The organism is Microcoleus sp. D3_18_C4 (assembly GCF_036702355.1).
Classification (GTDB): domain Bacteria; phylum Cyanobacteriota; class Cyanobacteriia; order Cyanobacteriales; family Microcoleaceae; genus Microcoleus.
The window spans coordinates 1-57,671 of the sequence record NZ_JAUBTF010000039.1; the positions used below are offsets into that span (position 1 = coordinate 1).

Annotated in this window: 41 protein-coding genes, 2 pseudogenes and 1 CRISPR repeat array (1 of these 44 running past the window's edge); of the genes and pseudogenes, 23 read left to right on the plus strand and 20 right to left on the minus strand. The window is 46.3% G+C overall.

Annotation, left to right across the window (positions count from 1 at the left end):
* Nucleotides 1-64: 64 nt before the first annotated feature.
* Together QUA90_RS19060 and QUA90_RS19065 are read left to right on the plus strand one after the other, a co-directional pair.
* Nucleotides 65-1,390 (plus strand): NB-ARC domain-containing protein, encoded by a 1,326-nt coding sequence (locus tag QUA90_RS19060; protein ID WP_333447117.1) that lies wholly within the window; start codon nucleotides 65-67, stop codon nucleotides 1,388-1,390.
* A gap of 61 nt (nucleotides 1,391-1,451) precedes the next feature.
* Nucleotides 1,452-2,042, plus strand: a complete 591-nt coding sequence (locus QUA90_RS19065; RefSeq protein WP_333447119.1) for a Uma2 family endonuclease — start codon at nucleotides 1,452-1,454, stop codon at nucleotides 2,040-2,042.
* A gap of 264 nt (nucleotides 2,043-2,306) precedes the next feature.
* Here QUA90_RS19065 and QUA90_RS19070 read toward each other — a convergent pair whose 3' ends face one another.
* From QUA90_RS19070 to QUA90_RS19085, 4 genes are all read right to left on the minus strand, one after another.
* Nucleotides 2,307-3,329: an ATP-binding cassette domain-containing protein gene (locus QUA90_RS19070; protein WP_333447121.1), complete on the minus strand. Its 1,023-nt coding sequence runs from the start codon at nucleotides 3,327-3,329 to the stop codon at nucleotides 2,307-2,309.
* 583 nt (nucleotides 3,330-3,912) lie between these two features.
* Nucleotides 3,913-4,101: a hypothetical protein gene (locus tag QUA90_RS19075; RefSeq protein ID WP_015175516.1), complete on the minus strand. Its 189-nt coding sequence runs from the start codon at nucleotides 4,099-4,101 to the stop codon at nucleotides 3,913-3,915.
* A gap of 349 nt (nucleotides 4,102-4,450) precedes the next feature.
* The gene (locus QUA90_RS19080) at nucleotides 4,451-5,374 is read right to left on the minus strand and encodes a histone deacetylase (protein WP_333447124.1); all 924 of its coding nucleotides are present in this window, start codon (nucleotides 5,372-5,374) and stop codon (nucleotides 4,451-4,453) included.
* Between the two features lie 153 nt (nucleotides 5,375-5,527).
* Nucleotides 5,528-5,677: a hypothetical protein gene (locus QUA90_RS19085; protein ID WP_333209537.1), complete on the minus strand. Its 150-nt coding sequence runs from the start codon at nucleotides 5,675-5,677 to the stop codon at nucleotides 5,528-5,530.
* Between the two features lie 93 nt (nucleotides 5,678-5,770).
* Here QUA90_RS19085 and gyrA point away from each other — a divergent pair, with 93 nt between their 5' ends.
* The 3 genes from gyrA to QUA90_RS19100 all read left to right on the plus strand — a co-directional run bounded on the left by gyrA (nucleotide 5,771) and on the right by QUA90_RS19100 (nucleotide 10,771).
* Nucleotides 5,771-8,482, plus strand: coding sequence for a DNA gyrase subunit A (gyrA, locus tag QUA90_RS19090; RefSeq protein WP_333447126.1), 2,712 nt, complete (start codon nucleotides 5,771-5,773; stop codon nucleotides 8,480-8,482).
* Between the two features lie 118 nt (nucleotides 8,483-8,600).
* Nucleotides 8,601-9,254, plus strand: coding sequence for a Uma2 family endonuclease (locus tag QUA90_RS19095; RefSeq protein WP_333387680.1), 654 nt, complete (start codon nucleotides 8,601-8,603; stop codon nucleotides 9,252-9,254).
* Between the two features lie 224 nt (nucleotides 9,255-9,478).
* Nucleotides 9,479-10,771 (plus strand): ribonuclease D, encoded by a 1,293-nt coding sequence (locus tag QUA90_RS19100; RefSeq protein ID WP_333447128.1) that lies wholly within the window; start codon nucleotides 9,479-9,481, stop codon nucleotides 10,769-10,771.
* A gap of 351 nt (nucleotides 10,772-11,122) precedes the next feature.
* Here the strand turns inward: QUA90_RS19100 and QUA90_RS19105 are convergent, their stop codons facing one another.
* The 4 genes from QUA90_RS19105 to QUA90_RS19120 form a co-directional block, all read right to left on the minus strand.
* A complete protein-coding gene (locus QUA90_RS19105; RefSeq protein WP_333447130.1) occupies nucleotides 11,123-12,130 on the minus strand; it encodes an aldo/keto reductase in 1,008 nt (335 codons plus the stop codon).
* An 84-nt stretch (nucleotides 12,131-12,214) separates the two neighbouring features.
* Nucleotides 12,215-12,829 carry a TMEM175 family protein gene (locus QUA90_RS19110; protein WP_333447132.1) on the minus strand — a complete coding sequence of 205 codons (615 nt, stop codon included), beginning with the start codon at nucleotides 12,827-12,829 and terminating at the stop codon, nucleotides 12,215-12,217.
* An 80-nt stretch (nucleotides 12,830-12,909) separates the two neighbouring features.
* Nucleotides 12,910-13,971, minus strand: coding sequence for an NAD(P)-dependent alcohol dehydrogenase (locus QUA90_RS19115; RefSeq protein WP_333447134.1), 1,062 nt, complete (start codon nucleotides 13,969-13,971; stop codon nucleotides 12,910-12,912).
* A gap of 12 nt (nucleotides 13,972-13,983) precedes the next feature.
* Nucleotides 13,984-14,394 carry a (R)-mandelonitrile lyase gene (locus QUA90_RS19120; RefSeq protein ID WP_333447137.1) on the minus strand — a complete coding sequence of 137 codons (411 nt, stop codon included), beginning with the start codon at nucleotides 14,392-14,394 and terminating at the stop codon, nucleotides 13,984-13,986.
* Nucleotides 14,395-14,697: 303 nt separating this feature from the next.
* On the opposite strand from QUA90_RS19120, the gene QUA90_RS19125 reads away from it, so the two are divergent.
* Nucleotides 14,698-15,738 (plus strand): AraC family transcriptional regulator, encoded by a 1,041-nt coding sequence (locus QUA90_RS19125; RefSeq protein ID WP_333447139.1) that lies wholly within the window; start codon nucleotides 14,698-14,700, stop codon nucleotides 15,736-15,738.
* Nucleotides 15,739-15,872: 134 nt separating this feature from the next.
* Here the strand turns inward: QUA90_RS19125 and QUA90_RS19130 are convergent, their stop codons facing one another.
* The 3 genes from QUA90_RS19130 to QUA90_RS19140 form a co-directional block, all read right to left on the minus strand.
* Nucleotides 15,873-16,538: a hypothetical protein gene (locus QUA90_RS19130; protein WP_333447140.1), complete on the minus strand. Its 666-nt coding sequence runs from the start codon at nucleotides 16,536-16,538 to the stop codon at nucleotides 15,873-15,875.
* Between the two features lie 2 nt (nucleotides 16,539-16,540).
* Nucleotides 16,541-17,533 carry an ImmA/IrrE family metallo-endopeptidase gene (locus tag QUA90_RS19135; RefSeq protein ID WP_333447142.1) on the minus strand — a complete coding sequence of 331 codons (993 nt, stop codon included), beginning with the start codon at nucleotides 17,531-17,533 and terminating at the stop codon, nucleotides 16,541-16,543.
* A 545-nt stretch (nucleotides 17,534-18,078) separates the two neighbouring features.
* On the minus strand, nucleotides 18,079-20,610 hold the full coding sequence (locus QUA90_RS19140) for a vWA domain-containing protein (RefSeq protein ID WP_333447144.1): 2,532 nt from the start codon (nucleotides 20,608-20,610) through the stop codon (nucleotides 18,079-18,081).
* 213 nt (nucleotides 20,611-20,823) lie between these two features.
* Here QUA90_RS19140 and QUA90_RS19145 point away from each other — a divergent pair, with 213 nt between their 5' ends.
* The 3 genes from QUA90_RS19145 to QUA90_RS19155 all read left to right on the plus strand — a co-directional run bounded on the left by QUA90_RS19145 (nucleotide 20,824) and on the right by QUA90_RS19155 (nucleotide 29,441).
* Nucleotides 20,824-21,810, plus strand: coding sequence for an AEC family transporter (locus QUA90_RS19145; RefSeq protein ID WP_333387665.1), 987 nt, complete (start codon nucleotides 20,824-20,826; stop codon nucleotides 21,808-21,810).
* 164 nt (nucleotides 21,811-21,974) lie between these two features.
* The gene (locus tag QUA90_RS19150; RefSeq protein ID WP_333447146.1) at nucleotides 21,975-27,392 is read left to right on the plus strand and encodes an AAA family ATPase; all 5,418 of its coding nucleotides are present in this window, start codon (nucleotides 21,975-21,977) and stop codon (nucleotides 27,390-27,392) included.
* 375 nt (nucleotides 27,393-27,767) lie between these two features.
* Nucleotides 27,768-29,441, plus strand: a complete 1,674-nt coding sequence (locus QUA90_RS19155; RefSeq protein ID WP_333387659.1) for a calcium-binding protein — start codon at nucleotides 27,768-27,770, stop codon at nucleotides 29,439-29,441.
* A 67-nt stretch (nucleotides 29,442-29,508) separates the two neighbouring features.
* On the opposite strand, the gene QUA90_RS19160 is transcribed toward QUA90_RS19155, so the two are convergent.
* Entirely contained in the window at nucleotides 29,509-29,871 is a 363-nt protein-coding gene (locus QUA90_RS19160; protein WP_333311867.1) for a hypothetical protein, read from the minus strand.
* 401 nt (nucleotides 29,872-30,272) lie between these two features.
* On the opposite strand from QUA90_RS19160, the gene QUA90_RS19165 reads away from it, so the two are divergent.
* Nucleotides 30,273-31,115 carry a photosystem II manganese-stabilizing polypeptide gene (locus tag QUA90_RS19165; protein WP_333053687.1) on the plus strand — a complete coding sequence of 281 codons (843 nt, stop codon included), beginning with the start codon at nucleotides 30,273-30,275 and terminating at the stop codon, nucleotides 31,113-31,115.
* A 462-nt stretch (nucleotides 31,116-31,577) separates the two neighbouring features.
* Complete coding sequence (locus QUA90_RS19170) at nucleotides 31,578-32,351, plus strand: RNA polymerase sigma factor SigF (protein ID WP_333331168.1); 774 nt, start codon at nucleotides 31,578-31,580, stop codon at nucleotides 32,349-32,351.
* Nucleotides 32,352-32,485: 134 nt separating this feature from the next.
* Here the strand turns inward: QUA90_RS19170 and QUA90_RS19175 are convergent, their stop codons facing one another.
* Nucleotides 32,486-33,652 (minus strand): pyridoxal phosphate-dependent aminotransferase, encoded by a 1,167-nt coding sequence (locus QUA90_RS19175; RefSeq protein WP_333447148.1) that lies wholly within the window; start codon nucleotides 33,650-33,652, stop codon nucleotides 32,486-32,488.
* 237 nt (nucleotides 33,653-33,889) lie between these two features.
* Here QUA90_RS19175 and QUA90_RS19180 point away from each other — a divergent pair, with 237 nt between their 5' ends.
* The 8 genes and pseudogenes from QUA90_RS19180 (at nucleotide 33,890) to nrdJ (QUA90_RS19210) (ending at nucleotide 43,770) form a co-directional block, all read left to right on the plus strand.
* Nucleotides 33,890-34,402 (plus strand): adenine phosphoribosyltransferase, encoded by a 513-nt coding sequence (locus QUA90_RS19180; RefSeq protein WP_333331175.1) that lies wholly within the window; start codon nucleotides 33,890-33,892, stop codon nucleotides 34,400-34,402.
* 218 nt (nucleotides 34,403-34,620) lie between these two features.
* Nucleotides 34,621-35,661: an ABC transporter permease gene (locus QUA90_RS19185; RefSeq protein WP_333331178.1), complete on the plus strand. Its 1,041-nt coding sequence runs from the start codon at nucleotides 34,621-34,623 to the stop codon at nucleotides 35,659-35,661.
* Nucleotides 35,662-35,920: 259 nt separating this feature from the next.
* A pseudogene (locus QUA90_RS30465) lies at nucleotides 35,921-36,871 on the plus strand (leucine-rich repeat domain-containing protein); the annotation flags it as partial.
* A 510-nt stretch (nucleotides 36,872-37,381) separates the two neighbouring features.
* Nucleotides 37,382-37,948: pseudogene (locus tag QUA90_RS30470) on the plus strand (DUF6745 domain-containing protein); the annotation flags it as partial.
* Between the two features lie 433 nt (nucleotides 37,949-38,381).
* Nucleotides 38,382-40,544, plus strand: coding sequence for a DUF4394 domain-containing protein (locus QUA90_RS19195; protein WP_333447152.1), 2,163 nt, complete (start codon nucleotides 38,382-38,384; stop codon nucleotides 40,542-40,544).
* A gap of 167 nt (nucleotides 40,545-40,711) precedes the next feature.
* Nucleotides 40,712-40,999 (plus strand): hypothetical protein, encoded by a 288-nt coding sequence (locus QUA90_RS19200; RefSeq protein WP_006630975.1) that lies wholly within the window; start codon nucleotides 40,712-40,714, stop codon nucleotides 40,997-40,999.
* Nucleotides 41,000-41,207: 208 nt separating this feature from the next.
* Nucleotides 41,208-42,452, plus strand: a complete 1,245-nt coding sequence (gene nrdJ, locus QUA90_RS19205; RefSeq protein ID WP_333331186.1) for a ribonucleoside-triphosphate reductase, adenosylcobalamin-dependent — start codon at nucleotides 41,208-41,210, stop codon at nucleotides 42,450-42,452.
* A 244-nt stretch (nucleotides 42,453-42,696) separates the two neighbouring features.
* Complete coding sequence (gene nrdJ, locus QUA90_RS19210; RefSeq protein WP_333447154.1) at nucleotides 42,697-43,770, plus strand: ribonucleoside-triphosphate reductase, adenosylcobalamin-dependent; 1,074 nt, start codon at nucleotides 42,697-42,699, stop codon at nucleotides 43,768-43,770.
* A gap of 79 nt (nucleotides 43,771-43,849) precedes the next feature.
* Here nrdJ (QUA90_RS19210) and QUA90_RS19215 read toward each other — a convergent pair whose 3' ends face one another.
* Nucleotides 43,850-45,136 carry a Glu/Leu/Phe/Val dehydrogenase gene (locus tag QUA90_RS19215; protein ID WP_333331191.1) on the minus strand — a complete coding sequence of 429 codons (1,287 nt, stop codon included), beginning with the start codon at nucleotides 45,134-45,136 and terminating at the stop codon, nucleotides 43,850-43,852.
* Nucleotides 45,137-45,445: 309 nt separating this feature from the next.
* On the opposite strand from QUA90_RS19215, the gene QUA90_RS19220 reads away from it, so the two are divergent.
* Nucleotides 45,446-46,057: a DUF4126 domain-containing protein gene (locus tag QUA90_RS19220; RefSeq protein ID WP_333345503.1), complete on the plus strand. Its 612-nt coding sequence runs from the start codon at nucleotides 45,446-45,448 to the stop codon at nucleotides 46,055-46,057.
* A 201-nt stretch (nucleotides 46,058-46,258) separates the two neighbouring features.
* On the opposite strand, the gene hemH is transcribed toward QUA90_RS19220, so the two are convergent.
* Nucleotides 46,259-47,422, minus strand: a complete 1,164-nt coding sequence (gene hemH, locus QUA90_RS19225; RefSeq protein ID WP_333227257.1) for a ferrochelatase — start codon at nucleotides 47,420-47,422, stop codon at nucleotides 46,259-46,261.
* Between the two features lie 197 nt (nucleotides 47,423-47,619).
* Here hemH and QUA90_RS30475 point away from each other — a divergent pair, with 197 nt between their 5' ends.
* Nucleotides 47,620-47,916, plus strand: coding sequence for a hypothetical protein (locus tag QUA90_RS30475; protein WP_445300121.1), 297 nt, complete (start codon nucleotides 47,620-47,622; stop codon nucleotides 47,914-47,916).
* On the plus strand, nucleotides 47,855-48,238 hold the full coding sequence (locus QUA90_RS30480) for a class I SAM-dependent methyltransferase (protein WP_445300122.1): 384 nt from the start codon (nucleotides 47,855-47,857) through the stop codon (nucleotides 48,236-48,238). Before QUA90_RS30475 ends, QUA90_RS30480 begins: the two co-directional genes overlap by 62 nt.
* A 60-nt stretch (nucleotides 48,239-48,298) precedes the next feature.
* On the opposite strand, the gene QUA90_RS19235 is transcribed toward QUA90_RS30480, so the two are convergent.
* From QUA90_RS19235 to QUA90_RS30485, 5 genes are all read right to left on the minus strand, one after another.
* Complete coding sequence (locus QUA90_RS19235; protein ID WP_333447157.1) at nucleotides 48,299-49,444, minus strand: hypothetical protein; 1,146 nt, start codon at nucleotides 49,442-49,444, stop codon at nucleotides 48,299-48,301.
* A gap of 344 nt (nucleotides 49,445-49,788) precedes the next feature.
* Entirely contained in the window at nucleotides 49,789-50,505 is a 717-nt protein-coding gene (locus tag QUA90_RS19240) for a GDYXXLXY domain-containing protein (protein ID WP_333447159.1), read from the minus strand.
* Between the two features lie 109 nt (nucleotides 50,506-50,614).
* Nucleotides 50,615-52,015, minus strand: a complete 1,401-nt coding sequence (locus QUA90_RS19245; protein WP_333447161.1) for a DUF2157 domain-containing protein — start codon at nucleotides 52,013-52,015, stop codon at nucleotides 50,615-50,617.
* 123 nt (nucleotides 52,016-52,138) lie between these two features.
* Nucleotides 52,139-54,777: a CRISPR direct-repeat array (repeat unit 37 nt; unit sequence GTTTCAATCCCTAATAGGGTTTTAGTTTGATTGCGGC).
* 252 nt (nucleotides 54,778-55,029) lie between these two features.
* Nucleotides 55,030-55,740, minus strand: coding sequence for a DUF547 domain-containing protein (locus QUA90_RS19250; RefSeq protein ID WP_333447163.1), 711 nt, complete (start codon nucleotides 55,738-55,740; stop codon nucleotides 55,030-55,032).
* 47 nt (nucleotides 55,741-55,787) lie between these two features.
* Nucleotides 55,788-56,027, minus strand: coding sequence for a pentapeptide repeat-containing protein (locus tag QUA90_RS30485; RefSeq protein WP_445300124.1), 240 nt, complete (start codon nucleotides 56,025-56,027; stop codon nucleotides 55,788-55,790).
* A 264-nt stretch (nucleotides 56,028-56,291) separates the two neighbouring features.
* Here QUA90_RS30485 and QUA90_RS19255 point away from each other — a divergent pair, with 264 nt between their 5' ends.
* Nucleotides 56,292-57,671, plus strand: the 5' portion of a protein-coding gene (locus QUA90_RS19255) for a bifunctional orotidine-5'-phosphate decarboxylase/orotate phosphoribosyltransferase (RefSeq protein ID WP_333447165.1). 99 nt of this gene lie beyond the right edge of the window; 1,380 of the gene's 1,479 nt are visible here — the first part of the coding sequence; the start codon lies at nucleotides 56,292-56,294; its stop codon lies off the right edge, out of view.

Consider the following 57,671-nt stretch of genomic DNA (forward strand, 5'->3'; position numbering starts at 1 on the left):
TTTGCCCAACAATAGCTCAAAACCTCTGCCCTAGTATTTCTGAGTATTTATACTCATCGCAAAAGTGACACGCTCCCGGGGAACTTGGCAAGGTAAAAGATACTCCGAAATTTCCAAAGAGGTTCATTGTACTGAACGCCATGTCAGAAATGTTGCCTCAAAGTTATGGCAAATTCTTTCAAAAATCTTAGAGGAAGATGTTAATAAATCCAATTTTAGCTCCACAATGGAAAGATATGAAATCTCTAAAATTTCAAATTCTGGTTATTTTAACCTTGTCCACAAAGGGAATATAAACGTCTGCACAGAAACCTCGCACCCTCCAAAAACTCCACAACACTCACCGCCTGCACAAACCTCAAATGAAGACGACACCCAACAAAAACCGCGACTTGATTTAAGAGACGCACCGGAGATCAAAACCTTCTACAACTACCCCAACTCACCCCTCACCGCCCTCGAAAACTCGATCGCCCGCCAAAACTGCCGCCTCCTCACTATCACAGGCATGGCAGGCACCGGCAAAAGTGCGATCGCCCGTAACCTCATCCCCCAAATTCAAACTCAATTCGATCGCATTATCTGGCGCAGTCTCCGCACCTCCCCACCCCTAGAAACAACTCTCAAAACCCTGATTCAATTTCTCTCAAATCAACCAGAAAGTAACCTTCCCACCAACACCGATGCTCAATTGTCAATCCTCATAGAAACATTGCGCGAAAATCGCTGTCTCATCATCCTCGATGACGTGCAGCAAATTCTCAGCAGCGGGAAACTTGCAGGAAATTATAAACCCGGATATGAAAATTACGGAACCCTATTTAAACTCATCGGTGAAATTCCCCATAATAGCTGCTTAATCCTCAATAGTTGGGAACCTCCCTCAGACATCATCACATTCACAGACGATAATTCAGCAGTATGTTTATTACAGTTAGTCGGTTTAGGTGAAGCAGCAACCGAACTGCTTAGAGAAAAAGGTTTATTGGATGAAGAAACCTGGTCAGAATTAATTAACCTTTATCAAGGTAATCCCCTCTGGTTAAAATTAGTCGCTCAAACCATTAACAACTTATTTGGCGGTAGAGTATCTCAATATTTAAGCTATCAACCAGTATTTTTAAGCGATGAATTGACACCGATATTGCAGCAGCATTATCAGCGGCTGTCCGAAATAGAAAAACAGGCGATTTCGCAACTTAGTAATGAAATGGAACCTGTTTCGTTTACCCAATTCAGGGCAAAATATCAAGGCTCGCCGCGCGAATTATGTCAAGCAATTCAATCTTTAGCAAGACGGGGAATGATCGAAAAATTGAGCTGTGAATCTGAAACAGTTTTCACGATTCCACCTGTGTTAAAACAGTATGTTAAAATGGTGGCAGAATAGTCTTAAATATCTAGCTAAATGAGATAAAACCACGCTCGCAACTCCTACCCAACCTAAAATAATGCTCACTTTCGATCGATTCATCAAGCAACTTCCAGATGAAGACGGACGCTATGAACTTGTGAATGGAGAAATTGTTTTCAAAATCTTACCAACAATAAGACAGCACGAAAATGTAGCTGATTTTATTGAAAATACGTTTCACGACGAGGTGAAACGCATCAACCTGAATTACAGAATCTCTGGCAGAATTGTAGTCAGGACTTTAACGCCTCATGGTAAAGAACAAGGCCGCCATCCTGATGTTACCGTAGTAGACAAAACCCTCTGGGAATCCCAACCTTTCGCCCCCTCAGCCCTAACTGAACCCCCACAATTAGTTGTAGAAGTTGTGTCAACAAATTGGGAAGATGATTATATCGACAAGCTGGATGAATATCAGCGGCTGGGAATTTCTGAATATTGGATTGTCGATTATTTAGCTTTGGGTAGCAGAAACTATTTGGGCAACCCGAAAGAACCGACTGTTTTTGTTTACCTGCTTGATGAAAATGGCGTTTATCAAATGACTGCTTACCGAGGAACTGAGCGAATTATATCTCGAACTTTCCCAGAATTAGCGCTGACAGCAGAGCAAGTGTTAGATGTATGAGATCAAATCTGCCGAAAAGATAAGGATAAAGTATTGCTCATTGGTTTTCGCTTCAACCGAAAGGCCGCCAGGGAATTAATTCCCTGGCTAATAGCTAAAGTCCTCTTGCATAGGACTAATGAGTAATGATTTCTTCAGTCCTCTTGAGAGGACTTAAGCTTTGAGGCAGGGGTTTCAACCCCTGACGGGCTCAGGGAAAGAGCGTCTCGAACAGGCAAGATGCCTGTTCCACAATAATTATTGGAGAGGTTTATTAAACTAAACTTACGATCGCATCGCCTGTTTTTGCTCCGCCTTCAAATCGCGGTTGCTAGCAGCAGCCAACTCAGCATCCAACAGCGTCTTACCAGTCGCAGCCAAATACACATCATCCAAACTCGGCCGAGATTGAGCAATCCCAAAAGTAGGCAATCCCGCATTTTTCAAAGCTTGCTGAATAGTCACCAGCGCATCGCTTTGCGGTGTTACTACTAAATTCAGAGAATTTCCTTGAGCCGCGTTGACAATTACTTCCTGCACAAAAGGCAGAGATTGCATCAGATTTTTAGCTTTTTCAGCTTCTTCGATCGGCGAAAACTCCCGAATCCGCAGAGTCACCCGATCGCCCCCAACCCGATTTTTCAACTCCTCCGGCGTACCCTCAGCAATCACCGTACCCTTGTCAATAATCGCCACGCGATCGGCCAAAGCGTCAACTTCTTCGAGATAATGGCTGGTAATCAAAACCGTAGTACCTTCCTCCCGCAAGCGCCGCAGGAAATCCCACACCACCACCCGACTTTCAATATCCAGCCCGACAGTCGGTTCGTCTAACACCAAAACATCAGGCTGATGCAGCAATCCAGCAGCCAAATCCAAGCGTTTGCGGATACCGCCGGAATAAGTACCCGTCTTTTTATTTTCCCACTCCTCCAAACCGAGGAGTTTCACCATTTCGTCAATCCGCCCTTTAATCCTAGGGCGCGGCAAATGGTAAAGCGCTGCTTGCAGTTGCAGGAGTTCCCGCCCCGTCAGCACCTTATCAAGAGCCACTTCTTGGGCGACGTAGCCGAGTCTTTGTCTAGCAATTCTCGGCTGACTGACAGCAGAAATGCCAGACACTTCAATGCGTCCGCTATCGGGCGCACTCAAAGTACAAAGTACCCGCAGGGTTGTGGTTTTGCCTGCACCGTTGGGGCCTAGCAAACCAAATATTTCCCCCGGTTCTACCTTGAAGGAAACATCTTTAACGGCTTCTACAGTGCCGTAGCGTTTCTGAAGATTTTCAATTAAAACGGCGGGAGCCATATATTTTGGGGATGAACTGGTTGTTAATATTTTGACACTTCCGGACTCAAATTGCCGGAATGGTCGATCGACCAATGCGACTGGCTGTGCTGGTAACGATCGCACACTCCTCCTCAACGGGAAACTGCCTATAGTTTTGATTCTTAATATCAGTTTAAAAAAAATTAACTTTATAGCCGTTTTCAACCCTGATATTCATCAGTTTTCCCACTCTCCAATCTCCCCTCTCAAATCCCAAAAATTATGAGTCTTGAGTTAATTATAACTTTTCAGTTAACAACTCAAAACTCACAAGTTTTCAACAAGTAGAGATGCACCCGAAACCTGTTATTTTTTAATTATCTCTACCTATAGGCAGATGTGTAGCGAGATTTTGATAATTAACACACTGGTCAAACACATCACACTTTCGAGCCAACTATTAAACACAAAAAACTTCCCTACTTGGCAAGTTCTACTTGTAACGAGTTCCCAAAAAATGTAACTGTAGGACCGTGATCTCAACCCCGATAGTTATGAGTAATTACCAATTCTTTAATCGAAAATGGTATTAACTCCCCTAAAGGGAGTGCCTGCCACGTCTTTAATCGACAATTTTTACCCAACCGCGGCGCACGTTATACAGCAGTCGGTTGATGATGGCATACTCATCTTCATTCAGTGTTCTTTCTAAGAGTGCAGATCTGAGCTGTCTCCGGTCGTGGCGAGTCACGACGCTGGAGAACATGACCTGACCAAATAACTCTTCGAGTGTCATTTGGGATACTGACATGATAAACCTCCTAGTTGATTGAGACAGATAAAATTTTAACAGGCTTGTTGTATTTGTATTATGCACTCTGAGAGCGACTTCAAAGGCGATCGAACACATTGACACGGTGTGATTTTTTGGTTAAAAATCTGTGACCAAGACTTTGATGACAAGTGACTTGGATCTCTTAAATTGGTGATGCTTGTCACTAAAGTCAGGAGACAGTTGACAGTTGACAGTTGACAGTTGATCGAGGGAAGAAGCCCGATCGCACGATCGCCAAATAATCGCTTCGCCCATCGCCCTCAACAACTCTCCATCCCGTCCTCACCGCTTCTCAACCTTATTTTTCCCTATGCCAATTTTCCAGCTAATTGAGGCATCGGTCAATAGTCGCCACAACCGACTCGGCCAACTCTTTCAGCGCGTAACCCCCCTCCAAACCAAAAGCTATGCGGCGGGTGAGTTGCAGGCAGTATCCGGTGAAAGTACCGAAATCTGACGGCATCAGAGTCATGCTCGCCAGCGGATCAGACGCAGTAGCGTCATAACCAGCGCTGACAATCAACAAATCCGGTTCAAATTTTGACAAAAAAGGCACGACAAGAGATTCAAAGGCGCTCAGGTATTCAGCTATGCCGCTGCCGGGATACAGGGGAATGTTCAGCACGTTGTCGTAGGCACCGCGCTCCTCGGCATCTCCAGTTCCCGGATAGCACGGAGATTGATGCAGGGAACAGTAGGCAATTTGGCGGCAGCTTTCCACCAAAGATTGAGTGCCGTTGCCGTGGTGCACGTCCCAGTCGAGGACAGCGACGCGGTTGATTCCCGGCTGTTCCAAGGCGTAGTGAGCGGCGATCGCAGCATTGGAAAACAAGCAAAAACCCATCGCGCGGGCGTTTTCGGCGTGGTGTCCCGGCGGCCTGGCCAGCACAAAAGCCGGTTCCCCCGCAGCCACCACTCGCTCGACCCCATCGAGCCAAGCACTCGCCGCTAGAAGCGCTACATCGTAACTTTCAGCAGAAATCGGCGTATCACCGTCGAGGTAGCCACCTCCCCGATGAGCCAAATGTTCGACTTCTTTGATGTATCTTTGCGAGTGAACTTTTTTGATAGCCGAGAACAGTTGTTGTTCGCGCTGCGCCACTGGGGTGGGCAGTTGCCACTCAATTTGAGCCGCCCAAGGAGCAGCTTTCAGAGCGTTGACGATCGCCGTTAAACGTTCTGGTCGCTCTGGGTGAAGCATTCCAGTCTTGTGCAGCAAGAAATCTTCGGAGTAGATGACGGGTAGCATCGGCTGATTTTAGATTTTAGATTTTAGATTTTAGATTTTTAGTTTGCTTTAAGAAGGCCTTCGGTTTTGTGAAATTACAATTGCGATCGGGAAACCCTTTTCTTTTTTTAGATAACCCTCAAAAAAACTCACCAAAGCATGAAAGCCTTCCCCCTAAAAAACCATTTCTAGCTTTTGCCAATTGATGACTAAATCACCAACTGCCAACTTACGAATTTCCCTTGTTTCGCCCATTAATTTTTCTGGCAACTTTCCCATAAATTCAAAGGCAAATTGTGATATAATTTCAGGAGTAATTTGCAATATTTGGCAGCTCTACTGAATCCAAACCGATTTTATCGCATTTTTGAGATTTATAGCGGTCAAATTTAAATTTTTAACGGAGTTTTTCAACCTATGAGTATCTCTGAGTCGCGGATAATCCCGACGGATCTGGGTAATGAGATGTCCCGATCGTACTTGGAATACGCCATGAGCGTAATTGTCGGTCGGGCGCTACCAGATGCCAGGGACGGTCTCAAGCCCGTTCACCGACGCATTCTCTACGCCATGAACGAATTGGGCTTGACTCCCGATCGACCTTTCCGCAAATGCGCCCGCGTCGTGGGGGAGGTGCTGGGCAAGTATCACCCGCACGGAGATACAGCGGTTTATGACGCCCTGGTGCGGATGGCTCAGGATTTTTCCATGCGGGAACGCCTGATCAACGGCCACGGCAACTTCGGCTCCGTTGACAACGACCCGCCCGCTGCCATGCGGTACACCGAATGTCGCCTCACAGCTTTGACTAGCGACTCCATGCTGCGCGACATCGACTCGGAAACAGTTGATTTCGGCGACAACTTCGACGGTTCCCAGCAAGAACCCCTCGTACTCCCGGCACGCATCCCCCAAATTTTGCTCAACGGTTCATCGGGGATTGCTGTAGGGATGGCCACCAACATTCCGCCGCACAATTTAGGCGAAATAATTGACGGTTTAGTAGCACTAATTCACAATCCAGCAATTACTGACCTGGAATTGATGCAGTACATCCCCGGCCCGGACTTTCCCACCGGAGGGCAAATTCTGGGTAGAGGCGGCATTCGCGATGCTTACACCACCGGGCGCGGTTCGATTACAATGCGAGGAGTCGCCGGCATTGAAACCATCGAACATCCTGGCCGCCCCGACAAAGAAGCAATTATTATCACCGAATTGCCTTACCAAACAAACAAGGCAGCGCTAATTGAGAAAATTGCCGAACTTGTCAACGACAAAAGATTAGATGGAATTTCCGACATTCGCGACGAAAGCGATAGAGACGGAATGCGGATCGTCATCGAGCTCAAGCGCGACGCCTATCCCCGCGTCGTCCTCAACAACCTTTACAAACAAACACCCCTCCAAGCCAACTTTGGAGCCAATATGTTAGCGCTAGTAAATGGGGAACCCCAACTACTTACGCTCTCCCAATTCCTCAATGTCTTCCTAGATTTCCGCATTGAGACAATTACTCGCCGGACTCAATATGAACTCCGCAAAGCAGAAGAACGCGACCACCTTCTGCAAGGCTTATTAATTGCCCTAGACAACTTAGATGCAATTATTCACCTAATTCGCGCCGCTGCCGACTCCGCCGCAGCGAAACAAGAATTGATGGATAATTACGGTCTTTCAGAACAGCAATCCGACGCAATTCTGCAAATGCAGCTCCGGCGTTTGACAGCATTAGAAGCGCAAAAAATTCAGCAAGAACACGAAGAACTGCGAGCAAAAATCGCCGATTTGGAAGATATCTTAGCGCGTCGGGAACGCATCTTAGAAATCGCCGAATTTGAAGCAGTTGAAATCCAAACCAAAATCGCCACTCCTAGACGCAGCGTTATCGAACACGCCGAAGGAGAAATCGATGAAAGAGATTTAATTGCCAACGAACAAGCAATTATTCTGATCACTGAGCAAGGCTACATCAAGCGGATGCCTGTCAGCACTTTTGAGGCCCAAAGTCGCGCTACTCGCGGCAAAGCAGGCGCGAAAATGAAAGAAGACGACGGAGTAGAACATTTCCTTTCCTGCTGCGATCACGATAGCGTTTTGTTCTTCAGCGACAGGGGCGTAGTTTACTCTGTCAAAGCTTATCAAATCCCCGTCTGTTCGCGGACGGCCCGCGGCACTCCTGTGGTGCAACTGCTGCCGATTCCTATAGAAGAAAAAATCACTTCTATGGTGTCAGTCACAGAATTCACCAGCGAAGAATACTTGGTAATGTTGACTCGCGGTGGCTACATCAAGAAAACCGCACTTTCCGCTTTTGGCAACATCCGCACTAATGGATTAATCGCTATTTCTCTAGAAGAAGGCGACCAACTGCGCTGGGTGCGGAGAGCAAAAGTTGGCGACAGCATCATCATCGGTACGCGCCAAGGGATGGCAATTCATTTCCGCACTAATCACGAACAGTTGCGCCCAGTCGGCCGCGCGACGCGGGGTGTAAAATCGATGAAATTGCGATCGGGCGATGAGTTGATCAGCATGGACATTTTGCCCAGTTCAATAGTGGCCGAAATTGCTGAATTGGAAACTGAAGACTCTGAATTTGAGGGAGCTAATATTGCTCAATTAGAAACCGGCGACTCGGAATTTGAAGGGGCAGAAATTGCTGAATTGGAAACTGAAGATGCGGAATTGGAAGATGAAGAATTAGAATTGCAAGCCGAGGAAATTGAAGGCGAAGAGGTCGAAGAAATTTCGACAGTTAGCAGCGAAGTTCCTTCAGTGTTGGTAATTACCACCAACGGCTATGGCAAGCGGGTTCCTGTTTCTCAATTCCGCCTACAAAGACGGGCCGGCAAGGGATTGACGGCTACTAAATTCAAGTCGAAAAAGGGTAAGGATCAGGTAGCTGCCCTGCGAATTGTCAACGAAGATGACGAATTGATGATCATTACCAACCGAGGTATTATTATCCGTCAGGCTGTGAGTGCAATTTCTACTCAATCGCGCACAGCAACGGGTGTGCGGGTGCAGCGGTTAGATGAGGATGATTCGATCGTAGCTGTGGCTTTAGTGCCGCCTGCTGGTGAAGAATCGGCCGAAGAATCGGAATCTGAGGAAGTGGCAGAATAGTCATAGGTTAATAGTTTGTAAGGTGCGCGCTGCGTACCTTACTGCTGAATGGTAAAAATGCGCTCGCCCCTACTCAGAAGTTTTCCCTCAAAAGTCAAAGATTTTTTCCGGTGAGGTAATGATGAGTCAACTCCAAACCAAACTACTAACCGATACCTGGGTTACAGCGACTTGGGATGAATATATAGAAATTATTAAACAGCCGGAGTACGATCGAGCAAAATGCTACTACTACAACGGACAGTTGAGGATTGAAATGGCAGCAGTCGGGGCTGATCATGCTGATGACAACGGAATTATCGTCATCTTAATCAATTTATTTGGCATTGCTAAAGGTATAAAAATGAGACTGCTGGTCAACTGTAGCTACGCCAAAACAGGTGTCAGAGGCGCTCAACCCGATGCTTCTTACTACATCGGAGACCGGGTGCAAACGGCACCTCGCGGCAGTTCGGTAGTGAATTTAGATAGCACATTTTCCCCAGATTTAGCAATTGAAATTGCCGACAGTTCTCTCGTTGACGATTTGGGGACAAAAAGAATGATTTATGAAGAATTAGGAGTGTCTGAGTATTGGGTAGTAGACGTACAAAAAGCGCAAGTTATTGCTTTCAAAATAATTGCTAACCGGGGAAGCGAACGGCTGACGGAATCTCAAGTTTTGCCGGGGCTAAAAGTTGCTTTATTAGAGGAAGGTTTGCGCCGCAGTCGCCAGACGGACAATACAGAAGTAGGCAACTGGTTTTTAGAGGAAGTTCGCGGGAATTGTTAATAGTGCGATCGACTGCATTCTTTTTTTTAAACGGGAGGCTAAAAACCCGGTTTCTACGAGTTTTGCCAACAGCAATGAGAAATATAGGAAGAAACCGGGTTTCTGAGGTTTGCGTGTCTCCAGGACACGGCAATGCCATGCCCGACGCTTGAATCGTTGACAATCGAGCCAATAATTGCTATAGCATAATAGAATCAAAAAGTTAATAGCAAAAGTCTGTAAAAATGCCTTATTTAACAGCAGAAAACGACATCAAAGCACTCATCGCTAAATTTGCCCAAGCTAAAATCCTGTGGGTGGATACAGAAATCGCTGACTATAAATCCAACCCCAGATTATCTCTGATTCAGGTGTTAGCTGACTCCACAGATTCGACGGGAGATGCCACTTTTCTGCTAGATGTCTTGGATCAACCTGAATTGACCAAAGATTTCATCAACCAAATCATGGTCAATCCAGATATTGAAAAAGTCTTGCACAACGCCAGCTATGACATCCGATTTCTGGGCAATGACGACGCTCAAAATGTCACTTGCACATTGAAAATGGTAACAAAGATTCCGACTTACATTCTGCCCTTACCTAATCGACAGCTCAAAACTTTAATAGAAACACTTTGCGGCATTGCTTATGTAGATAAAACAGAACAAAGCGGCGATTGGGCCAAGCGTCCCCTGACCCAGAAGCAGCTAGAATATGCCAAGATGGACGCGGTTTATTTAGCTGGAGTGCATCGCCGCCTGGTAGAAATCCTTGCCCAATGTTACCCCGAACCCGCAACGGAAAACTTGACAGCATTGGGCGAAAAATATCAGGCAATAGAATCTCGGTGGAAGCCACTAGACTCAGAAATTGCTGAAGTCAAAGAACGATTTAAAGCGGGGATGATGGCGCAACAGCTCAAAGATAGTTCTTATTTTGAGCTTTCCAGTTCGATAACGATGAAAGTTGATTTTATGACACTGGCGAGACTAACGCAAACTGAGGGAATTGAGTTAAATTTTCCGGTAACGCTGACGAAAGAAATTCAAAAACAGTTAGGCAAACTAATCGCTGATCCATCTTTGGAAGTTGAGGAGATTGCTAGTTGGCGGTTGAATTCCCACCTACAGCAGCGGCGAAAATCTACTAAAAAAATTGCGCCGGAACCGGAGAGTGAGGATTTAACAGCATTGGGGGAAAGGTACAAAGAAATTTTGCCTGAATGGAAGTTGCTGGATTCAGAAGTTGAGCATCTGAAAGAGCGCATTAAAAAAGCAATGTTGGTGCAAAATCAGGAAAATACTCCCCATTTTAAGTTATCCAGTTCCTCGATTTTGAAGGTGGATTTTGCTAAATTGGCAAAACTTGCCCTATCTGTGGGAGTTGAGTTAGAGTTTATGGTGACGCTGACTCAATACATCCAAAAGCGGTTAGGGGAAGCGATTAACAAAATTGATGTGCAAATTGAGTATATTACCAGTTGGCGGATGACGGCTAAGACTATGGAAGATGAAGATGAGGAAATCCCGTTTTAACTACGAAAATATCACATTTTCTCTCATTTTTCTGTGTTATCTGGGGGCTGGGAGGGTGACAAAGAAGTATACGAACAAGACCGAATAAGGGTTGCAGCCTGTATATCCTGTTGATAAAAACGACGTTTATTACGAGTTAAATTCATTAACTCTTGTACAGATTCAGAATATTTTTCCAAATAATTCACCGACTGCTCCCCATCTTGCCTCAACGCCTCCATGTACTCCGTGAGCAGTCAGTAACTCTGTTATGGTTCGGGGCTGATCTCTGCCATCCGATCGCAACCAGTCATAATGAGCTGGGTCTGGTTTAAGGGGCGGTCATGCCAGACCCAAAGACTAAAACTAGACTCAGCGGCCCGTCATTTGCTCTAGCTTTTCGGGATATCGATCGCCTTGCACCGCTATCTTGGAGGCGGCGTCATCGATGTCGCGCAGATCCTCGGGCGTGAGTTCGACTGAGACTGCCCCGATGTTTTCGTCCAAGCGATGCAGCTTTGTTGTGCCTGGAATCGGAACAATCCAAGGCTTTTGAGCTAACAGCCAAGCGATCGCAATTTGAGCTGGTGTCGCCTGCTTCTGTTCTGCGATGCTGCCGAGCAGATCGATCAGGGCTTGATTCACGTTGAGAGCCTCTGGCGTGAAGCGAGGCAGGGTGCTGCGGAAGTCGGAGCTGTCAAAGGTGGCGTTTTCGTCGATTTTGCCCGTGAGGAAGCCTTTGCCCAGCGGGCTGTACGGGACAAGTCCGATGCCAAGTTCCTCAAGGGTCGGTATCACTTCCGCTTCAGGCTTTCTCCACCACAGCGAGTATTCGCTCTGAAGAGCCGTGACTGGCACAACGGCATGGGCGCGGCGAATCGTTTGCACTCCCGCTTCAGAGAGCCCGAAATGCTTCACCTTACCTGACTCAATCAGTTCCTTCACTGCTCCCGCCACGTCTTCAATTGGCACGTTCGGGTCAACCCGGTGCTGATAGAGGAGGTCGATCGCCTCCACCTTTAGCCGTTTGAGCGATCCCTCCACGGCTTCCTTGATATGCTCCGGTCGGCTATTGAGTCCGGGTGAACCTTTCATGCCGCGAGGATCGGAATTCGGACTGATGTCGAAGCCAAATTTGGTGGCAATGACCACCCGGTTGCGGAAAGGCGCAAGGGCTTCACCCACCAGTTCTTCGTTTAAGTACGGGCCGTAGACTTCGGCGGTGTCAAAGAATGTTATTCCGCGATCGACCGCAGCCCCCAGAAGAGCAGTCATCTCCTGTTTGTCTTTGGCCGGACCATAGGAAAAGCTCATTCCCATGCAGCCGAGCCCGATCGCTGAGACTTCCAGATTGCTATTTCCAAGTTTGCGCGTTTGCATTGTTTTTCTCCGTTGATGTGGAACTGATATTGTTTGCCGTCGATCGATCCCGCCGTTGTCAGCCGTTTTCGCTGCGATCGCTGCTCACAGTGGGGTCATGCGAGACGGGGCGCTCTCATGACCCCAGCGAGGCCAGAGATAGAAGACGTTGAGGAGGAGGTAGATCAGCAGCGCCAGCCAGGGCACGACCAGCGCGATCGCGGTGGCGATCGCGTAAACGATCGGTCCGACAAGGAATAGACGTCTGATCTTCCGTACTTTTTTCGCTGTGAGGTGGGTATCGATTAGCCGATACTCGTGAGCCGGGTACCGCCACATGAGGTTGACGAAGATACCGAAGACGGTCAAGATGCCACCGTAGAACGCAGCGGCAACTGGTTCGTCCGTTCCGCGGTGAAACGCTTCGGCAAGCACGGCGGTTGGAAAAGGCAGGAATGCAATGAGCATCAGGTGGAGGACGTTGAGCAGCAACAGCATTCCGTCCACGCGGACGATGTGTTTGAACATGGCGTGGTGGTTGATCCAGATTGCGCCGATCACCACAAAGCTCACCATGTAGGCAAGGTAGGACGGCCAGAGTTGAAGGAGTGCTGCCCCAAGTGCCGTATCGGGTGGCGGCACTTTGATTTCGAGCACTAGCAGGGTGATGGCGATCGCGAATACGCCGTCGCTAAATGCCTCCAAGCGGGTGGTATCCACACTCACCTCCTTTGCGGGTAGTCGTTGCTGTTATCAAGTTTGTGCTTTTGCATGATTACCCCTTCTAGGGGCGGTCTCAGTTATTCAGATTTCAGAGATGCCATATCAATTACAAAGCGATATTTCACATCGGACTTGAGCAGTCGCTCGTAGGCTTCGTTGACCTTCTGGATGGGGATGACTTCGACATCGGCGGTGATGTTATGCTCGCCGCAGAAGTCGAGCATCTCCTGGGTTTCAGCAATGCCGCCGATGTTTGAGCCGGAAAGACTGCGGCGACCCATGATGAGACTAAATGCCGAGACATCCAGAGGTTTCTCAGGTGCGCCGACAAGGGTGATGTTGCCGTCGCGGGTGAGCAGGTTGAGATAGGCGTTGATATCGTGCTTGGCGGATACGGTGTCGAGGATGAAATCGAAGCTGCCAGCGTGCTTCTGCATTTCGTCGGTGTTGCGGGAGACGACCACTTCGTCAGCACCGAGGCGGAGCGCGTCTTCCCTTTTATTGGGCGAGGTAGTGAAAACGACGACATGGGCTCCGAACGCACGGGCGAACTTCACACCCATGTGACCCAGCCCGCCGAGACCGACTACGCCCACCTTCATGCCCTTGGTAACACCCCAGTGGCGCAGTGGCGAATAGGTTGTAATCCCGGCACAGAGAAGCGGCGCAACTCCAGCAAGGTCAAGGTTGGACGGGACGCGCAGAGCAAAGCGTTCATCGACGACGATGCTGTCGGAATAGCCACCATAGGTGACTGGAGCAGTCTTGTGCTTGTCTGGGGAGTTGAAGGTGAGGGTTTGGTTCGGGCAGAAGTTTTCAAGCCCGGCTTTGCAATTCGGGCAAGTCCCATCGGAGTCCACCAGACAGCCAACCCCAGCGAGGTCGCCGGGTTTGTACTTGGTAACTGCCGAGCCAACTTTAGTGACACGCCCGACAATCTCATGTCCAGGAACAATTGGATAGGTCGTGGACATGAAGTCGCTCCACTCGTTGCGTACAGAATGGACATCGGAGTGGCAGATGCCGCAGAAGAGGATCTCAATTTGCACGTCGTGTTCGGTTGGATCGCGCCGCGCGATCGTGTCAGAAGCGAGCGGTGATGTTGCACTGGCTGCGGAATAAGCTTTTGTGTTGTACATGAATGAATGCTCCTATTGATTTACGTTTGATGCCTGGTATTGTTCGTCGCTGACTTTTTCCATCCAGTCCACGGGCTTGCCGTCAAGCGCCTCCTGAATAGCAATGTGCGTCATCGCCGTGGTTGGGGTGGCACCGTGCCAATGCTTCTCACCGGGCGAGAACCAAATCACGTCCCCCGGTCGAATTTGCTCGATCGAGCCACCCCATCGCTGTACGAGACCGCAGCCAGCCGTCACGATCAAGGTCTGTCCCAACGGGTGAGTGTGCCTGGGTGTCCGAGCACCAGGCTCAAACGTGACACTGGCGCCAGACGTGCGTGCTGGATCGTTTGCCTGGAACAGGGGGTCAATGCGGACAGTGCCGGTAAAATACTCAGCCGATCCTTTGGCGGAAGGCTGTGAGCCACTTCGTTTAATGTCCATTTCTTAATTCCTCCACTTGATGCCATTTCGGTGGCTGTCCCAATCGTAGAAATTGAGCACTTATCGCTTCTCTATCAATAGGGATGGATTTTTTAAGAAGCAAGGTTAGCTGTAATGGCATTTTGGTTGTCACTCAGCAGGTTTCTTGCCCAATCAAAACTGAGTTTTCTCTTGAATAAAAGTCCAGGATGCTTACAAGAAGCCGGAACCATTTTTCATTGCTTTAGCCTCATTCTAAGAATCCTCAAGGCCGAGCAATAGAACGATCGTCTAAGATTGTTGTACAATCCTGCAAACTTAGAAATGAACGCTGCCAAACCGAGTGAAAAGCCCGATAGGTCGTTAATGAACAACCAGCAGGCAAAGCGCTTTGCAGATAGAGCGCAAGCCCACAGAGAGGAACTGACTGAGCGGATTGCCCAGGCGATCCGTCATGATGGGACGATTGAGCCGCTCAAAGGATTGCACTTCAACCGCTCCTCCTCACCTTCGGAATGCGTTCACAGTGTCTCTATCCCTGCCTTTTGTGTCATTGCTCAGGGCAGCAAAGAAGTCCTTCTGGGCTGCGATCGCTATCAGTACGACCCTTTGCATTATTTGCTGGCGACGATCGAACTGCCGATCGCCAGCCAAATTCTGGAAGCGTCTGAGGCGCTACCGTACCTGAGCCTTCGCCTCGATCTTGACCCCACAGTAGTCGGTTCAGTCATGATTGAGGCGGGCGATCCCTCACCGCAAAGGGGTGCCAATGTCAAAGCGATCGACGTAAGTCCGTTGGATGCAAATCTTTTGGACGCTGTGGTGCGGCTCGTCAGGCTTCTAGATTCCCCTGCTGAAGCTAATGTTCTGGCACCGCTGATTAAGCGGGAAATTATTTACCGACTGCTGATGGGAGAGCAAGGTAGCCGGCTGCGTCATATTGCAGTTTTGGGCGGCTCTACCCACCAAATTGCTCGAGCGGTTGATCGACTCCGTAAAGACTTTAACCAGCCGCTTCGGATTGAAAGCATCGCACGAGAGCTTGGAATGAGTGTATCGAGCTTCCACCATCACTTCAAGTCTGTCACTGCCATGAGTCCTTTGCAGTTCCAGAAGCAACTGCGGCTCCAGGAAGCTCGCCGTCTGATGCTGGGGCAAAACCTTGACGCTACCAGTGCTGCCTACCGTGTGGGTTATGACGATTCGTCGCACTTCAACCGAGAGTACAAGCGGCTCTTTGGTATACCGCCGATGCGCGATGTGGAGCGACTGCGAGAAGCTGCTAGGGAGATTGCGAGTTCAAAATGCTCTCCTCAAGATGCCCTAATCAGGCCAGAAATCGCTAAAACATTCAAAAGCGGTTAGCGGAAGCGATTAACAAAGTTGATGTGCAAATTAAGTATATTACCAGTTGGCGGATGACGGCTAAGACGGTGGAAGATGAAGATGAGGAAATTCCGTTTTAAGCCACGACTAAGGCAAGCGTGTCACACTTAAATCTACTTGTAAGGATTTAGTAAATTACCTGCCTCCTGCCGACACTCCTCAATATAATTTTTTAAAGTAGCTAGGGAGTTGTCACGTGTTGATTTAAGCCCTGAACCAAAAACACTCTTAATTGCTATATCACATTCTAGAACAGGAACAATGAAATCTCGAATAGTCTCAAAGCCATCGGCTTCAATATTTTTGAGAACAAGTTGCTCTAAGCACCATAATCTATGATTGAGAGATTCTTGAATGATAGGTAAGTTAACTTTTGCTAAGGCTTTGATGAATCTTTTATCTCCTGTAAAAATCTGAGCAGATTTATCTTTTTGGATAATTTGTATAGCATGACTTGTGAGAATTGCCTCACCTTTATCGATATTTTCAATATTGGATAATTGAATAAAAATTTCTTGGTCAATATCAGATTCAGATATTTTTGGTAAAGTCCTAGTAAGGGAAAGAACTTGTTTATAATCAATCACAGGATCTTCGGGCTTTCGACTTTTCCCTCCTTCAAATTTTTTCCAATCGCGTTCAAATTTATATTGTGCCGTCTCTAGGATATTAACTTGCTCAGAACTAGCCTCAAATAATTGAAGAGTCTTATCGAATAGCTGGAAGGTAGCAAGCTTTTTGATGATGTCATTATCGATGCAATAGATACAAGCAGACAAAGCTATTCTCCTATAATCTGGTCTAAGTAATCAGCATTATCGTCACTTAATTCCTCCCAATTTAGATGCTTCTCTAAAAATTTGTTAATAGTCTTCTGCCCTTCTTTAGCAGGATTGATTAAATTTACACATCCCATAGACAATGCAAAATAATCTTTATTATACCACCCATAATTTAAAGCTAATGCAGATGGATCAATAGTTGAGTCACTTTGAATAAGTTGAATAATTTTATTCTTTAGGTCTTTTGCATTTTTAAATTTTTTCTTGCCGAGGGAGTTGTCAAAACTGTTGACTAGCAGTTTAACTGCAAACTGATTGCTATCTCTTTCTTCTCGATCATCACAGTCTGGCTTAATATCATCATCAATCAAAATACCTTCTTGAATATGACCAAGGGCGAGATGACCCAGTTCATGGGCAAGATCGAATGCTAGACATACGGGTTGTGTCTTACCACTACTCAAGACAATCACGGGATGCTCGGCTTGCCATTGGATCATACCTCTAATTTTGCGGGTATTGTTAGGGTAATCCTTAAAATAGACAACAGCAATACCATGTTGCCAGCAGTAATCGAGCAAGCTGTACAAAGTGACTTGAGGATGTTTGGCCACTATCTCTGAACGAACTTGATGAGGGTCGGAGGGGATGGGCTGAAATTCGAGCTTTATAGTATCAGCGACCACTTCCGCAACCCGTGAGGCAAGTTGATGGGCAACATCAGGTACGTCTGCTTTATTCTGTTGATGGTACTTGAACTTGGTATGGAGTAAGGGCTTAAACTGAGGCTTCTGATTCTCGGCTAAAAGACTCTTGAGGTCTAGGTGCAGACGTTGGGCAATATGACCAGCACCCTCTAGGACGGCGACGGGTTTATTGTCTAGTTCTTCATTCCACCAACTGGGCAAACCTTTTTCTTTAACGAAACGTTTTGAGAAACCGAGCTGCGAGAGTTTTTTATAGAGAACAGACATTGATAATGTTTGTGTCATTGGTTTGCCCTCCGTATGAGAATTGGCATAATATAATTGTAACCTAATTGCAGAGAATTTGGCTACTAAATTTTTTATAAAGCGTTGTTCTCTATCCTACCCGAGGATAAACTTTCGCAACAGCAACACCAAAGGAAAGTTAGGATCGCAAATTAAATAACTTACAATTTTAATTGTTATTGTGGGATGGGCGTCCCGCCCGTCCAAAAAGGGCGGGCTTTTAGGCCCACCCCACTTTCCTTGTGTAAGTTATTTAATTCTCATTCCTTACAAACTCGAAAGATTCCCATCAGAGAAGATTTGCGATCGCTCCTTTCGTCTTGGCAACCTAACACTTGTCCCATCTACCTATTTCCTAGCCGCCACCGCTGCGCCTTTGCGGTTTATTTCAATCCGCCATATTTGAGCAAGGTGGGCAAATAATGCCCACCCTATAGCGGTTCTCAAGCGTCGTGAGGTATGGGGGCGGGTCCTATGCCCTATGCCCTATGCCCTATGCCCTATGCCCTATGAGCACCTTATGTTACTGAGAAAGACTATAATTCCTACTTTCCTACCGTGAAATACTCATTCTTAGCATACACGCTAATAATGCAGTCTCCCACTTCAAAAAACATCCCCTCTTGCTCATCTTTAGAAAATTGCAAGTTGCAGTATTTAGAATTAATTTCCTCAGCAGTCGCCGCTTTTGCCTCCATTTCATCCGGGATAAGTCCAGTAGAACCGATATAGAAAACCAGCGGTGAAACTTTTTCCCTGTACACTTTTTCAGCATAAGCTTCCAATCGCTCATTCGCATTAGCTAAAGCAGCGACAAACTCCTCTCGCTTGACATCTTCTCCCTGCCATTTCGCTTGCAAAAGGCGCAGCAAACTATCTGCACCAACTTTTGATAAAATAGCGGTGACAGTGCCATTATTTTCCAACCCCAAAAACTCATCGGAAATCAGTTTCATCAAGTCGTCAACTTTGGTGATTTTTGTTCGGGATGACAGCGTTTTGTGTGCGAAGACAACAGGCTCGTCTAAGGTGATGTCAAAGGTCGGTTTTGCTAGCTTTTCGCCCGTGTTTTTGTGGTAAACTTCATAAAGGCGATCGAGAAATTTGTTGGCAGAGTGCAATTTGCCGAAGTTGAGGATGTTTTTGCTGCCGATGTCGATTTTGTAGCTGACTCGCGAATCTACTGAACCGTTGGCGATCGCACTTTTTAAATCTGTGTATTCCGTCGTCGTGGGAAAGTTGAGGTAAAGGTTTTTTGACAGATAATGCTGTTTCAATTCTTCCAATTGTTCCGCTGTGTAAGCCTCGGATTCTTCCTTCAAATGAGCCGAGAGAATGCTAGAGAGAATTTTGATTTCGGCGAGTTCCTCAAACACTCCGTCAAGGCTGCGGTAACGCCCGTCAAAAGGCACTAGCGGCAAATTATCTAACTTTATATCGTACTCTGAACGGAAGTCAAATTCTTGCACGGGCGAACCGTCTTTTTCAAGGACACCGCATTTTTTGAGCAAATCAAACACGGGTTTGCTGCTGATTTTGGTTCGCTGCGATTTGATATTAACTTCGCCGTCGCTGACAATGGTATAATTGTTGAAAGTATTGAGGTCTGTAACTAGAATTCCCGCCACTTCTGCGATTAAAGTTCCATCCTCAACTTTTACCAGCTTAGCTTTTCGGGTAATCAGCATATTGATGGTAGCGGTATTTTGATTGATGGCAAAGGAACCCATTTGCACGTATTCGCCACCGTCTAAGAATTCAGTTTTCAGCCAAGGCTTGACAAGGTTGCCGTTTTCGTCTCGCTTTCCCTCAATTCGCTTCAAACCTTTGCGCTGATAATTTTCTTGCAAGTGTTTCAAGTTGATGATGATGCTGTTGCTGTTTTCCTCCAATATCTCGATCAACTCCAGCAGGGAAATTTTATCGCTGACTTTTACCCGATCGCCAATTTCATGATTTTTCAACACATCAGGCGCAAAAACAGCCTGTTCCAAATCTTCCGTAAACTCGGCTATTTGGGCATTTGTCAAAGCTTTCGCGTGTTTTTCCGTCAAAGTAGCATCGAAGGTACTCGCCAGCGCATACTTAGCCGTATTTAAATTGCCGTCAGCGAGGTTAGCTTTCGCAAAAGCAAACACCGACTCATCAGTTTGAGCAACGGGAACATCTAGTTTGTCATACTCATCTTTGGCGATTTTCTGATATTTGTAAAACAGTCCCCGATCGTCTGCTTTCAGCCCGCAAATTTTCAGCGTACTCGATGAACCGTTGATTTTCTTGCCACTTTTGGAAACAAAAACTTGATAATCGTATTCCTTAATTAACGGTTCTTCCAGCGGAGGTGCAACGGAACTGCCTAACAGTTTTGTGCTGTCGTAAAGAGCATCATAAACCATTTTGACTTCGCCAGCGCGGATGCAATTTCCCGATAATGTGTTGGCGATTTTGGAAAGCAGTTTGAAGTCAGCAGAGGCATAGGATATCGTGTTGGCAAACACATCCATGTCTTTGAGTTCTTCGCAAATTTCCCCTAGTTTTGCAGCTTCCGAATTGGCACTGGGGTCATTTGCATAGCCGTCTGTGTGCAAATTGATCGCTGTCATTTCTCCCGCTTTAACCAGAGATTTAGCGAGTTGCATCGACTGCGATATGCAGGTACAGCCCGCCGTGTGGATTTTTTGAATTTCTTTGATGTATTGAGAGTCAAACTTCAGCACTTCTTGAATGGGAATTCGCTGGAAGTGACAAATTACGTCCCGATTGCTAGCATAGGAAATCAGGCTGACAATTAGCTGGTAATTGTTGTATTCGTCTAAGGTCAAAAGCTTGATTAGGGTTTCTTTCAGCGGTTCTAAGTCATAATACATTGAGCCGGAACGGTCGATGATGATGATGCTGTGAGCGACGGATTTTTGTGGGATATCGCCGGGCTTTCTTTCTAAATTAAGGCGATCGACTAGATAGAATGCCTTTGCGTTTCCGGCAAAATTGTAGAGGGTAAACTTGGTGCGAGTATTGGAGGCTGCTTGGCTGCTGGAACTTTTGACTTGAGACGATTGTTTTGCTTGCCGTGCCATAGTTTCCACCTATGTTGACTTATTCCTCAACTTCATCATGACACGCGCTTCTGTGGATGTCAAGGCCTGTCGAGAAAATTATCTGCGAAGCTGAATAAGCATTAATATTTAGCGCTGCAGTGCCAGGGGAAACTGCGGCGGTAGGGTAAAGGTGGGCTTTTTTGGCAAACGTAGTATATGTGCGTAAGTCGTTTAGTAAATATTTAGTAAATCATGCTTTATTTAGAAAATCCACTGCTCAAACTTTATATAAATCTGATCGGATGGGTGGCGTTGGGATTTTTCCTCGGCCGCCAGCTACCAAGAAGCTATTCTACATATTTAGCCAAGTTTCTTTTCTTCTTTGGCACGCCATTGAGCATTGTTGCTTTCATCCGCCGCGCCAATTTGTCGGGCGCTATTTGGATGGCGCCGCTGATAGCTTGGGCGGCAATTCTAGCAGGTGGAGGACTCGCTTGGATTTTGATCAATTTCGGTGTGGGCGAGGAACGTTTCAAGACTCTTAATCCGATCGCCCAAAATAGCCGGGAACACACCAGCGCTTGGAGTTTGCCCACTCAAGGCAGCTTCTTATTGGCAACGATGGTGGGTAATACGGGTTTTTTAGGCATTCCCGTCACCTTGTCCTTATTGGGTTCGGAACACTTTGCCTGGGCGTTGTTTTACGACTTGCTAGGCACTACCATGGCAATCAATATACTGGGAGTTGCTATTGCTTCTCACTGCGGTAAAAGCGATCGCCCTCATAGTTGGTTAACACCCCTGCAGGCAATTTTTATGAATCCGGCACTGTGGGCTTTTGGTTTAGGATTTGTCTCGCGCAGCTTGCCACTGTCGGCACCAATCGCAGAATTGTTAACAACAGGTGCTTGGACGGTAATTACTTTATCTTTAATTACGATCGGGATGCAGTTGAGCAAGTTGAATTCCTTGCACAACCTCAAACAAGTTTTGGCTTGTCTGGCGATTAAAATGTTGTTAATTCCCTTGGTAATTGGCATGGGATTAACATTTTTGGGGATCGCGGGCGCGCCGCGACTTGTGCTAGTGCTGCAAATGGCGATGCCTCCTGCTTTTGGTACTACGTTGTTGGCAGAAGCTTTCAATCTGGATCGCGAATTAGCCGTAACTGCGATCGGCCTCGGCTGCGTTAGTTTATTATTCACTATTCCCCTATGGATGAGGCTATTTAATTTTTAATAAAAATAGGATTTGGTAAGTTTAAAAAGTGTATTATTTCAGTGATCCCCATCACAATTTTTGAGCGCTCTATGTCATATTAATTTAACAATCACTGGACAGGGAAAGTGTATTGGCTTCTGCTAATGTGGAAATAGCCGGCGGAGGACGGGAAGAATAAAAGTATGGCAAGTATAAATTTTACATTGACAGGTTATCAAATTCTCGATCGCATTTACTCAGGAAATCGCACCCTAGTTTATCGAGCTTTCCGCACTGGCGACCAAAAACAGGTCGCCATCAAAGTCTTGCGGAGTCAGTATCCCAGCTTCAGCGAACTGGTGCAATTTCGTAATCAGTACACCATCGCCAAAAACCTCAACTTGCCCGGAATCATCGAAACCTACAGCTTGGAAACCTACCACAACAGCTATGCGTTGGTAATGGAAGACTTTGGGGGAATTTCTCTGAAGGAATGGACGGAAAAAAGGGAAACTCGGCCGACTCTGATCGAGTTTTTGCAAGTGGCGATCGACCTGAGCAATATATTAGATATACTCTACCGCCACCGGATAATTCACAAAGACATTAAACCCGCCAATATTTTAATTCATCCCCAAACAAAACAAGTCAAACTCATTGACTTTAATATTGCATCTTTGCTACCAAGGGAAACTCAAACCCTGATGAATCCTAACCTGCTGGAAGGGACACTCGGCTATTTTTCTCCCGAACAAACGGGAAGGATGAATCGCCGCATAGACTACCGCACTGACTTTTACTCTTTGGGCGTGACTTTTTACGAATTGCTGGCGGGACGATTGCCGTTTCAATCCAACGATGTGATGGAATTAGTACACTGTCATATTGCGAAGCAACCACCATCACTGCATGAAATCAATCCTGAAATCCCGCCTGTACTCTCGGAGATTGTCAGCAAATTAATGGGGAAAAATGCCGAAGACCGCTATCAGAGTGCGTTAGGGCTGAAATTCGATTTAGAATGTTGTTTGGAGCAACTTGAAGAAAACGGTAGGATAAAGAGTTTTGCGATCGCGCAGAGGGATGTTGGCGATCGATTCATTATACCAGAAAAACTCTATGGTCGCGAAACTGAAGTAGAAACCCTACTCCAAGCCTTTGATCGCGTCAGTAGTGGCACAACTGAAATGATGCTAGTAGCAGGTTTTTCGGGGATTGGGAAAACTGCAATTGTGCATGAAGTTCACAAACCAATTGTCCGCCAGCGCGGCTATTTCATCAAAGGCAAATTCGACCAATTTAACCGCAATATTCCTTTCTCAGCTTTTGTCCAAGCATTTCGAGATTTAATCGGACAATTGCTGAGCGAAAGTGACGAAATGTTGAAAACTTGGCAAAGTCAAATATTCCAAGCACTGGGCGATAACGGCCAAGTCATTATTGAAGTAATTCCCGAACTAGAAAGAATTATTGGGAAACAACCACCCGCACTGGAATTATTAGGAACTGCGGCACAAAATCGGTTTAATTTGCTGTTTCAAAACTTTATTAAGGTGTTCACAAAGCCAGAACATCCCCTGGTGATGTTTTTGGATGATTTGCAGTGGGCAGATTCCGCCTCGCTGCGGTTAATGCAACTGCTTGTTACCGAGTCGGAAACCGGCTATTTATTAGTAATTGGTGCCTACCGAGATAATGAAGTATTGGCAGCACATCCGTTGATGCAGACACTGGATGCAGTGGTCAAAGGTGGGGCAACGGTGAATACTATTACCCTGGAACCGTTGAGTTCAACAAGTCTAAATCATTTGGTTGCTGATACGCTCAATTGCGATCCATCTTGGGCAATACCGTTGGCGGAATTGGTGGCACAAAAAACCCAGGGAAATCCCTTTTTTGCAACGCAGTTTCTCAAAGCACTGCATCAGGATGGGCTGATTGAGTTTGATCGGCTTGCTGGTTACTGGCAGTGCGATATTGTTCGAGTTCGGGAGGCAGCGCTGACGGATGATGTGGTCGAGTTTATGGCGTTGCAGTTGCAAAAATTGCCGCCCGCGACTCAGAATGTGTTGAAGTTGGCTGCTTGTGTTGGGAATCACTTTGATTTGGGGACTTTGGCAGTTGTTTCCAAGCAACTGGAAACCGAAACGGCGGCGGATTTGTGGAAGGCTTTGCAAGAGGGGTTAATCCTGCCTGAAAGTGAAATATACAAGTTTTATATGGGGCGAGAAAGACGGGAGGAGACCGAAAATTCGGAGGTGGTAAATTACAAGTTTTTGCACGATCGCGTTCAGCAAGCCGCCTATTCTTTAATTCCCGAACAAGAGCGAGCGCGAGTTCACTATCAGATTGGACAATTGCTGATCCAGCAAATTTCACCTGCAGCTATAGAAGAGCAAATTTTTTCAGTTGTCAATCAGTTGAATTATGGTATTGCGCTGATTGAAGACCAAACACAACGTGATGATTTGGCACAACTAAACCTCACGGCTTGCCGCAAAGCCAGAGCTGCTACTGCTTATCAAGCTGCTCGCGAGTATGCTGCGATCGGGCTAAATTTGCTTGGAGAGAGCGCTTGGCAACGACAGTACGAGATGACCTTGAACTTGCACGACATAGCTGCAGAAGTGGCTTCACTCTGTGGCGAATTTGACCAGATGAATCAGTGGATTGACACTGTGATTCATCATACCCGAACTCCCCTAGAGCGAGTGAGCGTTTACATCGTCAAAATTCAGGCATTATCGTCTCAGAACAAGTTTTTAGAAGGAATTGCTATCGGTTTGTTGAGTCTCAAAGAATTAGGAGTAGAATTGCCCGATAGCCCTACATCAGAAGATATTCAGCAAGCAGTGCAGGAAATTAATAGCTCGATCGGCGATCGACCGATTGAAGAGTTATTCGATCTGCCAGCGATGGTCAACCCCCAAAAGCTGGCCGCGATGCAAGTGGCGGCAACTATGGCGTCAGCTTGTTATCTGGGTGGTTCGTCTTTGTTTGCGCTGGTGACTGCCTTACAGGTAAATTTATCTATCCAATATGGCAACAGTCGTAGTTCAGCTTATAGCTATAGTTGTTATGGGATGATTCTCAACAACTTTCTACAAGATGTGACGGTAGCCGATCAATTTTGCCGATTAGCTTATCGTCTTGGCAGTGGCGCGGATGCCAAAAATATTCGCTCTGCAACTTTTGCTGCGATCGGAGTCTTGGTGTACCATCGCAAATCGCATTTGCGGGAGACCCTCCCCATTCTTCAGGCAGGCTATCAAGCCGGATTAGAAACAGGCAATCTAGAGTTTGTCGGGCATAATGGGCATGGATTTTGTCTAAATTCCTACTGGTGCGGTCAACCTTTGGCAGAACTTGAGCCCCAAATTCGGGCATACCGTCAGCAATTACTCGACCTCAACCAACTAACGGCGGCAAGTTATTGTTGGATTTATTGGGAAACAACGCTGTTTTTATTGGGTAATCCAAACAACTTGGAGATTTCCTGTGAACAGGAACGCTATGAGGAGAAGCTGGTTTCTCAGTCGCTTGCCTCTAGCGATTTGTACCGACTCTGCATCTTCTATCTCTACAGGGCGACGTTGAGATTCCTGCTGGGAGACATTGCTCGGGCCTCCGTAGATGTCGATCGAGCAAGACAGTATATAGCGGGAAGTGCAGGAACTCCTTCCGAAGCTGGTTTATATTTCTATGACTCACTCATAGCCCTTGCCACTCCTGAGTCCGAGACAAAGTTAGAAACGCAGTCGCAACGAGTTCAGGAAAATCAAAGGAAGTTGCAGCATTGGGCAGAACACGCCCCCATGAATTATTTGCATAAGTGGCAGTTGGTAGAAGCAGAGAAATACCGAGTTGCCAGACAGAGGGCAGAAGCTATGGAAATGTACGATCGCGCCATTTCTGGAGCGCAAGAAAACGAATACATCCAAGAAGAAGCTCTCGCTAACGAACTAGCAGCTAAATTCTACCTCGACTGGGGCAAAGAAAAAGTGGCGCAAGCTTATATGCAAGAAGCCTACTACTGTTATGCTCGCTGGGGTGCGAAAGCCAAAATCGATGACTTAGAAAAACGGTATCCCCAACTTCTTGCTCCCATATTGCAGGCAAGAGAAAATCGTTGTTTAATCTGCGAAACCCGCCTCCACCCAATCAATAAATCGTCAATTTTACCTCAAAGATTCCAAACAATTCTATCTAGCAGCAACAATATTTACGAAACCCTCGATTTCGCGGCTATTCTCAAAGCTTCCCAAACTCTATCGAGTGCAATTAAATTAGAAAAATTGCTGGCTGGATTGATGTCTGTCGTGATGGAAAATGCCGGGGCAAAAAAAGCTGTTCTGCTATTGATGAAGGATGGGAATCTCGCCATCGAAGCTGTAGCCTCCTTCAATCAAGATGTCATCTCAATATCTGTACCGCTGTCAGCCAGCGACGACTTTCCCTCTGCTGTGGTCAACTATGTTAAGCGGACTTGGAAAACTGTCGTTTTGGATTATGCAGCAGTACAAAAGGATTTTATTGCCGATCCGTATTTGATACAGAAAAAGCCCAAAAGTGTGCTGTGCGCGCCCATTTTAAATCAGGGTAAATTAATCGGGTTGCTATATCTAGAAAATAACTTGACAATTGGTGCATTTACAGAAGATCGCACAGAAGTTATTCAACTTTTGTGCGCCCAAGCGGCTATCTCTATAGAAAATGCTCGATTGTACCAACAATCTCAAGCTTATGCAAAAGAATTAGAGCGATCGCTCCTTGATTTGCAGCAAGCACAGTTACAGATCGTGCAAAGCGAAAAAATGTCCACGTTGGGCAATCTAGTCACAGGAATAGCCCACGAAATTAATAATCCTGTCGGCTTTATTAGCGGCAATATTGAGGAAGCAACAACCACGATTAAAGATTTGATTAATCACTTAAAATTATATCAAGAAAAACTGCCCAATCCTGGCAAAGAAATTGAAGAAGATGCTGAGGAGATTGATTTAGAGTATGCCTTAGAAGATTTGCCAAAGATGCTGTTGTCGATGAAAGTGGGGTGCGATCGCATTCGCGGCATTAGCACCAGCCTCCGCACCTTCTCCAGAGCCGATAAAGACTACAAAGTTCCGTTTAATATCCATGAGGGCATTGACAGCACCATCTTAATTTTGAAACACCGGCTCAAAGCCAACGAACACCATCCTGCGATCGAAGTCGTCACAGACTACGGCAATCTCCCCCCTATCGAATGCTTTCCTGGTCAACTGAACCAAGTCTTTATGAACCTGCTTGCTAACGCGATCGATGCCCTAGAAGAATCAAACCAAGGACGCAGTTTGGAGGCAATTAAAGCAAATCCACACTGTATCACTGTTCGTACCAGTCTGTCGGGTGATCGACATATCAAAATTCAGATTGCCGATAACGGTGCGGGTATGACTGAAGCAGTAAAACAGCGGATTTTTGACCATTTATTTACCACGAAGGCAGTAGGAAAAGGTACTGGGTTAGGATTGGCGATCGCCCGCCAGATTGTAGTCGAAACCCACGGCGGAACAATTAATGTCAATTCTATTTTGGCGGGAGGGAGTGAATTTGAGATAGTGTTACCTGTTACTGAATAAAAGTTGACTGTTGACTAATGACTAATGACTAATGACTAATGACTAATGACTAATGACTGTTGACTAATGACTGTTGACTAATGAAAAAGGTTATTCATTTTTCATTAGTCAACATTTTGTTTGTCTAGTTTGACTTCCTTGAGTGCGATCGACTAATTTCTATTTGAAAAAATCCAAAGTAACTAAATTAGATTGCCGATCGGGCATTATACCAGCCCCGATCGCAACTGCGGACACGAGCAAAACTTCCAGCGCCCCTTCCCCAGATTGCCAAAATCTCAATTATGCTAACCTAGGCAAGCAGCAATCCCTTGTCACGAAGGCGATTAACATAATTTCAAACAATTTATTTTATTGAGGACCGGTGTATCCCCTATGGCAAACCTGATCGGCACAGACAGCAACGACTTTATTCTAGGAACTCCGCTGAGCGATCGAATTCGCGCCTTAGATGGCGATGATTCGCTCCTGGGTGCGGGAGGAGATGACACCCTAGAGGGCGACGGCGGCAACGACCAGCTTCTTGGAGGTGACGGAGCAGATTCGCTGATTGGCGGTGAAGGAAATGACGAACTTATTGGCAACCAAGGCCGCGATTTTGCTTCCGGCGGAAACGGCGACGACTCGATTCGTGGCGGTTTAGGCAACGACATCCTCGAAGGCAACGACGGGATAGACAGCGTGTTGGGAGATGCAGGGGACGACTTAGTTTTTGGCAACGGAGGCTTTGATGTAATTGCCGGCGGTACTGGCAACGACACCCTCACAGGGAATGACGGCGACGATTCCGTGTTCGGGAATGCTGATGACGACTTTCTCTACGGGAATGCGGGGAACGATTCTCTCAACGGCGGCAGTGGTAGAGATCAAATGTTGGGCGCTGAGGGCAACGATTATTTGACCGGCGGCGACGGCGACGACACTTTGTACGGCAATGCCGACAACGATTCGCTCTTCGGAGATGCTGGTAATGACCAGATATTCGGTGGCAAGGCTGACGATACAGTTTTTGGCGGCACCGGTTCCGATACCCTTCGCGGCGATGAAGCCGACGACTCGGTACTGGGAGATGAAGGTAATGACTTTCTGTTTGGTGGCAAAGGTAATGATGGTATCGACGGTGGTTTTGGTGATGACTCCTTGGCTGGAGGTATCGGCGACGATACAATTTTGGGCGGTTTCGGCAATGACAATTTATTTGGAGCAGAGGGTAATGATTCTTTAATCGGAGGCGAGGGTTCGGATACTCTGACTGGCGGCAGCGGCAGCGATGTCTTTGGATTGGGAGCCGGGCCTGGCAGTTTGGTTTTAATTACTGATTACAATGACGCAGAGGATTTCTTTGGACTGCCGAGCAATTTATCTTTCGGTCAACTGGTAGTTAGCCAAGGCAACGGTTCAAATCTCAGGGATACAGTAATTACGCTCGACGGCAAGCTTTTAGCAATTTTGACAGACACTCCGGCGGCGCTGGTCGATGTCAACGATTTTATCGCTGTGACTGGGCCGATTACTCCCAGGCCAGGCACCATTACAACTACAACTACCACTACAGTTACCACCACAATTGCAGATCCTCCAACTCCAACTACAGATTTAGTTTCACCTTCAACTACAGATTCAACTGTACCTCCAACTCCAGCTCCGTCTCCAAGTCCAGCTCCGGCTCCAACTTCCACGGAAGAAGCGACGCCGACTCTCACGGAAGCACCGACTCCGACTCCGACGCCGACTCCGACTCCGACGCCGACTCCGACTCCCACAGCAGCACCGACGCCGACTCCCACAGCAGCACCGACTCCGACTCCCACAGCAGCACCAACTCCGACTCCCACAGCAGCACCAACTCCGACTCCCACGCCGACTGCTGCGAGGATTCCGATTCCGCCGACTGTTAGCGTGCCTGATTCGCCTCTGCTATCAATTAGTTCGATCCCCCCGGCGCCCGGACTATTGCCAATGCCGGGCCAGCAGACGCCGATATTCCCGCCGGCGGGGCAGAACCTGATACCTGCTCCTACACCTGTTCCTCCACCTTACGGGTTCTAGGTGCGATCGCGCCGCTCAGTGATGAGTTATGAGTTAATGTAAAACTCACTAAACTCATCACTCAAAACTATTTAACGTCTTGGGGAGTTTCGGCCGAGTCTTCTGGCGACTCGGCTGGAGAATCTTCTAGGGGAGATAATTGTTGGCTGTACCCCAAGAGCGATCGAAGTTTCATGCGGTGGATGTAAGGCCAGCCGCCATTGGCTTCAATATTCCTGAGCAGTTTGTAAAGTGCTTGGCGGTTGTCGGGAAAAGACGCTTGAAACAAACCGTCCCGAATTTCCCGGTGCGAAGCTTCCAGCCTCCGCAGCAGGGCCAAAAGCAGCAGACTGTCTCCCTGACAACTTTCGCCTAAAGTCCGAATCGCCTCTGTCAGCGATTGCATTTGAGACTGCAACTTTTCTGACTCTAAATCTTTGCCGTTGTCCATACTGCTGCTTCCTTTGAAATCTACAAGGCCTTTGTCCCCAGCCTTTTGGTCAATCGACTAATCGAGCTAGTCGCGATCGCCATTCGGGGTCATAAGCAAAGTAACTTAAGTAGGTTGACTTAAGCAATATTAATTTGCAGTCCAAGTCAGGAAAAGAGCACAACCCGTCGTACCATGTGTATTGGGCTGCGATCCGAACATGATTGAGAAATCATAAGTTCATGCTTATTTTCACGGCGCACTAGCTTGATTTTTTGAGTCAATGCCGGTCTCGGTGAAGCGAGGGATCAGGATCTAAATGCTACCCTAAGCGCTGGCCTAGCCTGCCGGCGGGCAATTATATTTTGCTCGAACTAGGGCTTTTTCTTAATATAATCCGATGTTGGATATTGAGGTTTGCAATGAAATATCGTGCTTTAATTGTTGCACTTTTAGCTTTTTGCATGAGTGCGCTGGTTGCTTGTTCTTCTGCTTCTGACACGACGGTGGCAACTACCGAGTTGCTCACCTACGACCAGATTAGAGGTACTGGCTTGGCTAATAACTGCCCTAGCTTGGCAGAAACTTCTCGGGGATCGATCCCCATCGAAGCGGGCGCCACCTATAAACTGACTGGTTTGTGTTTGCAGCCCACAACTTATTTTGTGAAGGAAGAACCAGCAAACAAACGCCAAGAAGCGGAATTTGTGCCTGGTAAATTGCTGACACGGTTCACGTCGAGCATTGACCAAGTTCAAGGTACGCTCAAGGTCGGTACTGACGGCACTCTGACTTTCACAGAAGAAGACGGCTTGGATTTTCAAGCTATTACGATTCAGTTACCGGGCGGAGAGCAAGTACCTTTCTTGTTTACCATTAAACAGCTAGTGGCCAGTTCCGAACCGGGAGTAGTTGCTATCAATACTTCCACCGATTTGCGAGGGGAGTTTAACGTTCCTTCTTACCGCAGCGCAGGCTTTTTAGACCCTAAAGCTCGCGGGGTATCGACTGGCTATGACAATGCTGTAGCGCTTCCGGCTTCTGATAATTCCAAACGCGTGCGGGCTAATGTTAAGGTGGCTGACACTCGCACTAAGGCCGGCAAAATTTCTCTCCAAGTTGCTAAAGTCAACAGCGCCACTGGCGAAGTTGGCGGGATTTTTGAGAGCACGCAGCCTTCTGATACTGATTTGGGAGCTAGACCGGCTCTGGACGTGAAAATTCGGGGTTTGTTTTACGCTCGCATTGAGCCTTCTGTGTCATAAAATTGGCTTTCTGGATCGATCGAACTTGAGCAGTTTCTAGCCATAAAGCTCCTGCTCGCCCTTCATTAGCCAACAGTCTTGAGCAACATAACTTAGGACTGTTGACTAATGACTAAATTTATGATTGAATAGTGGTCATTCGCAAGTTATGAAGTTAGGATTTTTTATTAATTAAAGTATTGTATTCAAACCGCTTTCAGCTTATAATATTTTTTTCAAAAAACCTGGTTAAATTGGGGATGCGGTCGAAGGCGTTCTACCTGGTAAAAGTCTGCCTTATGCCGAAAAAATGCGGAGAATCCCGCTAAATCCGTTCACGTACCGAAAACTCAACTGGTGTGTCCGCTATCACACCTATTAAGTGCTAGGATTACACTACCTAAAAGTGAATTTTTTTAGACTAGATTGGAAACTACATCTAAAGCAACTTCAGTCCTCTGCTCTACCCACCCTTATGCCACCATGTCTACCACACTGCCGAACGAGCTAAAAAGCGAAAATTTGCAATTGTTGCGCGAGTACCAACTTTCTGGATCGAATGAAATCCGCAATCAGTTAGTTAAACTGAATATTGGACTGGTCAGAAAAGAAGTTTACCACTGGATCAACCAGTGCGGTGAAAGCTACGACGATTTACTGCAAGTCGGATGTATTGGGTTGATCAGGGCGATCGAGCGGTTTGATATCGCGAAGGGGCACGCTTTTAGTTCCTTTGCCATTCCCTACATTCGGGGCGAAATTCAACACTACTTGCGGGACAAAAGCCCTTCTGTGCGATTTCCCCGCCACTGGCAATCCCTGGAACGCAAATCAGTAGCAGCGATCAAGGAGTTGCAGGTGCAGTTCAACCGCAAACCTACGGATGCTGAAGTAGCAGCAGTCCTTGAGGTTTCGGTAGAAGAATGGCAAGAAATTAAGCTGGCTCATCTGAACCGATCGCCTCTGAGTTTGGACGCGCCGATGCAAGATGAAGATGAGGGGGCGACTTGTCTGGGAGAATTGGTTCCCGATAGCAAGTATCGGAGTTTTCAGTTGGCGCAAGAGGATCAAATTCGCGTACAGCAAGCTTTGGCTATGTTGGAACAACGGACTCGCGAGATATTGGAGTTTGTGTTTCTCTACGATTTGACGCAGAAGGAAACGGCTGAACGCTTGGGTATCAGTGCGGTGACTGTTTCTCGGCGAGTTAAGAAGGGGCTGGATTTGCTCAAAGAGATTATGACAAAACAGCTTTAGTTATTAGTCAGTTGTTGGTTGTCAGTTGTCAGTTGTCAGTTGTCAGTTGTGAACAGTGAACAGTTAACAGTCAACCGTTAACCGTTAACAGTCAACAGTTAACAGTTAACAGTCAACAGTCAACAGACTAATTTTTAGATGCTACGGACAAATTTATCGAGCCTTTCTACGGCTTTTTTAATTGTGCCTAAATCAGTGGCGTAAGACAAGCGAATATGGTCGTCTGCACCAAACGCAATCCCCGGAATAACTGCTACTTGCTGCTGTTCTAAGAAAGCGTCGCAAAATTCCAAAGAATTCATTCCCGTCTTGCTGATGTTGACAAACATATAGAAAGCACCGTCTGGTTTAATACAGCTAATTCCAGGGACAGCATCGAGTAATTCAAATATTACCTGACGCCTTTCGGCAAAAGCTAGACGCATTGTTTCGACAGACTCTTGACTGCTTTCCAAAGCTGCGATCGCGCCGTACTGTGCAAAAGTACACACATTTGAGGTACTGTGACCTTGAATGGTGCTGGTGGCTTTGATTAATTCGATCTGCCCGGCCAAATAACCGATTCGCCAGCCTGTCATCGAGTAAGCTTTAGCAAAACCGCTGCTAATCAGGGTGCGATCGAAGATTTCTTTGCCCAGGGAACCGATGCTGACGTGTTGGGCGTCGTCATATATAATTTTTTCGTAAATTTCGTCAGCAACGACTAAAATATCTCGATCTACTATCACCTCGGCCAAGGCTTTGATTTCCGCCGGAGTATACACCATTCCCGTCGGGTTAGAAGGCGAATTCAGTACAAATAACTTGGTTTTGGGAGTAATCGCTCGACTCAGTTGTTCCGGTGTAATTTTATATCCTGTAGAAGCATCAGTCCGTACAATTACTGGCTTGCCACTAGCGAGTTTCACCATTTCAGGGTAGCTTAGCCAGTAGGGAGCAGGAATAATTACTTCCTCTCCAGGCTCGATCAGAGCCATCATCAGATTGTAGAGGGAATGCTTGCCGCCGTTGGTGACAATAATATTTTCCGGTTGATAGTTGAGATTGTTGTCATCGCGGAGTTTGCGGGCGATCGCAGCTTTTAACTGCGGTTCCCCAGTCACAGGGCCATACTTAGTCTTCCCCGCGTCTAAAGCTTGTTTAGCCGCTGCTTTAATGTGTTCGGGCGTATCAAAGTCGGGTTCTCCCGTACTCAAACTACAGACATCAATCCCTTCGGCCTTCATGGCTTTAGCCTTAGCGGCGATCGCCAAGGTTATAGAAGGAGAAACCTCACCCACTCGTGCTGCCAATTTAATCATTGGATTTTAGATATTAGATTTTTGACTTTAGATCATAGGGTGACAAATGTTGATATTCAACCCTGTTGTTAGGGAATTATGACATTTGTTTACATAGTACGTAAAGGATTAAGCAATTAAAGAATAAAAATTAAAGAAGCTGTTAGTTTTAATTTTTATTTTTAAATTTTTAAATTTTGACGTTATTATTGTAGCATTTTTGATGCCTCGTTACCCTCAACCCCGATCTGCAAGCTTATGGATCTCAAATCTCTGATTCGCGACATTCCTGATTTCCCAAAGCCGGGAATTATGTTTCGAGACATTACAACTTTGCTGCGCGACCCGCAAGGGCTGAGCTACACCATTGACAGCTTAGCCGAAAAATGCTCTGCAATGTCTGTTGACTATGTGGTGGGCATGGAATCGCGGGGCTTTATCTTTGGCGCGCCGTTGGCTTATAAAATGGGAATAGGCTTTATTCCTGTCCGCAAACCAGGGAAACTGCCTGGTGCGGTTCATTTTGCTGAGTACGAATTGGAATACGGTGTCGATCGACTGGAGATGCACCAAGATGCGATGATTTCCGGCAGCCGGGTGCTGATTGTAGACGATTTAATCGCCACTGGCGGAACAGCGGCGGCGACGGCTAAATTGTTGGAGCAAGGTGGCTGCGAGCTTGTCGGTTTTGCTTTTATCATTGAATTGCAGGCTTTGGGCGGCAGGCAGAAATTGCCCGACGTGCCGATCGTCACGCTAGTTGAATATTAGTTAGTTAACTGTTGGCAGTTGACAGTTGACAGTTAACTGTTGACAGTTGACTGCTGACAAATAATATTCTTGAGCTTTGCATCGGAATTATTCATCTCTCTCTTCTCTTTCTCTGCGATCTCTGCGTGCTCTGTGGTTACATCATTCCGATGCAATCGGCATTAATATCATTCACAATTCTTCCAATCTAAAATCTAAAATCTAAAATCTAAAATCGTATGACTTCTATTAAATCTAATCGAAATTGGCACTTATTGAGTTCTCTGTTTGCTGGGGAAACATTTACTTATGTTTTCAAGCGACTGTTGCAGGCACTTTTAACGCTATTTTTGGCATCGATGCTTTGTTTTGCAATTATTGAACTAGCACCGGGAAATTACTTGGATACTTTGAGCCAAAATCCGAAGATTTCGCCGGAGACACTCAAGCAACTCGAACAGCAGTTCGGCTTAGATAAACCAGCGATTGTGCAGTATTGGCTGTGGCTGCAACAAATTGTGACGCGGGGAAATTTTGGCACGAGTTTTGTGTATCAGCGATCCGTAGCTTCGCTGCTGTGGGAACGAGTACCGGCGACGTTATTAATGGCGATCGCATCTTTGATTGTAACTTGGGCGATCGCGATTCCTTTGGGAATTGTCGCGGCCGTCAATCAAAACCGCACAGTCGATCGAGTTCTGCAAGTAGTCAGCTACACGGGACAAGGATTTCCCAGCTTTATCACAGCCTTGCTGCTGCTATTTTTTGCTCAAAATACTTCGCCTCTTTTCCCCGTCGGAGGAATGACAAGTATCGACCACGCAGACTTACCTTGGTGGGGCCAAATCCTCGATTACGGCTGGCACTTAATTTTGCCAACTGTTGCCCTCAGCCTTACTGGTTTTGCTGGTTTGCAAAGATTGATGCGCGGACAATTGTTAGACGTGCTGCGTCAAGATTACATCCGAACCGCACGGGCTAAAGGTTTGCCGGACGATCGAGTAATTTACATTCATGCTTTGCGGAATGCTGTTAATCCGTTGATTACGTTGTTGGGTTTTGAGTTTGCTAGTTTGTTGAGCGGTGCGTTTATTGCCGAATATTTCTTTAATTGGCCGGGTTTGGGAAAGCTGACTCTGGATGCGGTGAACAATCAAGATTTGTATTTAGTAATGGCGAGTTTGATGATGGGTGCGACGATGTTGATTGTTGGGAATTTGTTGGCGGATTTGCTGCTGAAAGCTGTCGATCCTCGGATTAAGCTGGAAGATTTGAAATAGAAGACTTAATTCAGTAATAGAAGGTACGCAAGGGCGATTGGTAATAGTCAACAGTCAACAGTCAACAGTATTCCCATTACCCATCTCGAAGTGTTTTATGTCTGAACAAAGACCAAACGAGTCTATGATTTTTAGCCGCTTTGCCGACTGGTACAGGCATATTGACAGCCTTTCAGAAGACGCAAAGTGCACAGTTAAGATGTTGTTAAGAAAGGCTGGCACTGATGACGCACAAGAAGCGGAGCAGATACTTTCAAGCATGACAGAACTGGATCTCAACAACAATAGAATTACCGACTTCAGCTTCCTCGGCTCGCTCACCAATCTGACCACACTGCATCTCGACTGCAATCAAATTACCGACATCGGATTCCTCGGCTCGCTCACCAATCTGACCACACTGCATCTCGACTGCAATCAAATTACCGACATCAGCTTCCTCGGCTCGCTCACCAATCTGACAACACTGTCTCTGTGCGGCAATCAAATTACCGACATCAGCTTGCTGGGCTCGTTCACCAATCTGACCAAACTCGATCTCGGCTACAATCAAATTACCGACATCAGCTTGCTGGGATCGTTCACCAATCTGACAACACTGTCTCTCAGCTACAATCAAATTACCGACATCAGCTTCCTCGGCTCGCTCACCAATCTGACCACGCTGAATCTCAGCAACAATAGAATTACCGACATCAGCTTCCTCGGCTCGCTCACCAATCTGACCACACTGAATCTCAGCAACAATAGAATTACCGACTTCAGCTTCCTCGGCTCGCTCACCAATCTGACCACACTGAATCTCAGCTACAATCAAATTACCGACTTCAGCTTCCTCGGCTCGCTCACCAATCTGACCACACTGGATCTGGACAGGAATCAAATTACCGACATCAGATTCCTCGGCTCGCTCACCAATCTGACCACGCTGCATCTCAACAACAATCAAATTACCGACTTCAGCTTTCTCGGCTCTCTCACAAATCTGACAACACTGTCTCTCAGCAGAAATCAAATTACCGACATCAGATTCCTCGGCTCGCTCACCAATCTGACAACACTGTCTCTCAACGACAATCAAATTACCGACATCAGATTCCTCGGCTCGCTCACCAATTTGACAACACTGTATCTGTGCAGCAATCAAATTACCGACTTCAGCGTTTTGCGTAAGCTCACCAATCTGACCAAACTCGATCTTCGCGCCAATCGAATTACCGCTATGTGCGTGTTAGGCGAACTCGCACAGAAACGTCTTACTCTCTTGACTAGGCCAATAGATGCTCAAAAAGCCACAGAGGCAGTCAAAGTTGCCTATGCTGCTATTGGCCTAGAAGAGCCCTCCGTTATTATTTGCAGCAGTCCCCGCGACGCTTTTCTCCAAATCTTCAACTTGGCAAAAGGCGACCATTCACCAAACTGGTCAAACGAAGGACATGGGAATAGATTGGGGAAAAAGCTAGACTGGAAATGGATGTCCATGTCCCCATCGATTGTGAGAGACTTTACAAGTCCGGCGGTGTGGGAGTATGAGCTCCTTAGCATGACGATGGAGTCGGAAGCAGACAGCACACTGAACTCGCTAATGTACGAATTGGTTGAGGAATATGAGCGCTCGGAACGAATGATGGGGAATGTTTTTCCCGCTTATTTGTTCGGCCTCACATACCCTGAAACCCCCACGAATTTGTTTGAAGAAATCTATTTGACTCAATGGTATATATCTTCATTAGGCGTCAATATTTCCCAAAAGGCACAAGAAATACTTCGCTGCCAAAAGCTGCTTTTCGAGCATTGCGGTTGGATATTTCCCTTTGAAAAGATTTGCGCGGTGTGCGATCGCCCCCGCCACCTGCGCTTTGACAGGCAAAACCGCTTGCACGCTGAAGCAGAACCTGCGATCGAGTTTGCCGATGGATGGAATTTTTACTATTATCATGGTGTCAAATTGCCTGAAGAATACGGCAAAGTCCACCCAAATCAATGGCAAGCCCAATGGCTTTTAGCAGAAGAAAATGCCGAACTTCGGCGAGTGTTAATTGAAGCAATTGGTTACGATCGCATTTGTCAAGAGTTGTCAGCACAACAAATAGATAGTTGGCAGGAATATGCACTATTACAAATAGATAATGCCGATGTCGAGCCGATTTGTCTGTTAAAAATGACTTGTCCGAGTACGGGATTCATTCACGCTTTGAGAGTGCCGCCAAATTTGACATCAGCTAGGGAGGCAATTCGCTGGGCAAATTGGGATATTGATCCACAGGAATTTTCCGTGCAGACTTGATGATGGTTGTCGCGGCTACACACACAAAGCCCACCGTCGCAGGCTTTAAGATTAAAGTTAAAAAATAATTTCTGACCGTACAGATCCAAAATTATAGAGTCAGCGTATATTACTAATGAACGCAGTACAAAATTTCATAGGTTCGCACCGCTAAAAATTTCAGCTTCCCTGTTTGCAGTTGAGCTGCGATCGCTCTTGGCTACACAGCCAACTATAAAATAGGGCTAAGTGATCGGTATTTAGGATTGGGTTTATTTGAATCCGGGGCCTGGTTTATATATCATTTGATCTGCCTGTAATACTTTTATGGCAACCCACCCCTACAGCCGAAAATAACAAAAACTATCCTAAAAGTGCGAACTTGTGATAGTTTAACTGAGAATACCACCGCCGTTAGGCAACAGAAGTATCAAATTTAGAGGCTGATTAGAACATGGCAGAAATTAGAGGCACCGGCCAAGCAGACTTGCTAGCAGGAACTCCAGAATATGACCTGATTTTTGGTTTGATGGGCACTGACACCATTGCCGGAAACTCTGGTAATGACAGCATTTATGGAGGTAAGCAAAGCGATTTAATTGATGGAAATTCTGGTCAAGATTCGCTTTTTGGAGATTTAGATAACGACATTATTAACGGCGGCGAAGGTAACGATTTTTTAGTGGGCGGAAAAGGCAGCGATTCCATATCGGGCAACTCTGGCAATGATGTTTTGTCGGGCGATCGAGATACTGATGTCCTGATAGGCGGAGACGGGGCAGACCTATTTGTTTTGAGGCGCTACGCTGAGGCTGACCCTTCCCGCACCAGTGGCGGTGTTAGTTTGGCAAATGCCGACGTGATCGCCGATTTTGTACCAGGTACAGATTTAATCGGTTTGGGGGAAGGTCTCAGTTTTAGCGACTTGAATATTCTGGAAGCTGGAAACGATACTGTTATTCAAGACCGGGTAACAGGAGAATTTCTCGCTACTCTCAGAGGGGTGAGACAAAGTGCAATTAACCAGGCAAGTTTCACTAATAATATTGGCAGCGTTGTTCCCAGCCCCCCGCCTCCAGCGCGGACAACGGCTTATGCTTTAACTCCTGCTAATCGGATTGTCGGTTTTAGTCTTTCCAATCCGGGAAGTGTGATCTCAGATTTGCCCGTGACTGGATTGGAAGCGGGAGAAAGTTTGCTGGGAATAGATTATCGGCCAGCTAACGGTGTGCTTTACGGTGTGGGTTCTAGCAATCGCTTGTATACTGTCAATCCGATGACTGGGGAAGCAAGTCCAGTCGGTAACGGGCAGTTTGCTGTTCCCCTAACTCCGGGGGCTGCGGGTTTTGATTTCAATCCGACAGTAGATCGAATTCGGTTTGTCAATGAAGGCGATCAAAACGCCCGCCTCAACCCGGATAACGGGGCACTTGTGGATTTTGACACGCTGGCGGGGGGAATTCAACTCGACGGGAATTTGGCTTATGTTGCGGGCGATCGCAATTCTGGAAGTTCTCCGGCTGCTGCTGGGGCTGCGTATGTGAATAACTTTGCGGGCGCAACTTCGACAACGCTGTTTGTAATTGACAGCAATTCAGATGTTTTGGTGCGGCAAGATCCGCCGAATAATGGAGGGTTGAATACGATCGGATCTTTGGGAGTTGATGCGAATAGCGTTCTCGGCTTTGATATCAGGAGTATTGGCGGCCGCGAGGTGGCAGTGGCGGCGCTGGAAGTGGGTGGCATTTCCGGCTTGTACAATATCAATTTAAGTAGCGGTCAAGCTTCCTTTGTCGGTCAAATTGCCGACGGGAGACAGATTAACGGTTTGGCTTTGCCTTTGCCTACAGCTTACGCCTTAACTGTCAGAAATGGCGCTGAAACAATTGTCGGTTTTAACGAGGCGGCACCGCGGGCAATTCTCAGCGACGTGGCAGTTACAGGATTGCAACCGGGAGAAAGCTTGCTGGGAATTGATTTTCGCCCCGCTAACGGTGTGCTTTACGGTGTGGGTTCTAGCAATCGCTTATACGCCATCAATCCGGTTACTGGGGCTGCAAGTCAAGTGGGTAGCGGGCAGTTTGCTGTTCCCCTAACTCCGGGGGCTGCGGGTTTTGATTTCAATCCGACGGTCGATCGAATTCGGTTTGTCAATCAAGCCGGTCAAAACGCCCGCCTCAACCCGGATACCGGGGCACTTGTGGATTTTGACACGCTGACGGGGGGAGTTCAACTCGACGGGAATTTGGCTTATGCTGGGGGCGATCCTAATTTTGGCAATCCCGGCGCGGCTGCGGCTGCTGCGTATGTGAATAACTTTGCAGGGGCAGCTTCGACAACGCTGTTTGCAATTGACACCAATTTAGACGTTTTGGTGCGGCAAGATCCGCCGAATAATGGGGTGTTGAATACGATCGGATCTTTGGGAATTGATGCTGGTACCGTTCTCGGCTTTGATATCAGGAGTCTTAACGGTAACGAGACGGCTTTGGCTGCGATCGAGGTTGGCGGAGTTTCCAGCCTGTACAATATCAATTTGACGACCGGTCAAGCTTCGATTGTCGGTCAAATTGGTGACGGGCGAGGGATTAAAGGTTTAGCACTGACTTTGATTTAAATAGGGGAAGAAGGAAGAAGGAAGAAGGAAGAAGGAAGAAGGAAGAAGGAAGAAGGAAGAAGGAAGAAAAATAATTAAACTTTTTTAATTTACCAATGCCCAATCCCCGATTCCCGATTCCCAATGCCCAATTTGAGTTAATCTATTATTTTGACAAACAAGATAAAATGTTATCTCAAGTTTTTTACTTGCTACGTTCCCGCAGTGACGGCAAATATTTGTCCGCGAATCCCAATCCAGATGCGGCAGTGAGTTACCTGCTGATGTTTCGCGAAGACTATGACGCTTTGAGCTATCTCAATGCCCACGCTGCTGATGTTGCCGATCGATTCGGAGTAGAATCGATTTCCGGTTCTCAGGTAAAAAAGCTACTTGAACGTTGGGGCTTTAACGGTGTGGGGGTTGTTCAAGACCCGCTGTTACCCAATATTGAGTTTTTATTGACAAAGGATTGACAATTGACAAGATTTGGTATTCACCCGGTTTCAGGATGAAATCGGGTTTTTTTGTCAAGTTTTGAGGAGCTCGCCCGATCGAGCTTGTACACTTCTGTGCCCCATATTTAGTGCAAATTGTCAAATATATTAACCTTTAACCCTAAATCTGAATCCTGTTGTATATTCGTAGTCTGTTGATTTATTCCGACACGTCAGTACACAACCTATGGTTAGAGAATTAGAGCGATCGAGTGCCAGCGATCAACGCAACCCGTCTGATTTCCCGGAAACAGCACCCGCAGCCAATCCAGTATTTTTCAGGACTTACAGTCGCCGTACCGAGACGGGAAGGGAGACTTGGGCCGAAGTGTGCGATCGAACAGTCAAAGGCTTGCAAAAGCTGGGAAACCTCACCCCCGAAGAAACACAACTGCTGCACCGGATGCAAAACCAGCTCAAAACCCTCGCTTCAGGCCGCTGGCTGTGGGTAGGTGGCAGCAAATGGATCGAGCAACCAGAGAATTTTTCCGGCGCATATAATTGCTCATCAACAAATATTCTTGACTGGCGTTCCTTTGGCTTGTTGATGGATTTGGCAATGATGGGCTGCGGCACTGGGGCAGTCTTGGAACCACAATATATCAACCAACTCCCGCCGATTCGCAACCGCTTAACCCTAACCATGCAAGGCGAAATCGGCTCTACACCCGCCCAGTCGCGCCGTCAAGAAACAGAAGTAAAAATAGCAGAAAAAACCGCAACTATTTATGTCGGAGATTCTCGCCAAGGTTGGGTAAACTCCTATCAAAGTTTGCTGGAATTATCCACAGATGAAAGATTTGCAGGAGAAGTTCAAGTATTCATTGATTTGAGCGACGTTCGCCCGGTGGGAGAACCTTTAAAAGGTTTTGGCGGAGTAGCCAATCCCGTGAAATTGCCCGACCTTTATCAGCGCTGCGCCGCAATTTTGAATAAAGCTTTAGGGCGGCAGTTAAATTCAGTTGAATGCTGCGTGCTGATAGATGAAGCTGCGGTGACAATTGTTGCTGGAAACATTAGAAGATCGGCCGGAATGCGTCAGTTTTATGCTGATGACGAACTCGGAGCAAATGCTAAAAATAATTTGTGGCAACAAGATGAAAATGGCAACTGGAGAATAGATCCAGAACGCGATGCCCTTCGGATGGCCAACCATACGCGAGTTTTCCATACCAAACCTACACTAGAAGAATGTATTGATGCTGTCCGCAAACAGTATTACAGCGGCGAAGGTGCGATTCAATGGGCCGGGGAAGCTGTAGCTCGATCTAACGTTGATTTACTTTCAACACCGAGTCTTAGAAGTGAGTTTTTGAAAGCTTACGACGAAGGAAAAGCTAAAGAGTGGTTGCAGGAACGCCATCCTAATATGACTGCTGGCGAGTTAGAGCATCGGTTAGTCCGCGTGGGCTTAAACCCGTGTGGTAAGTAATTTTGCCTCACGTAAAAAACCTCGCAAAATCGGAGAAGACTGAGATGTTAACTCCGAGGTAAGTAAGGGAATTAAAAATCCTTTACCACCGTAGAGCGTACCGGGTGAACCTTCTTTTTTGAAGAATATAATCCTGGCAAGAGTGCGGGGCATTTACAACTACAGTAAATGAAAAAGTACGCCGAGCTACAGGGAAAATCGAATCTGTAGAACTAAAGGATAAAAAGCCTTTAGGGTAACAAAAATGGAAATCATCGGCTCTAATTTCCACTGTAATTTGGCAGAGGTTCACCTCAATCAAATTGATCCTTACAACTTCAAAGAACAGGAGGAAGCTTTCAGGGCGGCGGCTCTATCTGTCGCGGTACTTCTCAATCACAAATTTCTTGAACCCCGCTATCAATACAGCCGCGAACTAGACCCGATTGTCGGCGTATCTTTCACGGGATTGTTCGATTTCTTCGTTCATGCTTTTGGCGTTGAGTGGCTGCGCTGGTGGGTGGAAGGCCGCCCGCAAACTCCGCAAGGAATGGCTTTTAAACAGCGGGAAAAAGAGTATTTGAGTGGTTGGCGCGAGATTGTCAATCGGGTAGTATGGGATTATTGCGATCGCCATTCCTTAAAACGCCCAAATCGCTGCACAACGGTTCAACCATCGGGTACTAAATCTCTGCTGACAGGTGCTTCGCCGGGGTGGCATCCGCCGAAAGCCCAGCGTTTCATTCGCCGAATCACTTTCGGCAAAAACGACCCCGTAGCCCTCGCCTGCATCGACTACGGATACAACGTGATTCCGTCTCAATCTGACAAAGATGAAAACGGCAATTTGCTGAACAATCCCTTTGATGAACGCTGTACAGAATGGCTGGTAGAAATACCTGTTGCAGTAAGTTGGGCTGACTTGCCCGGTGCTGATGAAATTGACATTAACAAGTTCTCAGCGGCGGCACAAATGGACTTTTATATGCAGGTGCAAAAGTTCTATGTCAGACATAACACTTCGGCGACGATTGAACTGCGCGAAAATGAGGTTGAAAGTTTTGGCACTCGGATTTACGAGGCGATTCGCGATGATGAAGGCTACATTTCCGCAGCGCTTTTAGCTCGATTTGATGCTCTTGAAACTTTCCCGCGTCTACCGTTTGAACCGATAAACAAGGAAACTTACACCAAGATGGTGGAAGAGACTTTAGCGCGCCGCGAAATTGATGTTTTTCACGCGGCACTAAGTCGCTATGACTTAGGTGAAATGATGGATTCGGGGCCGGCGGGCTGCGATTCTGATAAGTGTTTGATGCCGGAGACTAAGGCTAAATAGCCAATAGCCAAATCCCCGACTTCTGAAATTACTTCGATATTTCACGAACATAACCAGAAGAAGTCGGGGATTTTATTTGTTAACCGTTCACATAATAATCCCGCGTTCCCTTCGCATTCATCGCTTCTCCGAGTCGATTTAACCCGTACACGTAAGCCGCAGTTCTCATAGAAACTGACAATTCCTGAGATTCTTTCCAAATTGCTTCAGTTTCTTCGACCATTTTATGCTTCAACCGCTGGTTGACCTCCTCCAGCGTCCAATAAAGTCCGCTGCGATTTTGCACCCACTCAAAATAACTAACCGTTACGCCTCCCGCATTGACTAAAATATCAGGAATTACGTGAATTCCCTTCGCTTCTAAAATCAAATCAGCAGCAGAATCAATCGGCCCGTTAGCTACTTCAAAAATAAACTTAGCCTTAACATCATTAACATTGGCTTCTGTTATTTGATTCTCCAAAGCGGCAGGAACCAGCACGTCTACATCTAATGCTAAAAGTTGCTCATTGGTTAAGATTTCGTGTTCTACAATATTGCAAACCGAACCTTCGCAGTAAATAGCTTTGATACCTTTGTTAGAATCTTTAAATCCTCGAATACTGGGGATGTCCAGCCCTTGTTTAGCATAAATTCCTCCTTGGGAATCGCTGACAGCAACAACTTTGTAACCTGCTTTCCACAGGAGTTCTGCTATTTCTGCACCCGCATTACCAAAACCTTGTACTGCTACAGTTGTATCTTGAGGATTTAGATCAAATTTGGGTAGAATAGTTTGTACTACAAAAAAAGCACCCATTGCTGTTGCCGTATCTCTGCCCAAGCTGCCGCCAATTGTCACTGGTTTTCCAGTCACCACCGCTGGAGAAAGCTGCCGCTTAATAATATTGTACTGATCCATCATCCAACCCATAATCATGGGATTGGTGTAGACATCCGGCGCGGGAATATCGACATCGGGGCCGATGAAATCTGCGATCGCATCGACATAGCCCCGGCTCAACCGTTCCAATTCCAGTTTGGACAATTCCTTGGGATTGAGAGTAATTCCGCCCTTGGCTCCTCCAAAAGGCAAGTTCAAAACTGCACATTTAAAAGTCATCCAAAATGCTAAGGATTGCACTTCATCAAGGGATACTCCCGGATGATAGCGCACTCCTCCTTTAGACGGGCCTCTGGTATTGTCGTAGCGCACCCGATAACCTTGAAAAATTCGCAGGGAACCGTCGTCCATCCGCACAGGAATCGATACAATTAAACTGGATTTGGGGTGTTTCAGCCGTTCGATCGTATCCTCGGAAAGGGACACATATTTTAAGGCTCGTTCTAATCGGCGGCTGGCATCGGCAAATAATGATTCAGACATAAGAAGTTAGTTGACTGTTGTCAGAGAGAAGAAGGATTCGGGTGCTTAAGCTAATTTAATCACAATCCTGGTTGAATGCTGCCTCCTTTATTCTGACAACAGTCAACAGTTAACAGTCAACTGCGATATTGTCGATCGACAATATCGCAGTGCCAAGCAGGATTAAGCAGATACACTTACAATAGAGGGTGATATTTAAGCTCAAGCCTCAATTTGAGTTCGATCGCTCAAATCATAGCCAGCCATCAGGGGAATTAAATTCTGAAATAGATCGAGGCTTTAGCTGACGTTAGAAACTGAATTATTATTATGGTTGGACTCCTAGCCGCACTCTCTGCGTCTGCGGCAGGGGGTATGAGAATTGCCCTGCCCCTGCTGTTAATTGGTTTGTTGCGGATTGACAAACTTTGGTCTGAAATACCTCTATTGTCGGGGGTCCCCCCCCAGGTGGCTATCACCATCTTGGTGAGTTGGTCGCTGTTAGAGTTATTTGCTTCTAAAACCTTTGTAGGGCAGCGGGTACTGCAAATTGTGCAAATTATTTTCAGCCCCATTGTAGGAGCAATTATGGGAATTGCGATCGCTCAAGTAAGTTCGATCGAGGAAATTATTGCTCACCCTTGGATGCTGTGGATAATTGGTATTGTCGGAGGTTTGTTGGCTTTAGTGCTGCAACTGGTACAAGCAGGATGGTTTTATCGGCTGCGGGGATTGCCGATTTGGGTGATTTTCCTCCAAGATGTTCTGTGCATTTCCTTGGTTTTGTTTGCCTTTGACGCACCACGGCAGGGAGGGTTAGTGGCGATGATGCTGCTGTGGCTGGCAATTCGCAGTTCTAAAGAGTGGTATCGCTGGTACAAAAGTCAGGGAATACCGGGCGATAGGGGAAATCCCCGCCGCCGCAAGCGCGATCCTGATTAATTATTGATTAGTTATTAGTGATTAGTTATATCGTTTACGGTTGTTTCGGAATTATTTAACCGCAGAGGGCGCAGAGGGGGCTGAGGAAGAGAAGAGAGAGATGAATAATTCCGATACCAACCGATTTGATATCATTAGTCATGTGTAACAACAGTCAACAGTCAACAGTCAACAGTCAACTGCCAACTGTCAACTGTCAATTTAAAGCAATCCGATCGAGTGTAACGGGCCTTGACCCGTAATTAACTCCAGCAATAGTGCCACAAAACCAATCATCGCCACACGACCGTTCCAGACTTCCGCCCCCGTGGTCAAACCCCACTCCCACTGCTCTTGAGGGTACATTTTCACTGTCTTGGAAGGGCGTATCACATCGGAGAATTTAACGCTGGGAGATTCGATCGACTCGATGACTAAATCGGCCAACGCTTCAATAAACACCGGATGAGTATTCAGGGCGGGCACTCGGTAGAAATTTTTAATCCCCGATTCTTCTGCTAATTCTCGATACTCCATGTCAATTTCTTGCAGAGTCTCGATGTGTTCGGAAACAAAACTAATCGGAACTACCAACAAATCTTGGACTCCATTTTCTGCCAATTCGGTAATGGCGTCTTCGGTGTAAGGCTTGAGCCATTCCACCGGGCCAACCCGACTTTGATAAGCTAGAGTGTGTTCGTTCGATCGGTTCAAATGTTCCATAATCAGACGAGTGCAATCTTCAATCTCGCGCTGATAGGGGTCTCCAGCCTCTTCTACGTAGCTGAGGGGGACGCCGTGGGCACTGAAAAAGATGTGAACTCGATCGGGATTCGGATTGTGGTCTAGTTGTTGGGCTATCAATTCCGACATTGCCTGAATGTAACCAGGCCGCTGATACCAAGAAGGAATGGCGGTATATTGTATATCCTTGAGGGCAGGATCTTTGCCCCACATTTCTTCTAGCTGCCGGAAGCTAGAACCGCTGGTGCTGATGGAAAATTGAGGATACAGCGGCAAGATTGTCAAATGTTCGATGCGATCGCGCTTAATTTTGGCGATCGCCTCTTCAGTAAAAGGATGCCAGTAGCGCATCCCCACGTATACTCGAGCATCCTGTCCCTTTTCTTGCAAGAGTTCTTGCAGCGAAGTGGCTTGTTCCTCGGTAATCCGCCGTAAAGGAGAGCCGCCACCGATTTGGCGGTAGTTTTCCTGGGATTTTTGAAAGCGCAGGGTCGAAATCAACCAGGCGAGCGGTTTTTGCATCCACGGAAACGGAATGCGAATGATTTCCGGGTCAGCAAACAAGTTGAACAAGAAAGGACGGACATCCTCGATTTGATCTGGCCCGCCCAAGTTTAATAGCAATACTCCCACACGACCCATAGCGGTTACAGCTCTCCCATCGTCTCAGTTCTGTTACTTATCTTTATCATATAACTTAATAATATCTTAAGTCGATAGCAAGGTATACATAATTTTGACTATGGCAACAATTTTTAGAGATTTAAGTTATCGGTATCAGTGTCTCTAGGATTGCGATCGCGCGTCTGGCTGCTTGGAGCGTAGGCGGCAATGCTCGTTTGAGTCAACTAGCCTGGGAAAATTTGACCGTCAGCGCCGAAACTAAAGTTTTAGACGGTTGCTGCGGTAGCGGTCAAACTAAGCAGTTTCTGGTGCAATATTTCCAGGATGTCACAGGACTTGACGCTTGGCCATTATCTCTGCAACGGCCAACGAAAAATGTACCATCAGCCAATAATTATTTAGAAGCTTTTGCCGACTGTCAGTTTGACAGGAGTACACAGCAGCGTTGCCATGCACGAAATGCAACGGGCGCAATTGCGACAAATCTTTCAGGAAGTATACCGCGTGCTTAAGCCCGGTGGTCTATTCATTTTGGTAGATATTCATCGGCATACAAATCCGGTATTTAGGTCAGGGTTGGCTGTATTTTTGTGGTTGTTTGAGACTGAAACTGACTTGGGGAGTTTGTTGGCAGAGGTAGAATGGCGATCGTACAATTCCGAAGGAACTCAACAACCAAAACTTTATGCTGACGGCAGCATTCAAGTAATCCAAGTTCAAAAGTCAGTTGACAGTTGTCAGTTGACAGTTGTCATTAGTGCGCGGGGAAGAAACCGGGTTTCTACGAATTTTGGGTTGAGTGACGATAAATATCGGCAGAAACCCGGTTTCTGAGGTCGGCGCGCGCATCTTACTATACTTGTCAACTAATGACTAATGACTAATGACTAATGATTAAACAAACTTTTTCGCTGCTGCCAAAGCAGCCTCAAACTTGAGCAATACATCCTTTTCGGTGTGAATAGCTTTCTCTTGTTCCAGCAGCGGGCGACCAAAGCGAAAAATGCCGTCCTGTTCTACGTGGTCTACATAAGGGAGCGTTTCTGGATGTGGCAAAAATTTTCTGCCGATGGTGTACGGCGTGTGGAAAGAAAAACTAAAATCGGGAAACTTGTCGCTCTTGATTTCGAGATAGTAAAGTGAGTAATAATCTTTGGTTTCGCAGTACACACATTCGCGGCACTTATTTACAAGTTTGCGGTTCTGATAGAAAAAGTCCCACTTGTCCCAATAGTAGGCATCTTTCATCATTTCCTGGTGGTCGTCGCACAGTTCGAGATATAATTTGTCAGAATCCGCCGGACGGTAGAAGTAAAGCATGGCGTAGGGCATTTCAATCAGTAACTTGACTGCTTGATTTTTTCGCTGGTACCATTCCTGCTGGTGAGTTTCGTAGACTTCCTTATATTTATTAATTGCTTTAAAGCTGTTGAGCTGATTTTCTTTGGCCCAGCGCGACGCCCAAACTGTCCAGTAAGCTAGCTGGAAGGTTGCTGAAATTTCTTCCGAACCTTGTTCTTTCCAGTCGGCTATGATTTTTTCCCACTCGGAACTAAAAGCTACTCGTGATTGTTCGTTTTCTTCAGGCTTTTCTGTATTGATTGGGGTGGGTATTTGGTGATTATTTTTAATCAGCCCTTTGGGTTCTTTGCGCCAATTATTAATATCGGTTGGCGTTAGACTTAAGATGAATCTTCTGTCGTGAACGGGATATTCTAAATGGATTCCTGATTTGCGGAAAGAGCGGTATTCTAAAATAGGGAGTTTGTCTTGTTCAATCCACTGCTGGCGTTCTGCTGGCGAACACTTGAGTATTGTTTCTAATTCTACCGGATCGACGGCTAATTCACTTTTGAATGTCTCCCAAAATCTTTCTTGTTCGGCGGGATTTGCTTCCAGGAGGGATACAATTCGGTTGACGAGATGATCGGTTTGGTCTGGGCAATTTTCGGGAAGTCCTAAGAAGTCGAGGAGTTTGGTCTTGAGTATTCGTCTGGCTGAGATTAGCTCGGCTAACATGAGAAGCTCCAGTAGAGTCATGACTTGCGCCCTTGAACTGGCAAGATTTGCACAAGTCTTATATATCTTAATAGATTCTCCTGGGTTGTCGGCAATTGAAATGTCCGCACGAGCGAAGCTACCCCATTGCGCCTGCGAGCCCGTTGCGGTAGGGTATCGCCCAACCTCCGCCCCCTCCCTAAGCCAAAATACTCAAAACAAGGGCAAAAGACCGATCGACCTTTTGGCCTGATTGGCTAAAACTCATATGTTGCACCGTTCTCAATTACTTGTTTAGGAACAGGCAAGATGCCTGTTCCACAAGAAAATTTATATTTTGTGGAACAGGCATCTTGCCTGTTGCTGACAATGGTGCGAGATATCAGCTAAAATCGATAATTGCGATCGCGCACCCACAAACTCACAGGCACAGCATGGCCTGTTTTGTCAACCTTTACTTCTACCAAAAAAGATTGTCGCTGCTTCCTTTGAGCTTCGCTAATCTCCTGATTGACCTTTTCCCTTTCATCCTCTGGCATATAATAAGTTTCTAAGCCGTATTCCATCTGCCAACCGTTATATTTGCCCTTAATAGCGATTTGATTGGCGGGCAAATTGGGGGGATTTTCCGGGCTGACACGGACGGGTTTCCAAGCTTGGGGGCGGCCGGGATTAGTTGCCACTTTTGGCATTTCTAATATCACATAAAAACTGGTTTGTGGTTTGAGATTGTGCGTATTTTTTGGACAAACAATTCCGGGTGGACAAGGTAATTTTTCGGTAGGTAAATTTTTCCAGCCGGGGAGTTTTTGGAGATTTGTGCGATCGGAAATATCATAGCTCAAAACTTGGTAATATCCGCGCAAAAAGTCGTAAGGGTCTACTGGTGCTGTTTGCAGGACAACTGTTTTGCCAGTAATAAAAGTGTAAACTGCGGGAGCTGGTACGGCGGCAATTAGTCCGATTTGCAGCAGCAAAGGAACCCACAGCCGCCACGCGGGAAGGCGTTGCGCTGCGGGGGGAAGGGTGAATGATGGGGGATTAGCGCTGGTATCTGCTATTTCGGAACTTTGATCTGTTGAATCTGGATTTTCGGTGTTCATATGGGGAATTGGGAATTGGTTCGCAGAATAATATCGTTGAGCTTTGAATTGACATAATCATCTTCCGAGTGCAGTGCAAAATGGACGATCGCACTATAGTAGAATACTCCTATTCATCGGGGATTTTTGCGAAGTGACGCTCGAACCACAAACCCGCAGCAATTACGCCAATTCCGCACAGAACAAAGACAAAAGATTTGAGCAACAATCCTGTGTTATATTCAAATACTCTGCTGATGATTTGCAGGGTGATTAATACCATGCCTCCCCAAAAAGTCTTGCGGTTTCCTAAAGCTAAGCCTTCTCGGATTAAGCCGACAGCGAGCAAAAATAAGAAAACATTGAACAGAAAAGTTGCTAATTGAGGAATGGGAGTAAAATTGAGGTGAATAAGCGGTATTAAGGCGCTGGCGAGAATTAAAATGCCGATCGCACTTGTAGTCAAATCCAGTGCTTTTTGTTTTGGTCGCCGCAGTTCCAAACGTCCCAAGCGCAGCCACTCAAACACCGTGAAACCGCCCAAAACCGCCACATTTGCCAGAAAAACCCACTCGGATTCAGTTTGCCCAGGATTCGGGGAATCTTGCCAAAACCCGTAGAATGAAAGAACATAAAACAAACCGGCTAGAAACAGCAGTGCTAAACTGCGGGCGGTAGGTTGAAACAGCTTGCTGCGTACCTTCGGCCAGATTGCATCGTCGTATCCCCACAGCAAAGCGGGCGGTAGGGCGCAAAAAATAGCTGTACCCCAGGTTTGATTTAACCCTTGGGCAATTGAAACTTGTAGGGAGAAAATTATCGCGATCGCACTTATGGCAAAAATAGCACGCGATCGACACCAATAAGCCAGCGGCACAAACATTATACTCGCTGCGATCGGCATTTGCCGCACCAAAACTTCCAGCCAAGAAAACTCGACTTTGGAAGACCAATCTAACACGGCAAGCCAATAGCCCAAACCGACTAAAAGGGCTGACAAAACGCCCAAGGAAGTCAACCGCAAACTGTAAGCCATTCCGAGCACGCCGATTCCCCAAGCAAGGAAAAGTCCGTAGGAAGAACCGCCAATATGGAACATTTGCGCCATCAATGCCATATTTGCTCCTAAAATCAGAGCTCCTAACAGCAACAATCCTTCACCTAGGAGTTTGTTTCGCCCTTTTGTTGCGGGCATATTGGGATTGGAGTTTTGGCTTCGGGATGGGGGAATTCGCCACAGATAGAAACCTGCTGCATTGACTGCTACGAAAAGACTTAGCAGCAGTGCAACTCTCACTTCGCGCGACCAAACTTGCCAGTTTGCGGCTACAAAGGTGATGACTCCTATACCGAGGAGAATGCCGCCGAGACTCATCAGAATGCTGAGGAATCGGTTGCGGGAGGCGGTTTCGAGTGTGTTGAATTGGTAGCGTTCCGAAAGTTGTTGGTAGAATGAAGTCTCGATGAGTCCTTCTGCTTGCCAGAGTTTGGCTTGATCTCGCAACTCGCGCCGAAATTTATCTGAAATCATTGTTAATATTCCAGAGGATTTGAACTGTGATAGTTTTTAATATGTCATTTGTGACTCGATTGTCGATAGAGGCTGGGACACCTGCTGAACTAGCACAAAAGTCTTTTTTGGGTTTTGATGTTAGTTTCAATCCCTAATAGGGTTTTAGTTTGATTGCGGCCTCTAAGAAATATTGATAAATCTGCTATCCACCTTGTTTCAATCCCTAATAGGGTTTTAGTTTGATTGCGGCTTTACCTAAACTTTTACAAAGTTACGCGCCAGAGTTTCAATCCCTAATAGGGTTTTAGTTTGATTGCGGCGCTTCTTTCGTACCGAATCGATTTGCGTAGGGGTAGTTTCAATACCTAATAGGGTTTTAGTTTGATTGCGGCAGACTTAGAGGATTATGATACCTCTGACAAATACGAGTTTCAATCCCTAATAGGGTTTTAGTTTGATTGCGGCCTGTTTAGGTCGCACTCATATCAAATATGAAGTGCGTTTCAATCCCTAATAGGGTTTTAGTTTGATTGCGGCTGATTGTCAATCCTTGTGGATTAGCAATTATTCCGTTTCAATCCCTAATAGGGTTTTAGTTTGATTGCGGCAAAAAACAGCAAGCGCACAAACGCCCCTGCTGTCGTTTCAATCCCTAATAGGGTTTTAGTTTGATTGCGGCCTGTCGCGACACAAATGTCGTTAGCTTGCGATCGCGTTTCAATCCCTAATAGGGTTTTAGTTTGATTGCGGCAAAAATAGCTTTCGCCTTCCAAAAGTCCAATTTATTGGTTTCAATCCCTAATAGGGTTTTAGTTTGATTGCGGCCAATTGGTGCAATGTGGGCAACAATAGGAAGCATTAGTTTCAATCCCTAATAGGGTTTTAGTTTGATTGCGGCGTTGCCAACTCTCAATTAAACGCCGATCGGATTCGAGTTTCAATCCCTAATAGGGTTTTAGTTTGATTGCGGCTTAAAAATATGGCAGCTCTTACAAACGGAACTGGCGGGTTTCAATCCCTAATAGGGTTTTAGTTTGATTGCGGCATGATGAAGGATTTGAATTGATTGAAGAAGCTGAGGTTTCAATCCCTAATAGGGTTTTAGTTTGATTGCGGCTTTAGATATAGAATGAGTACAACATATATTTTAGTTTCAATCCCTAATAGGGTTTTAGTTTGATTGCGGCCGAAACAATCGCTATCATGCCAATCCCAATCTGAGTTTCAATCCCTAATAGGGTTTTAGTTTGATTGCGGCATGACAAAAAGATAGGTATTGCATCTGCACATTTCTGTTTCAATCCCTAATAGGGTTTTAGTTTGATTGCGGCGCTACGGCTGTGGCAGTATATGTATTCCTTTGCGTTTCAATCCCTAATAGGGTTTTAGTTTGATTGCGGCATCTATTCCCAATGCGACTCCTACAAAAATAGATTTGTTTCAATCCCTAATAGGGTTTTAGTTTGATTGCGGCGGTTTGTGGGAATGAAATTGTCGAAGGTTACTTGCTGTTTCAATCCCTAATAGGGTTTTAGTTTGATTGCGGCCTACTGGTCTTACAGGTGCTGATTGGGCTGGAAAGTTTCAATCCCTAATAGGGTTTTAGTTTGATTGCGGCGTTATCATATTGGTCAACAGTTTCACCAAGATAAAGTTTCAATCCCTAATAGGGTTTTAGTTTGATTGCGGCAAGTTTTGGCACAGTTCTTAGGGGACGGCAGCGACGATGTTTCAATCCCTAATAGGGTTTTAGTTTGATTGCGGCAGAGCCGGGGTTGGATCAGATTAGTCAATTGTTGCAAGTTTCAATCCCTAATAGGGTTTTAGTTTGATTGCGGCCTGTTCCCGTTGATAGCCTCTCAAATCTCTCCATCCTCGCGTTTCAATCCCTAATAGGGTTTTAGTTTGATTGCGGCAATCGTGCTTTCGATGATGAGTTTATTAATTCTCGTTTCAATCCCTAATAGGGTTTTAGTTTGATTGCGGCTTGTCGTACACGGCACCACCTAGCATTTTCAATTGGTTTCAATCCCTAATAGGGTTTTAGTTTGATTGCGGCTCGAAACAGCGCCAGCACCAGCAAGCCCACCAGCGTTTCAATCCCTAATAGGGTTTTAGTTTGATTGCGGCGATGTATGCTCGATTTGCAACTCGAACATTGAAAGTTTCAATCCCTAATAGGGTTTTAGTTTGATTGCGGCATAGCTTCGGTAACTTCCGCGTCGGTGAGCATCAGTTTCAATCCCTAATAGGGTTTTAGTTTGATTGCGGCGTTAGCTAAACAGCTAGCGATCGGGCTTGAATTGGGTTTCAATCCCTAATAGGGTTTTAGTTTGATTGCGGCAGAGAAGCGGAAGTGGGGGAAGGGGGGAGAAACCGTTTCAATCCCTAATAGGGTTTTAGTTTGATTGCGGCGTTGATTTTTTTTATGGACTTGGTTTTTCAGTTCCGTTTCAATCCCTAATAGGGTTTTAGTTTGATTGCGGCCCTTGGTTTGGTAATCCATAATCAACTGCTCGGCGTTTCAATCCCTAATAGGGTTTTAGTTTGATTGCGGCGTGATAGCAGTCTCTTCCTTAAATTAATTATTTAATGTTTCAATCCCTAATAGGGTTTTAGTTTGATTGCGGCCCTCCTGTATATTGCAAGGCGAAAGACCTACAGCTTGTTTCAATCCCTAATAGGGTTTTAGTTTGATTGCGGCAGAGAAGCTGAAATCAACGCAAGCAATTAAGTTTTAAAAGTTTCAATCCCTAATAGGGTTTTAGTTTGATTGCGGCTGCCATATCTGAAAGCTTTACTCTATTTAGTTTTCAAAGTACATTTCCGGGAACTGATCTAAAAAGTACCATTTCAGCGATCGACCTGTCAAGAGGCAAAATTTTCAACACACCTCAAAACCTTTCACAGCAAGCAATACAGGATTTCCGTCTGTCGATTTTTTCATAAAAAGCCTTAAACCCATACTACGCAACTGATACAGCCGAAAAAAATTACCCCCTCAAAAAAACACCTACCCATAGGCGCAAATTTCAACCCTCAACCCGATTCAAATTCCAGTCGTAAGGCAAAAAAACGATCGCCCATCCATCGCCCACAGCCGCCTCCGGCCCCAAATAACCGCCCACATAGTCAACCACCGAACCCGCCGCCTTCACAAAATCCTCGCCGTACCACTTAAAAATCTTGCTCAAATAAAGCGTCTTTTTCTGGGCATCGTACCGCACCTTATCAGGATTGTGAATAAAACGGCTGGCATCCGCTTCTAGTTGAGTCCGTACCGACTCCGGGAAATAAGCCCCCCGGCGCAGCAGCGGGCACCCGACAGCAGCGCAAACTAATGCAAAATGGATGCGCGGTTCGGCAAATTCCGGCCGCAAAATTGCGTGTTCGATTTGATTGAGACTGTACTTTTTGCCACCAATAATCGTATTTGAACGAGTGAAAAAATCCAAAAAACTCAGCCAGTTGGGAATTCCCAAAATTTTGGGACGGATGGACGCGATCGGATATACTTCCAGAACTTGAGAAATTGCGATCGCATTGTACGCATTCAGCCACAACGCCAGCCGCGCATCCGCATCAGTACCATCCGCCAAATCAACATCGGCCAAACTTTCCAGCCACCCCCTCAAAACATCCGCCCCCTCAGCTTTCCAGCCCCGATAATTGACGTGGCCGAAATCGTCAACGTAGCGTTGCAGCAACTCGTCCCAAATCGTAAAGTCGATCGTACCGATCATTTATTACTATCCATAATATAAGGCAGACATGGCTTTAACTTCTGCTTCTATTTAATACTACCCTCAACCCAAATAACACCTGCAACGGTAGCATTTTTTAGATTCGACCCGTTAAACGGGCTCTGGATTAAATTAGCTTGAGTAAAATTAGCGCATTGTAAATTAGCTTGCCACAAAGAAGCACCGCTCAAATTTGCCCCGGATAAATTAGCTGCCCTAAAATTTGCTTCTCTCAAATCTGCCCCTTGCAAATGGGCATTTGCTAAACTCGCCTGCTGCAGGGAAATGCTGAGAAAATCGCCCCCCGGACACTGGTTAGTTTACCACAACTAATGGACTTGCTGCGGCTTAGGTGAAATCACTGGTGTAGCCAACCCGAAAATTATTCCCGATGAAACTGCTCCCAAAGTTACAGATTTCCGGCTCTTTACATTCTACAATCTTAAAAGATTCTTAATTTCAATTTCAACGGGGATCGGTTTCTTCCGGCACAACACCAATCCCACTTTGACCTGCAATTTTTTAAATTCCCCTTACCTTCCTAACAAATTATGACGGATCGAACCAACTTTTTCGATAAACTGTTAGCGGCTGTCGAAAGCAATCAAAGTTTGCTCTATTTAGCCCTCGACCCAGACCCAGAAACCTTACCGCCGCAGGTTTCCATGACTGGGGAAGAGACTCAAACTTTTGTAACTGATTTGTTGGCAAAGCTAAAAAGTGCGATCGACCAAACAGCCGATTTAATTTGTGCTTGCAAAATCACCCTCGGTTTTTACCAATCTCTCGGTATTCCCGGTTGGGCATTGCTGCAAGAAATTTTAAACATTATTCCCCCTCACCTGCCAGTAATTTTAGATGCCAAACACTGCGATTTAAATACCAGCACAGTGTTTGCCAAAATTGTATTTCAAGACTGGCGAGTTGACGCTATTACCTTAAGTCCCTATGCCGGATTCGACCAAGTAGCGCCTTTTTTGTTATACGCCGGAAAAACTGTTTTTGTCCTCTGTGCCACCGCCAACCCGTCAGGGGCTGCTTTGCAAGAATATCCGACGCCAAACAACCCTTTTTACTTGCAATTAGTCCGACTCTCTCAAACTTGGGGAACTCCCGAAAAACTCGGTTTAGAAGTAGGAGTAATGCCGGATATGTTAGCCCGCATCCGCAAAGAAGCTCCTGAACGCCTAATTTTAGTCGAAGGAGACATCGCCGAAGAAAATGACCTCACAGAAGAAAACGACCTCGCACAACTGCTGGCGGCCGGTTTAAGCACAAATGGTGAGGGTTTGCTGCTACCAGTCCCCCCAAGTTTATTAGCGGGGAAAGAGCCGCGCCGAGAAATTGAGAAATTGCGGGATAGTATTAATAAACAGAGGCTGCGGGCGATCGAAGGTAGTCCCACTTGCGAATTGTGGCTGCCCGATGTTTGCTTTTTGCAACCGGAACCTCACCGCGATTTAATCTTGCAACTTTATGACATCGGCTGCGTAGTTTTTGGCGACCACGTACAAGCATCGGGGGCCGTATTTCCATATTACATCGACTTGCGGAAAATAATTTCTATTCCGCAGATTTTCCACCAAATTGTCAGCGCTTATGCAGACATTCTCAAGGATTTAAAATTCGATCGCATTGCGGGAATTCCCTACGGTTCTTTACCCACAGCAACGGGTTTAGCATTGCGGATGGAACGCCCGATGATTTTCCCGCGCAAGGAGGTGAAAACTTACGGGGCGGGCAAATTGATTGAGGGGCATTTTCAGGCAGGAGAAACGATTGTCGTAGTCGATGATATTTTGATTAGCGGCAAAAGCGTGATGGAAGGCGCGGCTAAGTTAAAATCGGCTGGATTGAATGTGGAAGATATCGTGGTATTAATCGACCACGAACAGGGAGTCAAAGATAAGATGCAGGCCAACGGTTATCGC

Coding starts and splice junctions, on each gene's coding strand:
- QUA90_RS19140 (WP_333447144.1), bottom strand. CDS start 20,610: ATGGCACGGCAAGCAAAACAATCGTCTCAAGTCAAAAGTTCCAGCAGC.
- QUA90_RS19175 (WP_333447148.1), bottom strand. CDS start 33,652: ATGATTAAATTGGCAGCACGAGTGGGTGAGGTTTCTCCTTCTATAACC.
- QUA90_RS19150 (WP_333447146.1), top strand. CDS start 21,975: ATGGCAAGTATAAATTTTACATTGACAGGTTATCAAATTCTCGATCGC.
- QUA90_RS19115 (WP_333447134.1), bottom strand. CDS start 13,971: ATGTACAACACAAAAGCTTATTCCGCAGCCAGTGCAACATCACCGCTC.
- QUA90_RS19195 (WP_333447152.1), top strand. CDS start 38,382: ATGGCAGAAATTAGAGGCACCGGCCAAGCAGACTTGCTAGCAGGAACT.
- QUA90_RS19155 (WP_333387659.1), top strand. CDS start 27,768: ATGGCAAACCTGATCGGCACAGACAGCAACGACTTTATTCTAGGAACT.
- QUA90_RS19165 (WP_333053687.1), top strand. CDS start 30,273: ATGAAATATCGTGCTTTAATTGTTGCACTTTTAGCTTTTTGCATGAGT.
- QUA90_RS19135 (WP_333447142.1), bottom strand. CDS start 17,533: ATGACACAAACATTATCAATGTCTGTTCTCTATAAAAAACTCTCGCAG.
- QUA90_RS19215 (WP_333331191.1), bottom strand. CDS start 45,136: ATGTCTGAATCATTATTTGCCGATGCCAGCCGCCGATTAGAACGAGCC.
- QUA90_RS19080 (WP_333447124.1), bottom strand. CDS start 5,374: ATGCTACCCGTCATCTACTCCGAAGATTTCTTGCTGCACAAGACTGGA.
- QUA90_RS19100 (WP_333447128.1), top strand. CDS start 9,479: ATGCCTTATTTAACAGCAGAAAACGACATCAAAGCACTCATCGCTAAA.
- QUA90_RS19070 (WP_333447121.1), bottom strand. CDS start 3,329: ATGGCTCCCGCCGTTTTAATTGAAAATCTTCAGAAACGCTACGGCACT.
- QUA90_RS19065 (WP_333447119.1), top strand. CDS start 1,452: ATGCTCACTTTCGATCGATTCATCAAGCAACTTCCAGATGAAGACGGA.
- QUA90_RS19105 (WP_333447130.1), bottom strand. CDS start 12,130: ATGCAAACGCGCAAACTTGGAAATAGCAATCTGGAAGTCTCAGCGATC.
- QUA90_RS19125 (WP_333447139.1), top strand. CDS start 14,698: ATGAACGCTGCCAAACCGAGTGAAAAGCCCGATAGGTCGTTAATGAAC.
- QUA90_RS19180 (WP_333331175.1), top strand. CDS start 33,890: ATGGATCTCAAATCTCTGATTCGCGACATTCCTGATTTCCCAAAGCCG.
- hemH (WP_333227257.1), bottom strand. CDS start 47,422: ATGGGTCGTGTGGGAGTATTGCTATTAAACTTGGGCGGGCCAGATCAA.
- QUA90_RS19120 (WP_333447137.1), bottom strand. CDS start 14,394: ATGGACATTAAACGAAGTGGCTCACAGCCTTCCGCCAAAGGATCGGCT.
- QUA90_RS19075 (WP_015175516.1), bottom strand. CDS start 4,101: ATGTCAGTATCCCAAATGACACTCGAAGAGTTATTTGGTCAGGTCATG.
- QUA90_RS19250 (WP_333447163.1), bottom strand. CDS start 55,740: ATGATCGGTACGATCGACTTTACGATTTGGGACGAGTTGCTGCAACGC.
- QUA90_RS19240 (WP_333447159.1), bottom strand. CDS start 50,505: ATGAACACCGAAAATCCAGATTCAACAGATCAAAGTTCCGAAATAGCA.
- QUA90_RS19170 (WP_333331168.1), top strand. CDS start 31,578: ATGTCTACCACACTGCCGAACGAGCTAAAAAGCGAAAATTTGCAATTG.
- QUA90_RS19200 (WP_006630975.1), top strand. CDS start 40,712: ATGTTATCTCAAGTTTTTTACTTGCTACGTTCCCGCAGTGACGGCAAA.
- gyrA (WP_333447126.1), top strand. CDS start 5,771: ATGAGTATCTCTGAGTCGCGGATAATCCCGACGGATCTGGGTAATGAG.
- QUA90_RS19235 (WP_333447157.1), bottom strand. CDS start 49,444: ATGACTCTACTGGAGCTTCTCATGTTAGCCGAGCTAATCTCAGCCAGA.
- QUA90_RS19245 (WP_333447161.1), bottom strand. CDS start 52,015: ATGATTTCAGATAAATTTCGGCGCGAGTTGCGAGATCAAGCCAAACTC.
- QUA90_RS30480 (WP_445300122.1), top strand. CDS start 47,855: ATGCACGAAATGCAACGGGCGCAATTGCGACAAATCTTTCAGGAAGTA.
- QUA90_RS19160 (WP_333311867.1), bottom strand. CDS start 29,871: ATGGACAACGGCAAAGATTTAGAGTCAGAAAAGTTGCAGTCTCAAATG.
- nrdJ (WP_333331186.1), top strand. CDS start 41,208: ATGGTTAGAGAATTAGAGCGATCGAGTGCCAGCGATCAACGCAACCCG.
- QUA90_RS19095 (WP_333387680.1), top strand. CDS start 8,601: ATGATGAGTCAACTCCAAACCAAACTACTAACCGATACCTGGGTTACA.
- QUA90_RS19185 (WP_333331178.1), top strand. CDS start 34,621: ATGACTTCTATTAAATCTAATCGAAATTGGCACTTATTGAGTTCTCTG.
- QUA90_RS19145 (WP_333387665.1), top strand. CDS start 20,824: ATGCTTTATTTAGAAAATCCACTGCTCAAACTTTATATAAATCTGATC.
- nrdJ (WP_333447154.1), top strand. CDS start 42,697: ATGGAAATCATCGGCTCTAATTTCCACTGTAATTTGGCAGAGGTTCAC.
- QUA90_RS19220 (WP_333345503.1), top strand. CDS start 45,446: ATGGTTGGACTCCTAGCCGCACTCTCTGCGTCTGCGGCAGGGGGTATG.